Here is a 57382-nt window from a genome sequence, read left to right on the forward strand (position 1 = left end):
TGTCGGCGACGCTCAAATGCGGAAACAGCCCGCCGCTCTGGAACACGTAGCCGATCCGCCGCCGCAGCGCGACCGGATCGACGCTTTGCGCGTCCTCGCCTTCGATCGTGATGGTGCCGCCATCGGCCTCGATCAGCCGGTTGGCGAGCCGCAGCAGCGTGGTCTTGCCGGAGCCCGAGCCGCCGACGATCGCCACAAACTCGCCCTCGGCGATGTCGAGCGACAGATCGTCCACGGCCTTGAGCGAGCCGAAGCTCTTGGTGACGTGGGCATAGCCAATCATCGGCCTGGACAGCATCGGGCAGGGGCTCACCTTGCTGACCCGCCCACGGAGGGAGGGAATGAGAAGACCCATGCGTAGCACGCTTGGCGCCTTGATTGAACTTGGCCGCGCGAGCGGCTAAGGCATCGGGCCAAGTTCGGAGGGAACATATGTCAACGCCAACGGCAGTGGCGCTGGAAGATGCCAAGGTTGCGTTCCGGCTCGGGGACGGGCGGGTCTATACGGCGGTGGAGAAGGCGCATCTTGCGGTCGCGCAAGGCGAGTTCGTCGCCATTGTCGGGCCCACGGGCTGTGGGAAGTCCACGCTGCTCAACGTCGCGGCCGGGCTGCTGAAGCCGGCCGCGGGCAGCGTCAGGATATTCGACCGGCCACTCGCCGGGCTGAACCGGGATGCCGGCTACCTGTTCCAGGCCGACGCGCTGTTCCCGTGGAAGACCGCGCTCGACAATGTCGCCATCGGGCTGGAGATCAAGGGCACGCCGCGCGCCGAGGCACTGCCGCGCGCGCAGAAATGGCTGACCTCCGTCGGCCTTGGCGCGTTCGCGGGTCGCTATCCGCACATGCTCTCGGGCGGCCAGCGCAAGCGCGTGGCGCTGGCGCAGGTGCTGATCCGCGATCCAAAAATCCTCTTGATGGACGAGCCGTTCGGGCCGCTGGATGCACAGACCCGCCAGGTGATGGGCAATCTGCTGCTCGATCTCTGGAATGCCGACCGCAAGGCCGTGCTGTTCGTCACCCATGATCTCGAAGAGGCGATCGCGCTCGCCGACCGCGTCGTGATCATGTCGGCGGGGCCATCCTCGCGCATCATCGGCGACTGGCGCGTGAGCCTGCCGCGCCCGCGCGACATCTTCGAGGTGCGGCTGGACAAGGAGTTCCACGCGCTCCACCGCGAGATCTGGAGCGTGCTCAAGGACGAGGTGATGAAGGGCTACGCGCAATCCACCCAAGCGGCGGAGGCGGTCTGATGTCGCGTCCGACGCTGTTCGCGCTCCAAGTCCTGGTCGCGGTCGTCTGCATCGTGCTGTGGCAAGTGCTGTCGACCGTCCCCGTGTTCGGCAAGATCCTGCTGCCGCCGTTCTTCTTCTCCAACCCGCTCGACGTCTTCAGCCAGATCGTGAAATGGTTCGCCTCCGGCGTGATCTGGAAGCATCTCGGCATCACGCTGGCGGAATCGATCCTGGCCTTCGTGATCGGATCGGCCGGTGGTGTGCTGGTCGGCTTCTGGTTCGCGCGCCAGCCGCTGGTCGCAGCTGTATTCGACCCCTATGTCAAGATGGTCAACGCGCTGCCCCGCGTGGTGCTGGCGCCGATCTTCGCGCTGTGGCTGGGGCTCGGCATCTGGTCCAAGGTCGCGCTCGGCGTGACCCTGGTGTTCTTCATCGTGTTCTTCAACGTCTATCAGGGCGTCAAGGAGGTCAGCCGCACCGTGCTCGACAATGGCCGCATGCTCGGCATGAGCGAGCGGCAGCTGATGCGGCACGTCTATTGGCCCTCGGCGCTGTCCTGGATGTTCTCCTCGCTGCACACCTCGGTCGGCTTTGCCGTGGTCGGCGCGGTCGTCGGCGAATATCTGGGTTCGGCGGCGGGCCTTGGCTATCTCATTCAGCAGGCCGAGGGCGTGTTCGACGTCGCCGGCGTATTCGCCGGCATGTTCGTGCTGTCGGCCTTCGTCATCCTGATCGACTATGGGGTCACGCTGGTGGAGCGGCGCCTGTTGGTGTGGCGGCCGACCGCATCGGATGGGCGGGGCTAGGCGCGAGGCGGGACCCGCGTATCGGCGCGGGCCCCCGGTCGCGAAGCCTCAATCCAGCAGCTTGGTGTCGTCGGGCGCCTGGGGCGGCGTCTTGATTGCGATCGCCTTGACCTGTCCGCTGATCGGCTTGGTGCCGCCATGCGGCGTGCCCTTCGGAATGATGACGAGGTCGCCCGGCTTCACCGTGACCTCCTTGTCGCCGAGCCAGATCGTGCCGGTGCCATCGAGAATGTACTGGATCTCGTTGGTGTTGGGATGCATGTGCTTGGGCACATTGCCGACCTGGATAGAGATCGTGGCGCCGTCGGCACTCGCGAACATTTTTGAGCGGTAGCCGACATTGTTGGCGGCCCCGAGCGCATCGCCTTCCATCTCTCCGGTGTGGATGATCTGCGCGGTGATGTTCTCGGCGGCGAGCGCCGGCCGGAGCAGCTGGTTCGCGCCGCATCCTGCGGCAAAGGCGGCGGCGATCGACAGCCCGATTGCAAGGCGATTCATGGATGATCCTCCCCATCACGAGTTTGTTGTTGTACCCGCATGCTATTGCGCCAAAAGGCCGATGGCCAGTGCCTTAGGCCACGCTTCTCAAGCCCGTCGCGCTGCTCTATGGTGCCGCCGGCCGAACGGAGGAAACCAATGAAGAACACGATTGCCAGGCTCGCCGCGGCACTGCTCGCACTGACGCTCACCACCGGATTTGCCGCGGCGCAAAGCAAGGTCACCATCGCGGTCGGCGGCGGCTCCTGCCTGTGCTATTTGCCGACGGTGCTGGCCAAGCAGCTCGGCGAATACGACAAGGCCGGCCTCGATGTCGAGCTGGTCGACCTCAAGGGCGGCTCGGACGCGCTCAAGGCCGTGCTCGGCGGCAGTGCCGACGTCGTGTCCGGCTATTTCGACCATTGCGTCAATCTGGCTGCCAAGAAGCAGGAGCTCCAGGCTTTCGTGGTCTATGACCGCTATCCCGGCCTCGTGCTCGTGGTGGCGCCCTCGCGCACCAACGATATCAAGTCGGTCAAGGATCTCGCCGGCAAGAAGGTCGGGGTCAGCGCGCCCGGCTCCTCCACCGACTTCTTCCTGAAGTACATGCTCAAGAAGAACGGCATCGATCCGACCAGCGCCGCCGTGATCGGCGTCGGCCTCGGCGCCACCGCGGTCGCCGCGATGGAGCAGGGCCAGATCGACGCGGCCGTGATGCTCGACCCCTCCGTCACCGTGCTCCAGGGCAGCCACAAGGATCTGCGCATCCTGTCCGACACCCGCACGCAGAAGGACACGCTCGAGACCTTCGGTGGCGAATATCCCGGCGGCGCGCTGTACTCGACCGCGGCCTGGGTTGCCAAGCACGAGAAGGAGACCCAGGCGCTCACCAACGCGATCCTCGCCACGCTCGCCTGGATCCATTCGCATTCGCCTGAGGAGATCATGGCGAAGATGCCGGAGGAGACGGTCGGCAAGAACAAGGATCTCTATCTCGCCGCGCTGAAGAACACGATCCCGATGTTCTCCGAAACCGGCAAGATGGACCCGAAGGGCGCGGACGCCGTGCTCGCCGTGTTCAGCGTCGGCTCGCCCGAGGTGGCCAATGCCAAGATCGACGTCAGCAAGACCTTCACCAACAGGTATGTCGAGCAGGCCAAGAAAACCACGGGGAACGCCAAATAGCTGACGCGAAGGCGTGATAGACGCCCCCTCATGACGTCACTGGTCATTCATCGCGTCACGACGCTTGCTCTTGCCGTGCGGCCGATCGTCTGGCCGTTCGCCGAGGAGCGTCGCGCCGAGATCGCGGTACATTTTGCCGAGAAGCAGCGCGAGCGGCCGAAGATCTGGAACGGCCGCGTCCTGCTCGGGTGCGATCCCGTGTTCACGGACGGCCATTTCGCCTCGACCTATTTCGAGACCGATTTCGCAAGCTTCCTTGCCTGGCGCGACTGGGGCTTTCCCGGCGCGCCCGTGTTCAACGGGTTTGGCATGGGCGCGCTGCGCACGTCCGACGGCGCCTTCCTGATGGGCGAGATGGCGCAGCACACCGCGAACGCGGGCCGCATCTATTTCCCGTCGGGGACGCCCGATCTCGACGATGTCAGGGATGGGACGCTGGACATTTCCGGCAGCGTCGTGCGCGAAATTCAGGAAGAGACCGGCTTGACGGCGGCGGACTATGAGGCCGAGCCGGACTGGTATTGCGTCGTCAGCGGCCCCGCGATTGCGATGATGCAGGTGCTCAACCTCGATATGCCCGGCGACGAGGCTCGCGCCCGGATCGAAGCCAATCTCGCCCGTGAGGACGAGCCTGAATTGTCGGCCATTCATCTCGTGCGCGGGATGGGTGATCTCACGCCGACCATGCCGCGATTTGTCACGGCCTTTATCGAGCAGCAGTTCGCCTCGCGCTGATGCGCGAGGCTTGACATCCCTGCGCTCTGCCCATGTGATGGGGGCAACCAAAAGCAAGACGAATGCAATGCACAATCGTCCAGGGAGGTTTTGATGCGCCTGCGCATGGCTGCCCGATTGGTACGTGGGCTGGTGATCGCGATATCCGCGACGAGCCTGGCGGTGGCCGCCCAGGCTCAGGACAAGAAGATCAAGATCGGCGTCGTTTTTGATTTGACCGGACCTCTGGCCGGCGGCGGTTCCGAACTCGGCTATATCGGCGCAAAGATCATCCTCGACCATTTCGCCAGGACGGGCGTCGAAGGCTACAAGATCGAGGCGGTCTATGCCGATGCGCAGAGCAAGCCCGACATCGCCATCAACGAATCCGTCCGCCTGCTCGAGCAGGAGAAGGTCGACATGGTGCTCGGCTTCTTCTCCTCGGCGCAGTGCGTGCCGGTGGCCGCTCGCGTCGAGCAGCTCAAGAAGTTCATGTGGATGACGACCTGCATCTCGTCCGCCGTGTTCAACGAGAAGGGCTACAAATACGTTTTCCGCCCACAGGCCAGCGGCGACCAGTTCGGCATGATGACGATGGACTTCATCGCGCAGAACGCCAAGGCGAAGTTCGACAAGGAGCCAAAGGACCTGCGCGTCGCCATCATCCACGAGGACGGCGCCTATGGCGTCGACGTCTCGAAGGGCAACGAAGCAGGCGCGAAGAAAGCCGGCTTCAACGTCGTGATGAAGGAGGGCTATTCGGCGACCGCGCCCGATCTCTCCGCGCTGGTGACCAAGCTGAAGCGCGCCAAGCCCGACGTGATCTTCCACACCGGCTACAACCCTGACATCACGCTGCTGCTCCGCCAGGCCCGCGAGCAGGGCCTGAAGTTCGGCGCGCTGATGGGGCATGGCGCGGGTTACGGCGTCTATGAGAAGTTGAAGGAAGGCATGGGGGCGGATGCCACCTACATCTTCAACACCGACCCGATCTCGATCTGGCTCGCCAACCAGAAGACCATGGATCCGAAGCTTCCGCCCGTGATCAAGATGGTCGGCGAGGAGTTCGACAAGATCAGGCCGGGCGTTGCCATCCGTTCCGCCCATGTCGGCATCGGCGCGTCCAATACTTACGTGTTCATGGCCGACGTGCTGCCGCGCGCGATCAAGAAGTACGGCGGCGTCGATCCCGAGGCGCTGCGCAAGGCGGCGCTCGACACCGACATCCCCGAAGGCGGCACCATGCTCGGCTTCGGCGTGAAGTTCTACGGCGAGGGCAGCCCCATGGCCGGGCAGAACGAGCGCTCGTTCCCCGTCGTGATCCAGTACATCGACGACAAATCCTCCGTGGTGTGGCCGAAGAGCCAGGCGCAGCGCGAAGCCGTGCTGCCGCTGCCGAAAGGCACCACCTACAGCAACCAATAGCGGCGGAGTGCTCTGGTGCTGGAGGTCAGTGGGCTGGTGAAGCGGTTCGGCGGCTTCACCGCCGTCAACAACGTGTCGTTTCGGGTTGATCAGGGCGAGATCCTCGGCCTGATCGGCCCCAACGGTTCGGGCAAGAGCACGATCTTCAACATGCTCTCCGGCACGCTGGCGCCGACATCGGGCTCGATCGTGTTCGGCGGCTCCGAGATCGCGGGCCTCGCCCCGCACCGGATCATCAACAGCGGCGTCGGCCGCACCTTCCAGATTCCGCGGCCGTTCCGCCGCCTGACCATCTTCGAGAACGTCGCGCTCGCCGGCTTTTACGGCCAGGGCCGCCACAGCCGCGTCAAGGCCGAGGAAGCGGCCGAACGGTCACTCGCGATGGTCGGCCTGCCGACCGATCGCCATGCCAGCGTCGACGGTCTCGGCGCAGCGGGGTTGAAGAAGCTCGAGCTTGCGAAAGCGCTCGCCACGGCGCCGAAGCTGCTGCTGGCCGACGAGAGCCTCGGCGGTCTCGACGAAACCGAGATGGATCAGGCCGCCGACATGTTGCGAAACATCCGCGACGAGCTCGGCATCACCATCATCTGGGTCGAGCACATCATGGGCGTGCTGATGCGCGTCGTCGATCGCGTCATGGTGCTCGATCACGGCGAGAAGATCTCGGAAGGCTTGCCGAGCGCGGTCGCGGGCGATCCGCGCGTGATCGAGGTCTATCTCGGCACCGATGCCGAGACCACGCAGGCCGCGGCCGCCGAAGCGCGCCGCCGCGCGGGAGGCTAGGCATGCTGGAGCTCCGCGCCGTCAATGCCGGCTATGGCACGTTCCAGGCGCTGTTCGATGTCAATCTCGACGTGAAGGCCGGCGAAGCCGTCGGCGTCATCGGCCCCAATGGCGCCGGCAAGACCACTCTGATGCGTGTCATCTCCGGCCTGATCCGGCCCTCGCGCGGGTCGATCCGGATGGAGGGGGCCGACGTCGTGGCAACGCCGCCGCACAAGATCGTCAGCCTCGGGATTGCGCATGTGCCGGAGAACCGGCGATTGTTTCCGCAGCTCTCGGTCGACGACAATCTCAAGATGGGGGCCTTCATGAAGGAGGCGCGCAGCCACTATGCCGATCGGCTCGAAGTGGTGTTCGGCCTGTTTCCGCGCCTGAAGGAACGGCGCCACCAGATGGCGGGCACCATGTCCGGCGGCGAGCAGCAGATGTGCGCGATCGGCCGCGCGCTGATGTCCAATCCAAAGCTGCTGCTGCTCGACGAGCCCTCGGCGGGGTTGGCGCCGGTCGTGGTGCAGCAGGTGTTCGAGCTGGTGAAGCGGATCCGCGCCAGCGGGCTGACCGTGCTGATCGTGGAGCAGAACGTGCAGCAGGTGCTGAAAGTGGTCGATCGCGCCTATCTGATCGAGGCGGGCACCATCCGGGCATCCGGCACGTCCGCCGAGATGCTGGCGAGCGACACGGTCAAGGAAGCGTATCTCGGGGTGTGAGGGGGCATGCAGGCATTCTTGGACATCTTCGACATCTACCTGCTGGAGGCCGTGATCAACGGCATCCTGCTCGGCGGCGTGCTGGCGCTGCTCGCGCTCGGGCTGAACCTGATCTTCGGCGTCATCGACGTGACCTGGATCTGCTATGCCGAGCTGGTGATGATCGGCATGTACGCCATGTATTTCATGGTGCAGTATTACGGCGTCAGCTATTTCGTCGCCGCCCCCTTCACCATCCTGCTGGTCGCGATCCTCGGCGCGGCGCTGCATTACCTCGTGATCGCGCCGCTGCTGACCGCGCCGCCGATCAACCAGCTGCTTGCCACCGGCGGCGTGCTGTTCGTGCTGCAGAGCTTTGCCACGGTCGCCTTCGGCATCGACTTCCGCAATCTCGGCATCCGCCTGCCGGTGCTCGCCCTCGGCGACATGAACTTTAGTTACGCGCGACTCCTGTCATTTTTGGCGGCGCTGGTCGGCATGGTCGCGGTCTATCTGTTCATGACCCGCACCTTCACCGGCACCGCGATCCGCGCCATCTCGCAGGACCGGCAGATCATGGCGCTGATGGGCGTCGACACCAAGCGGATCTATCTCATCACCTCTGCAATCGGCGGCGGGTTGGCCGGGCTCGCCGCCTGCCTCCTGGTGCTGCAATATGACGTGCATCCCTTCGTCGGCCTCTCCTTTGGGCCTATCACCTTTCTGATCTGCGTGCTCGGTGGACTCGGCAATTTCATCGGCGGCTTCATCGCAGCCTTCGTGTTCGCCGAGATCATCTCGCTCGGCGGCCTGTTCTCCGATCTGGAATGGGGCTATGTGCTCGCCTTCGCCTTCTTCATCGTCATGATGTTCATCCGGCCCGCGGGCCTGCTCGCGAGGCGCCGATGATGGGGCAAGGGATGATCGAGCAACGGCGGCTTGCAGCATGGGGGATTGGGCTGGCGGCGCTGGTCGCGCTGCCCTTCGTCTATCGCGATCCCTATCATCTGCACATCCTGGTGCTGATCCTGATCTGGTCGTTCGCTTATACGTCGTGGTCGATGATGGGGCGGTTCGGCCTCGTCTCGCTCGGCCATGGCGGCTTCATGGGGATCGGCGCCTATGTCACCGCGCTGCTCTGGAACCACCTCGGCGTGTCGCCCTGGATCGGCATTCCCGTCAGCATGGTCGCGGCCGGCGCACTGGCGCTGATCGTCGGCTACCCGTGCTTCCGCTTCCGCATCACCGGACACTATTTTGTTCTGGTGACGCTGGCGCTGTCAGGCATCGTGCTCCAGGTCATCACGGCGACGCGCGACTACACCGGCGGCTCGCTCGGATACACGCCGAATCGAACCTCGGGCAACAAGCTGCTGGCACTGCAGTTCGACGACAAGATCACCTGGTATCTGATTGCGCTCGGGGTCTGGCTGTTCGGCATCGTGGTCTGGCACTGGGTCGACCGCAGCATGAGCCGCTACGCGCTGGAGGCGATCTCGGAGGACGAGGACGCAGCGGCCGCCGCCGGCGTCGACGTCACCGCGGAGAAGCTGAAGATCACGCTGCTCAGTGCCCTGATGACGGCGCTTGCGGGCGCGATCTACTGCCAGTACCAGATGTTCATCACGCCCGACACCGTCAGCGGCATCGCGGTATCGCTCCAGATGGTGTTCGCAGCCATCGTCGGCGGCCTGTTCGTCTCGCTCGGCCCGACCTTCGGCGCCGTGATCACCATCCTGCTGGCGGAAACCCTTCGCATCGGCTTCGGCACCAAGGCGGTCGGCTGGGACAACCTCGTCTATGGCGTGCTGCTGGTCCTTTTCATCATATTCCTTCCCAAGGGCATCCTTGGTAGCGTGCTCGACCGATTGAAGCCGCAACGCAAGGTGCCCCGCGCTCATGAGCAAGAAGCCGTCCAAATCGCTCGCCCAGGAACTTGACCGCTACATCACGCCGTTCCGCTACGACGGCTCGGGCAAGTTTCATCTCAAGGCGCACAAGACCGACGAGAAAGGCGATCTCGACAAGGAGAAGGCGCTGGCGATTCTCGACGCCAACAAGAAGCGGCTGATCGGGTTTCAGGAGAAGCTCTATGCCCAGGACCGCTGGTCGCTGCTGATCGTGTTCCAGGCCATGGATGCCGGCGGCAAGGACAGCGCCATCAAGGCGATCTTCGAGGGCATCAATCCGCAGGGATGCGAGGTCCATGCCTTCAAGGCGCCGAGCAGCAAGGAGCTCGACCACGATTTCCTCTGGCGCCACGCGATCGCGCTGCCCGAGCGTGGCCATATCGGCATCTTCAACCGCTCCCATTACGAGGAATGCCTGGTGACGCGCGTGCACCCGGAGATCCTCGCCAAGGAGAAGCTGCCGCAAAAGCTCGTCACCAAGAACATCTGGAAGGAGCGGTTCGAGGACATCTCGGCGTTCGAGCGCTACCTCTGCCGTAACGGCACCGTGGTGCTGAAGTTCTTCCTCAACGTGTCCAAGGACGAGCAGCGCGAGCGCTTCCTCGATCGGCTGGAGGATCCGGCCAAGCAGTGGAAGTTCTCCATGGACGACATCAAGGAGCGCGCGCTGTGGCCGCGCTACCAGGCGGTCTATCAGGACATCGTCCGGCACACCTCGACGCCTCATGCGCCGTGGTACGTCGTGCCCGCGGACCACAAATGGTTCGCGCGCGTCGTGATCGGCTCGGTGATCAATGCCGCGCTCGAAAAGCTCGACCTGCGTTTCCCCCGCGCCGACAAGGCCTCGGTGACCGAGTTCGAGCAAGTGCGCAAGGCCTTGGAGAAAGAGGGGACGGGAGGCAAGAAGAAAGCAAAGTGACAGCCAATCGGACCGCCGACCGCAAGACCGTCAATTTCGCGCTCCAGGGCGGCGGCGCGCACGGCGCCTTCGTCTGGGGCGTGCTCGACCAGGTGCTCGAAGACGGCAGGCTCGCGATCGAGGCGGTCAGCGCGACCAGTGCCGGCGCCATGAATGCGGTGGCGATGGCTTCCGGCATGGCGCACGGGGGTGCGGAGGCCGCGCGGGAGAGCCTGCACGCATTCTGGTACGAAGTGTCTCGCATGGACATGGCGTACGATTTGATGTCGCCGTTGAACCAGTGGATCCAGGCCCTGAAGCTGCCGCCGGAATATCATCCGGTTCACGCCGTCATCCACACGTTGACGCACACGCTGCCGCCGGGTCTGCTCAATCCCTTTCATTTCAATCCGCTCCGGTCGCTCTTGCAGCGCGTCGTCGATTTCGACCGGCTCAATTCCTCGCCCGAGGCGCCGCAACTGTTCCTCAACGCGACCAACGTCCGCACCGGCAAGATCAAGGTATTTCAGAGCCCGCATCTCACCGCGGAGACCGTGCTGGCCTCGGCCTGCCTGCCGCCCTATTTCCAGGCCGTCGAGATCGACGGCGAGCATTATTGGGACGGCGGCTACCTCGGCAATCCCGCGATCTTTCCGCTGATCTACCGCAAGGGCAGCCACGACGTCATCGTCGTGCAGGTCACGGCGATCCGGCGCGACGAGCTGCCGACGAGCGCGGCCGACGTCCTCCATCGCATCAACGAGATCAGCTTCAATTCGTCCCTGATGCGCGAGATGCGCGCGATCGCCTTCGCCACACGGCTGATCGATGATGGCGAGCTCGACAGCGGCAAGCACAGCCGCATGTACATGCACTGGATCGGCAACGACCAGCTGATGTCGCAGCTCGGCACGGCCACGCAATTCCATCCCGAATGGAGCCTGTTGTGCCGCCTGCGCGACGAGGGCCGTTCGGCGGCGCGAAGCTGGCTGGCGCGCAACTTCGACCGGGTCGGGATGGCCTCGACGGTGGACCTGGCCGACATGTTTCTCTAGGCCGCAAAAACTACGAAGACGACCCCATGCACAGTAGCCGGGCGCAGCGGAATCAATGGCTTGCCGGCGAGTGTCATATGAATGCTGATTTTGCGAAATCGAGTTGACGCGGCGGGGCAAAACAGGGACTTGATGTCACCACGCCTATCCAGGGAACCGGCACATTCAAATGTGATCCCTCACATCATTGATCCCGCTTGACAGTGTTGTGGCACAGGAGGAGCATGCCGATGGTCGCAACAAGCGACGCGCAACGTCCACCTCATGAGCAAGGGGAGGTCTATGACTCCACCTCCGCAAATCCAGCCGCGTTAAGTGCGATGGAGCTCGTTCGGACTATCGCATAGCGGCGGAAAACCGCGAACGGCACGCCGGGTCAAGGTTTAGCGGGCTGCATCAGTGAGGCATAGCCCCTACCTTCCCGGCGCTGTATTTTGCATCACATCGATCATGTCCGGATGGCCGTGACGAGGCCGGCCGCGACAGGTGGTTTTGACATCCTGCCTTTCTCCTCCACCTTCCTCCTTGCCGTCATTCCGGGCCGCCTCCCGGAATGACGGAGGGTGTTGCTTGGCAGGTCGGCTGGCCCGAGCGCGCGCCTCGAAGGATGGCCGCAGCGCAATTGCCAGGCAACTGACCTGCGCCGATGTTGCGGTTCCCGATCTTCGCATTGCGGCAAATGCCAAGAGAATGTCGCCTCAAAGGCCTACTTCCGACACAGGCCCCGGGCGAATAGCTGCGATCCGACATGACGCATGTGCTTCGGCGGTGACGGTCCCGACGCCGCCGGCTCATTCATTTTTTCCAGGGAATCCTCGTGTCGCATAAGCTTGCCCCGGCGGTCCTCGCCGCTCTCTTCCTCGCGATCTTCTCTGTCTCCGGTGTCCGGGCCGACACGCCTCGGCCGGCGACGAATAACGCTGCCGCACTGTCGCCCGACGAAGTCAGGCGCGCGCTGGAGACGCTCCAGGACGACAAGAAGCGCGCGCAGATGATCGATACGCTGCGCGCGATCGCGAGTGCGTCCGGTCAGCAGCAGCCTGCGCCGCCCGCGCCCGAGCAGAAGTCGCCGATCCCGCTCTCGGCCGACGGCCTCGGGGCGCAGCTGCTGCTCTCGGTGTCGGAGGAGATCGGCGAAATTTCGAGCGAGATCGCCAGCGTGGCGCGGACGCTCACGCATTTCCCGGCCTTCTACTACTGGATCGTGCGGACCGCGAACGATCCGGCGGCCTATAATCTCCTGATCGAGATCGCATGGAAGCTCGCGCTGGTGCTCGGTTGCGCGCTCGCGGCCGAATGGGTGATCTTCCGCCTGATCCGCCGTCCGGTTGCGTTCCTGGAGGGACGCGTGCCCCAGACCGCGCGCCTGCCGGCGCAGGCGCTGCCCATCGCCGATCCGCCGTCATCGGTGACGGATGTCATCGCCGAACCGGAGCTGCACAAGCGCCGCCACAGCCTGGCGCGGGTCTGGCAGGTCATGCTGCGACTGCCTTTCGTGCTGGGACGCTTCGTCCTTGAACTGCTTCCCGTGGTCCTCTTTGTGGGAGTTGCCACGGCGCTGCTCGGCACCGAGATCGGCGAGCCCACGACGGTTCGCCTCGTGATCCTCGCCGTCGTCAACGCCTACGCATTCTCGCGCGGGCTCATCTGCCTGGTTCGGGCGCTGGCGGGGCCGTTCGGCCTGTTTCCGGTGCGCGCCGAGACCGCGGCCTATATCGAGATCTGGGCGCGCCGCATCGTCGGCGTCGGCGTCTCCGGCATCGCCTTTGCCAATGTGGCGCTGCTGCTCGGTCTGCATCGTGCCGGTTATGCCGCGCTGCTCCGCATGGTGATGCTGGTCGTTCACCTCTTCATCGTCGTCATCATCCTGCAATGTCGCCGGCAGGTCGCCGAGGCCATCCGTGCGCCGGCCGAGCGGCAGGGCATCGCGGCCCGCCTGCGCGACCGCATCGCCGGCGGCTGGCATTATCTCGCCATCGCACTGGATCTTGCGCTGTGGGCGGTGTGGGCGCTCAACATCCGCAACGGCTATTCGCTGCTGCTGCAGTATTTCGTCGGCACCATCGTGGTCGCGGTGATCACGCGCGTCGCCATCATGCTGACGCTGAGCCTGATCGACCGCGGCTTCCGCATCAGGCCAGAGATCCTGCAGCGCTTTCCGGGCCTCGAGATCCGCGCCAACCGCTATCTGCCGCTGCTGCGCCGGATCGTCTCCAGCGTGATCGTCTTCATCGGCTTCGTGGCCGTGCTCGAGGTCTGGGGTGTGGACGCCATCGTCTGGTTCTATGGCGGCCAGATCGGCAGCCGGCTGATCTCGGCCGTGGTGACGATCGGCGTCGCCGTCCTGATCGCGGCGGCGACCTGGGAAGCCAGCAACGCACTCTTAGACCGCCAGATCAACACGCTGTCGCGGGACGGGCACTACGCCCGTGCCGCGCGGTTGCGCACCTTCCAGCCGATGCTGCGCACCGCGCTGCTGTGCCTGATCGCCACCGTCGTCGGACTCACCGCGCTGAGCGAGATCGGCGTCAACGTCGCGCCGCTTTTGGCGGGCGCCGGCATCGTCGGCATCGCCATCGGCTTCGGCTCGCAGAAGCTGGTGCAGGACCTCATCACCGGGCTGTTCCTGCTGCTGGAGAACACGGTCCAGGTCGGCGACAATGTCAGCGTGTCGGGGCTGTCTGGCGTGGTCGAGAACGTCTCGATCCGCACCATCCGTCTGCGCGCCGGCGACGGCGCCGTGCACATCGTGCCGTTCAGCGCGGTCACGACCATCACCAATGCCAGCCGCGGCGCCGGCAACGCCTCGGTCAGCGTCAACGTCGCCTACAAGGAAGACACCGACCGCGCCGGCCAGATCCTCAAGGACATCGTCGACGAGATGCGCCGCGAACCGGAATTCCGCCCGCTGATCCGCGGCGACCTCGATCTGTGGGGCATCGACAAGGTCGACGGCGCGATGGTGTCGATCGTCGGCCAGATCCGCTGCACCGAGGCCGGGCGCTGGCCGGTCCAGCGCGAATTCAACCGCCGCATGAAGCTGCGCTTCCAGCAGAACGGCATCGACGTCGCATCCGCCAACCAGACCATCTTGATGCACGTCGTGCCGCCGCTGGATGGCGCGGCCAATCTGACGCCGCGGCGGGCGGCCGGATAGTCGCTCGGTCGAAATTTCCGGCTTGCCTCCGCGCACCCGGCAGCGTTCACTCGGCCTCCAGCCCGCTGCCGACATGCGGGCGATGAAAATGGGTGGGTGGAATGCTACGAGGGCTATGGGCCGCCTTGCGCGGTCACGTGATCGTCTTGTGCGCCGTGGTCGGATGTGGGACGTGGATTGCACCGGGCCATGCCCAGCCGTTTCCCTCACGCCCCATCACCCTCATCGTACCGTTCGCCGCGGGCGGTCCGACCGACACGCTGGCGCGGATCCTGTCCGAACGGATCGCCGCCGAGCTACGCACCACGGTCGTGGTCGAGAACGTGGCCGGCGCTTCCGGCAGCATCGCCGGTGCGCGCGTGGCGCGTGCGGCCCCTGATGGCACCACCATCACCATCGGCCATTGGGGCACCCATGTGCTGAACGGGGCGATCTTCAAGCTGCCCTATGACGTGGTCGCCGATTTCGAGCCGGTCGCGATGATCGCGATGGGAACGCAGCTCATCGTCGGCAGGAAGTCACTCGAGGCGAACAACCTGAAAGAGATGATCGCCTGGCTGAAGGCCAACCCCGGCAAGGCCACCGCCGGGACGGCCGGGGCCGGCACGGGCGCGCATGTCGCCGGCGTCTTCTTCAAGGACAAGACCGGCACCGACTTCCAGTTCGTGCCCTATCGCGGCGCAGGACCTGCGATGATCGATCTCGTGGCCGGCCAGATCGACATCATGTTCGACCAGGCCTCGAACTCGCTGCCGCACGTCAAGAGCGGTGCGATCAAGGCCTTCGCTGTGACCTCGCCGACGCGGCTCGCATCTGCGCCCGATGTGCCGACCGTCGACGAAACGGGCCTGCCGGGTCTCTACATCTCCTACTGGCACGGCATCTGGGCACCGAAAGCCACGCCGAAGGACATCGTCACGAAACTCAACGCGGCGATCGTCGCCGTGCTCGCCGAGCCCGCCGTCAAGCAGCGCTTTGCCGAACTGGGGCAGGAGATTCCGCTACCGGCGCAGCAGACGCCCGCAGCGCTTGCGGCGTTCCAGAAGGCCGAGACCGAGAAATGGTGGCCGATCGTGAAGGCTGCCGATATCAAGCCGGAATAGCCGCGGCGTTAACCTTTTCTCGCGTGCAGCCTGTCGTTATCGAGAGTCTCGCTGCGGTGCGAGATCACAATCGATGCCTCGGTCGCTACGTCCTTGATCTCGATGGAGCGCTGGCCGACAATGTCCGCGGTTCAATGTGAAGCTTTTTGGGGGAATTCGTGAATAGACCTGCCCGGGTCGTTGCCCAATCGACGTCGTCCGATTCGCCGCAAGGCATGACACTGCTGCGCGATCCCTTGCTCAACAAGGGCACCGCCTTCACGGAAGCCGAGCGCGAGGCCCTGGGCCTGCGCGGCCTGTTGCCGCCTTGCGTGCTGACGATGGAGACGCAGGCTCAGCGCGTCCTCACCAATCTGCGCACGCTGCCGACCGATCTGGAGAAATACGTCGCGCTGAACGCGCTGCATGACCGCAACGAGGCGCTGTTCTTCCGCGTCGTCGTCGACAACATCGACGAGATCCAGCCGATCATCTACACGCCGACGGTCGGGCTTGCCTGCCAGAAATTCGGCCTGATCTTCCAGCGGCCGCGCGGCATGTTCATCTCCTCGCGCGATCGCGGGCAGATCGCCGAGATTCTGAAGAACTGGCCCTATTCGGCCAAGCTGATCGTCGTCACCGACGGCGAGCGCATTTTGGGACTTGGCGATCTCGGCGCCAACGGCATGGGTATTCCTGTCGGCAAGCTCTCGCTCTATTCGGCCTGCGCCGGCGTGCATCCGGAGGCGTGCCTTCCGATCGTGCTCGACGTCGGCACCAACAACGAAGAGCTTTTGAACGATCCCTATTATCTCGGCCTGCGCGAGCGGCGGCTGACGGGCGAGGCCTATGACAGCTTCGTCGACGAATTCATGCAAGCCGCGCGAAAGACCTTCCCGGGCGTGCTGATCCAGTTCGAGGATTTCGCCAATCACTCGGCGTTCAAGCTGCTGCACAAATACCGGGATGAAGCCTGCGTCTTCAACGACGACATCCAGGGCACCGCGGCGGTCGCGCTCGCCGGCCTGTTCTCGGCGCTGCGCGTGAATGGCGGCAAGCTGAAGGATCAGAAGATCCTGTTCTTAGGGGCAGGCGAAGCGGCAACCGGCATCGCCGATCTCGTGGTGTCCGCGATGATGGCGGAGGGCGCCTCGGAAGCCGAAGCACTGCGGCGCAACTGGCTGGTGGATTCCCGCGGCCTCGTCGTCGGCGGCCGCGAAGGCCTCTCCGGCCACAAGCTGCGCTATGCGCACACCGGTCAGGCGCCGATCAGCGACTTCCTCACCGCGATCAAGACGCTGAAGCCGACGGCGATCATCGGGGTTGCCGCGGTCGGCGGCGCCTTCACGCCCGAGGTGCTCGAGGCGATGGCCGAGCTCAACGAGCAGCCGATCGTGTTCGCGCTCTCCAACCCGACCTCGAAGGCCGAATGCTCGGCGGAGGACGCCTATCGCTACACCAAGGGGCGCGCGCTGTTCGCCTGCGGCAGTCCGTATGATCCGGTGACGCTCAACGGCCGCAGCTTCGTGCCGCGCCAGGGCAACAACTCCTACATCTTCCCCGGCGTCGGCCTCGGCGTCATCGCCAGCGGCTCGAAGCTGGTGACCGACGAGATGTTCATGGCGGCGGCCCATACGCTCGCTAATTGCGTCGGCAAGGAGGATCTCGCGCAGGGCAGCCTCTATCCGGCCCTGCCGCGCATCCGCGAAGTCTCGGTCCGCATCGCCGCGGCCGTTGCCGACGTCGCCTATCAACGCGGGCTCGCCGACGGACCCGCGCCCAACGACGTCAAGGCTCTGGTGCAGTCGCAGATGTACGAGCCGCATTACTGAGTGCCTCCACACCGTCATGGCCGGGCATAGCCGTCCGAAGGACGGCGTCGCTTCCGCTTGCCTATGTCCCGGCCATCCACGCCGTGCTCCGTGGCACGAAGAACGTGGATGCCCGGGCCTTCGCCTCGCCGAAGCGGCTTCGGCCGCGCAGGCGGGACAAGCCCGGGCATGACGACCTTCTGAATTCAAGCGGCTATTAGGTCAGCCCGGCGCCACCATCACAGGTGGAATCGCCGTTGCCTCGCGCGGCCGCATATGCGACAATCTGTAGCGTTACAAGAAAACTCAATCCGCAAGGTAAGCCGCCATGGACGATCGTTTGCCCGAACTGGGCGACCTCGAGCACGAGGTCATGCAATTGGTTTGGGCCCATGGTCCTGTCACGGCCGAAATCGTGCGCGAGCGGTTGTCGCGGCGTCTGAAGGAATCGACGGTGCGCACGGTGCTGCGTCGGCTCGAAGAAAAGGGCTATGCTAACCACACCGTGGACGGACGCACCTATGTCTACCACGCGGCCGAAGAGCGCTCGCGGGTTGCGGCCAAGGCGGTGCAGCGCATCGTCGACTGGTTCTGCAACGGCTCGATGGAAGAGGTCCTCGTCGGCATGGTGGACAACAAGATGCTCGACCAGCAGCAATTGCGCACGCTGGCCGACCAGGTGGCCAAGGCGAAGAAGGCGAGGGGAGTGAAGAAAGAATGATCGCAACTCTGGCGGAGGCGGCACTGCGCTCCCTTGTGCTGGGAGGCGTCGTCTGGTTCGGTCTCAATCTGTTTCGCGTGCGCAATCCGCACGTTCACATGACGGCGTGGGTCGTCGTGCTGCTGGCGTCGCTGGCGATGCCCTTCGTGATGCACTGGCCGACGCTCACGATCACCCGGCTGCCTTTGCCGGTCGTCGTGCCGAATGATTTTCTGCCGGCCGACATCTCGATGCCGGAGACGCCGCAGCCCGCGCTGCCAGTCGCGCCCGGCATTGCTATCGCGCCGCAAGCCAGAAGCGGGCTCTCGATCAATTGGTGGCTCATTGCCACCATCATCTATGCCGGCATCGCCGGCCTGTTGCTGCTGCGGCTCGCGATCGGGCTCTGCCTGACCTGGCGTCTGGCGCGCGCTGCAAAGCCGATGAATGGCCTGCAGATGATCGCCGCCGACGTGCGCGTCAGCCGCGATGTCGGCGGCCCCGTCACCTTCGGCTCGACCATTCTGGTGCCGCCGCAATTCGCCGGCTGGGACGCGAAGAAGCGCCTCGCGGTGCTCGCGCATGAAGGCGCGCATGTCGCCAATCGCGATTTCTACGTCCTCCTGCTGGCATCGCTCAACCGCGCGGTGTTCTGGTTCAGCCCGTTCTCGTGGTGGCAGCTCGCGCGCCTTGCGGAGCTCGCCGAGATCATCAGCGACGCCGAGGCGATCGAGGTGATCGACGATCGGCTGTCCTATGCGGAAATCCTGCTCGATTTTGCCAGCACCGTGAAGCCGCGGCCGGTCGAGCTAGCGATGGCGCGGGCCTCGACCGTGCGCGCCCGTGTCGAGCGCATCATCGCGGCTGCCGCCATGCCCGTCGCGGTCAGCTGGCGAAAGCGGCTCTGGATCGCGGCTGCGATCGTCCCCGTGGTGATCGTGTCCGCCGGCATGATCGCCTATCGCACGCCGGACGCGGCGCCCGCCGCCGCGGATGCCGGCGAGGTGCCCGCCCAGCATTACCGCCCGTTCGTCAATTTCTACGCCATGGGTCCGGCCTCGGTGTTCGCCATCTTCCGCGAGGGCGACGAGGTCTATGGCCAGCTCACCGGCCAGCGCAGGCTGCGCCTGACGGTCGGCAATGACGGCACGGCCACCTACGCGGCCTCGTCCGGCGAGATCACCTTCGCGCTCGATGCGGAGCGCCGCTCGTCCGAGCTGACGCTGCGCATGAACGGCCGCGACATTCGTGCGGTTCGTGTCGCCGAGATGCCGGCGGCGGTAGCCGAGCCGGTATCGCTCGATCCGTATGTCGGTTGGTACAGGATTGCGCCAAACCGCGTGCTCACCGTGCGCCGCGACGGCGACCGTCTCTCATTGCGGGAGACCGGCCAGGACGCAACGCAGGTGCTCCCCGAGGGCACCGACGCCTTCTCCTTCCGCGGCGATCATCTCGTGATCTTCCTGCGCGACGAGCAGGCGAAAGTGTCGCGCCTGCTGGTGCAGAGCGCCATCTTCGGTGCCCGCCTGGGAGCCCGCGTCGACCCGGCGGTGGCCCAGGCGGTCGAGGCGGATTTCGCGCGCCGCCTCGCGAAGGTCTCCGACAGATTCAGGGAGCAGGTGCCGGCGGCCGGCAGTAAGGAGATGGTCTTGGCCGGCATCGAGGATCTTCGCCGCGGCACGCCGGACTATGATCGCATGAGCGCGTCGCTCGCGGCCAAGGTCCACCGCTATCTCGCCGAAATGCAAACGACTTTCGTGGCGCTCGGCGCGGTGGAATCGATCTTCTTCCGCGGCGTCGGGCCCGGCGGCTATGACATCTATGGTGTGAAGTTCGCGAACGGCAGCGCGGAATTTCGCCTGATGATCGAGCCGGACGGCAAGGCCGGCGACGTGTTCTTCCGCGCCGACGGCAATGACGAGATCGGCGGCATGGTGTCTTGCGCGGAGGAGGCGAGCGTCCGCGGCCGCGCCGGCACCTCGCCGATCAGGATCATGCTCTATAACGAGTTGGCCGACGACATCCAGGTCTTCAATCTCGATGCGGACGGCAATCGCAAGGCGCAGATCGTCAGGCCCAACATGACCTGGTTCACCACCACCACCGTGAACAATCCCTGGATGATCGCCGACAAGTCCGGACGGTGTCTGGAGATCGTGATGCCGGGGCGGCAGACCCGCTTCCACAATGTCGAAGCCTCGGCTATCGGCGCGCGTCCGGGCCGCGCCGCGCGCCGCGCCGTTCCGATCGCCAATGGCGAGGAGATGCTGCGCCGTTATATCGAGGGCGTCGGCAGGGGGCAGCCGGACTACGCGCACATGACGTCGGAAGTGGCCGACATCACGCGCCAGCAATTGCCGTTCGACCAGGCGATCCTGGCGCGGCTCGGCGCGCTGCGCGCGGTGTCCTTCCGCGGCGTCACCGCGCTCGACAGCGACATCTACATCGCCCAGTTCGCCAACGGTTCGGCGGAATGGCGCATCGGCGTCAGGAACGACACCATCACGAAGATTGCGCTCGGGCCGAATTTCTAGGGACGCCGGCGGCTCCCGATGTCGTGACGGAGGTGCTGCAATCTCCGCTTGTCGGCCAGTGCCTTGAATGCTACGGTCAGTAGCATTACAAATCGTAGCTTAGAGCCGGAACATTCGCCATGAGCAATTCCGCAAGGGCCGAAGCCGTGCTGGCTCTGCATCGTTTCGGGATGGGGCCGCGGCCGGGATCGATCGCCGCCGTCGGGAGCGACCCGCGCGGCGCGCTGATCGCCGAGCTCGACCGCCCGCTCGCGCTCACCGCGGCGAGCGCTCTGCCCCCCAGTGCGAAAGCCTATCGCACCGTGGCCGATGCCAATGCGCGGCGAGCCGCGCGGGCCAAGCAGGCGCAGCAGCAGGCCAAGAAGCAGCAGATGGCGTCGGCTGGCTCGGGCGATCAGGCCGAGGCGCGGCCCGAGGGGCAGGCACAGGGCTATGCCCAGGAAAAGGATGCGGCCGAGATGGCGGCGAAGCAGGCGGCCGACGCCATTCCCGATCCAGGGCGTCCGATCTACCTGCAGGAAGCCAAGCTCCGCACGGAAGCCGCGCTCACGGCCGATATCGGTTTTGCCGAGCGGCTGGTCTGGTTCTGGTCCAACCATTTCTGCATCTCGGCCAACAAGATCCAGAGCATGTCCGGTGCCTATGAGCGCGAGGCGGTTCGCGCCAACGCGCTCGGCCGCTTCGTCGATCTCCTGCTGGCCGTCGAAGGCCATCCGGCCATGCTGTTCTATCTCGACAATCTGGAATCGATGGGCGCCAACTCGACGGCCGGCATCAATCGCAACCGCGGCCTCAACGAGAACATCGCGCGCGAGATCATGGAGCTGCATACGCTCGGCGTGCGCACCGGCTACACCCAGGACGACGTCATCAGCTTCGCCAACGTGATGACCGGCTGGACGCTGGTGCCGCCCGGCGCCGATCCCCAACATGGCGGCGAGTTCACCTTCAATCCGCGGCTGCACGAGCCCGGCGGACAGACCCTGCTCGGTAAGCGCTACGAGCAGGAGGATGTCGAGCAGGGCCGTGCCGTGCTGCGCGATCTCGCCGCGCATCCGGCGACCGCGACCCATGTCGCGACCAAGCTCGCGCGCCACTTCGTCACCGACGCGCCGCCGCCCACTCTGGTCGAGCAGATGACGAAGAGTTTTCGTGAGACCGATGGCGATCTCAAGCAGATCGCGATCGCGATGGTGTCGTCCGACGAGGCGTGGCGCGCGCCGCCGGCAAAGCTCAAGCGTCCGAGCGAATGGGTCGTCGGCATGGTGCGTGCGACCGGCATCACGCAGGTCGATCCCGTCCTCTACACCGGCGGCCAGCAGCTGCTCGGCGAGCCGCTATGGCGTCCGTCCGCGCCCAAGGGATATCCGGATGACGAAGCGAGCTGGATCGACGGCGTCGGCCGCCGGCTCGACGTCGCCAACAATTTTGCCGAGCGCATATCCGGCATGGCCGATCCGCAAGCCATCGTCGAGGACGTCTTTGCATCCGAGATCGCGGCCGAGGTGAAGCAGGCGGTCGGCCGCGCCGAGAGCCGGCAGCAGGCGCTGGCGCTGCTGTTCATGTCGGCGGATTTTCAGAGGAGGTGAGCATGGGCGTCAATCATCTGCCCACGCGGCGCGAGCTTCTGGTCGGCTCCGGTGCGCTGTTCGCATGGAGCCAGATGCCCAGGATCGCGCGCGCCGAAGGCCGCGACCCGCGCCTGCTCGTCATCGTGCTGCGCGGCGCGCTCGACGGCCTCGGTGCCGTCGCGCCGGTCGGCGATCCCGACTGGATCTCCTTGCGCGGCGATCGCGCGCTGCTGCTGGACGGCAAGCCGCCGGCGCTGCCGCTCGACGCCTTCTTCGCGCTCAACCCGGCGATGCCGAATTTGCACCGGCTCTACAGGAGCGGCAAGGCGGCGATCGTCCATGCCACGGCCACGCCCTATCGCGAGCGTTCGCATTTCGACGGCCAGGACGTGCTGGAGAGCGGGCTTGTCAAGCCCGGTATGACCAGCTCGGGATGGCTCAACCGCGCGCTGCTCGCGCTGGAATCGGGCGGCCGCGTCGACCCGCGCGGTAGCCGCGCGCTCGGCATCGGCTCGGTGACGCCGCTGGTGGTGCGCGGCTCCGCGCCTGTGATGACGTGGGTGCCGCAAAGGCTCTTGCCGGCGAGCGAGGACACGCAGAGCCGCCTGCTCGATCTCTACCAGCACACCGACCCGAAGCTCGCGACCGTGCTGCAGGCGCGCATGAAGCTCGCTTCGCTCAGCGGGGCGCCGGGCACGGGCGAGGCGATGTCTGACGATCCAACCCTGGCGCCGCCGGGCATCGCACGCGTGCGCGCCTACTTCGCAGACGCCGCCGGCACGGCCGCGCGCTATCTCGCCAAGCCCGACGGCCCGCGCGTCGGCGCCATGGGCTTCGTCGGCTGGGATACGCATATCGCGGAAGGCGCGGCCTCGGGCCAGCTCTACAATCTGCTCGGTGCGCTCGACGGCGCCTTCGTCGCGATCGAGAGCAACATGGGCGAAGCCTGGAAGGAGACGGTGGTGGCCGTCGTCACCGAGTTCGGCCGCACCGCCCGCATCAACGGCACGCAGGGCACCGATCACGGCACCGGCACGGTCGCCTTCCTGATCGGCGGCGGGCTCGCCGGCGGCCGTGTGATCGCGGACTGGCCGGGACTGAAGCCGGCGCAGCTGTTCGAGGATCGCGACCTCAAGCCGACCACCGATCTGCGCGCCGTGCTCAAGGGCCTGCTGAGGGATCATTTGCGCGTCGAAGAGACAGTGCTGGCGGAAACGGTCTTTCCCGGCAGCGCAGACATCAAGCCGATGGGGGGCCTTGTGGCCTGAAGCGCGATGTGCACGCTGACGCAACGAGAGCTCGATTTTCTCGCCAGCTTGAAGGCGACTTGGCGACGGCTCTATTGGCGTGAGTTCGCGCGTCTTCTCGAGGAGGGGGCAGAGTCCGGCGAGACTCGTGTCGATATTTGCCCCGCCTCGCAAAGGACATGAGGAGAAGCCTGGATGAGACGCCGCCGGTTCATTTCACTTCTCGGGGCAGCCGCGCTGGCGCCGCTCTCCGCTCCGCCAGTATCTGCGGAGCCATCTGGCGGCTGCGGTGTTCCGCTTGCGCGAGATGATGGCTGGCCTGCCGGCTCCGTCAACGACGATGGGCTCGTCAACCGCGACGTGCTGTGCAGGATGGGGGATCGGCTCGCATCAAGCGATGCCAACATTCATGCAGTTCTGGTCGCCCGCGACGGCAAGCTGGCGTTCGAACGTTACTTCAAGGGCGCCGACGAGATACCCGGCTACATCTACGGCCGCCGGGTCGAAACCATCGCCTTCGATGCCGATACGTTGCACAACATGAAGTCTGTTTCGAAGAGCGTTGCATCTCTCGTCGTCGGGATTGCGATCGATCGCGGGCTGATACGCGGCGTCACCGAGCCGATCTTCAGCTTCTTCCCCGAGCTGTCCGACTTGCGTTCTCCCGAAAAGGACCGCATCCGGCTGGCGCATGTGCTCACCATGTCGATGGGCCTGAAGTGGGTCGAGGCGACACCCGCGACGGGAGACGACGACAATGACGAGACGCGGATGCATATGGCATGGGATCCGTGTCGCTACGTTCTCGGTCTTCCCGTGACCGCCGCGGCAGGGCAGGAGTTCTTCTACAACACCGGCGCGCTCACGCTTGTGTCGGCCATCATCCGCAAGGCGACTGGACGTCCCCTCGACGAATTTGCGCGCGAGAATTTGTTCGAACCTCTGGGTATAACCGGCACGGCGTGGGGCCGGTACAGGGGGGATACCGATGCCGGAGGAGGATTGCGCCTGCGGCCGCGCGACATGGCCAAGATCGGCCAACTCGTGCTTGCGGGCGGTCGCTGGAACGACCGCCAGATCGTTTCCAAGGCATGGATCGAGGCTTCGACGGCGGAGAAGATCAAGGCGACGGACGATCAATCCTACGGATATCTGTGGTGGCGCGGCCAAGCGCGCCTCAATGACCGGAAGGTCGCCTGGGTCGGCGCGCTGGGGCGCGGCGGGCAGTCGATCCGCATCGTGCCGGAACTCGATCTCGTCGTCGCAGTGACTGCGGGTTACTATCAGGACTACAGCCCGAAAGCGTTTCAACTCCAGTTCGGTATATTCAGGGACGTCCTGCGCGCGATCCCGCCTCCGGCCTGAGCTGGAGCCGGCCACCGTCAGGGCAATCGCATATGGCATTTCCGCCAGCTGAGCGCGCGCCTCGTCCTTCGAGACGACGCGCTTCGCGGTCTCCTCATCAGGATGAGGCTAAGCGGCATCGGTGCCCGTCAAGACTGCTGCCGCACACTCCGTCCTCATCCTGAGGGCCCGCCAGCGGCGGGCTGTCCCGATTCAGGACGCGTCACTGTGGTCGAATCGTCACAGCTGACGCGAAACGGCGGCGGCCCCACGCCCGCTTTTGTTCCGACAAGGTTCTGCCCTCATTGCCCACCGAAATTCCGTGCAGTTCGGAGGGCGCATCATGTCTCGCATTGCACGTGCCGAAACTGCCCGGATTTCGCTGGCAACCTCGAGCCGGCTGCTGCTGGCCATCGTCGGGGCCGCCTCGCTCGCCGCCTGCGCGCAATCGCCGGTCGGCCGCCAGAAGGCCGATCTCGCGGCCACCGGCCGGCAGGCCGCGGTCGAGCGGCCGCACCGGGTGGCGGCGCTGCATCCAAGGCCGGTCAGCCGGGTGCGCATTCCCGATGGCGATGCAAAGCAAGCGACCTCGCACGGCGTTGCCAGCTTCTATTCGGATACGGAGACTGCGAGCGGCGAGAAGTTCGACAAGAACGAATTGACCGCGGCCCATCCGACCCTGCCATTCGGCACCAAGCTGCGCGTCACCGACGTTTCCTCCGGCCGCTTCGTGACCGTCAGGGTCAACGATCGCGGTCCCTATATCCGCGGACGCGTCGTCGACGTCTCGCCTTCCGCGGCCGAGGCGCTCGGCATGGTCGATAGGGGCATCACCAATGTCCGGCTCGACGTCGTGCAATGAGGCCCGGCCCGTCGAGATCAACCCGCGCACTTAACCGGCTGTTAGCTGCTCTGTCGCACCATGGGTGTCCAACAAGTCGGGGCTCCAGGTTCGGAGCCTTCTGGGGAGGCGGCGCTTGAACACGATCCAGTATCTCGAAGATCAGGCTGCGCGCGCCGAGCGGCTCGCCAAACGGATCACGGATACGCTGACGATCGAAAGGCTGCTGACCTTCGCGGGCGAGCGCCGCCGCGAGATCGAGGTCATCGCCGGCAAGCACCGCCGCGCTTAACTCCCGCATCCATGCGCTGAACGCATTCGCCCTCGCTGAGAGGCGCGGAACTTCTTCCTTTTTCCTGCGTCATGACAGTGATTGAAGAGGAGGACGTCATGGGTTTTGGACGAGGTGCTTTGCTTTGGTTGCTTGGCGTGCCGCTGCCGATCGTTCTGCTGCTGGCATTGTTCTGGCACCACTAAAGCATGATCCGGACCCGGAGGGCCGCGTTCGCGCGAAGCGCGAAGCGGTTGTCCGAAGAGATCATGCTCGACTGAAAATGTTGCCGCACGAAAAGCGCCGCGGAAGCGGCGCTTTTTTTGTTCCTGCGAGCCGAGGCAATCGATGAGGTGGATGTGTCCTCAGCTATGGCTCTCGACGAAGTCGCTGAGATAGTCGGGCAGCTCTATGCCATAGATGTCGCAGCGTGCCTTTATCGCGCCGGCGACGTCGGTCGAGATGTCCTTCATCCAATGTTCGAGCGTGTTGAACGAAATCACCTTGATGGGGTCGTTGAAGCAGCCGGCGACGAACTCGCCGATCGTGGCTTCGAGATCGCTCCGCTCGATGCGAATCTCAGTCGCCTGGTCGAGGCGGTCGATCACCACGAACAGGGTCTTGTCTGCGCCATAGGGCACGACCGGGGGTAGTACGCCAGCTGCAAGCATGTGAGGCACTCACGCCTTGACTTCCGATCTCCCCTAACGGGAACAACCGGCAGAAAGTTCCTACGCGCCTGCATGTGAAGCGCCGTCAGAGAAATTCTCTCCAGCGCGAGAGCTCGATGACGTGTTCGGGCGAGAGGATGCCGGTCACGAGCGGCGGCTGCGCCGCTGTCCGGATCTCATAGAGATGCCGGGTCGTGGCCGGCTTTCCCATGAACGCCGAGATGCACTCGTCCAGAGTGCCTTCCGTTATCGGGTATGATTCCCGGTCCGGCCGGCGCTGGTTTGCGAGCGACGGCCATTTATGCAGGGCCGCAAGCGCACCGAAATCGACCTTTGACTCCGCAACCGCGTCCCCCATCGTCCCACCTCACGCAAAAAACACCCCAGCACGCGGATTTGCGTACCGGGGCCCATACCTGTCGCTGCATCTCGACGCCACAACGCAGCAGCCGGGAAAAGGTTCCCGGCCGCGGTGTCATGATCAGCTCGCCGCCGCCGCGATTCTCTGCCCCGGGCTGGCTAGCCCGTGGCCGTGCTCGTCACCGCGGCCGACCTCCGGCGGCAGCCCGGCAAAGCGCCGCAAGGCTTCCGCCATCTGCACCCGGCCCGAGACGCCCGTGATCACCACATCGACCATGGTGAAGGACGAGTGGAAATGGCCGTGCGCCTTGAGCTGCTCGACCGGGACGCCTGCGACCGCCATCGCCTCGGCATAAGCGATGCCTTCGTCGCGCAGCGGATCGAACTCGCAGGTCGTCACGAAGGCCGGCGGCAGCCTTTCGACCTTGCCGCGGAGTGGCGAGGCGCGCGGATCGGTGCGGTCCGCCGGCGAGCAGTAGAGGTCCCAGAACCAGTACATCAGCGAGCGCGTCAGGAAGTAGCCGGTCGCATTGTCGTTATAGGACGGGCGATCGAAGGTGCAGTCGGTGACCGGGCAGATCAGGAGCTGACCGGCGATCTCCGGCCCGCCGCGGTCGCGTGCGAGCTGGCAGGTGACGGCGGCGATGTTGCCGCCGGCGCTCCAGCCCGCAACCAGCACCGGGCCCGGCTTGCCGCCGAGCTCAGTGGCGTGCTCGGCGATCCAGCGCGTGGCCGCATAGCCGTCTTCGGCAGCGGTCGGGAAGCGATGCTCCGGCGCGTGACGATAGCCGACGCTGACGAACATCATGCCGGTCCGCCGCACCATGTCGCGGCAGAACGGCTCGTCCGACTGCTCGTCGCCGAGCACCCAGCCGCCGCCGTGGAAATAGACCACGACCGGATGCGGTCCCGGCGTTGCCGGCTTGTAGACGCGGTATGGCAGCGCGCCATCGGTGACGGGGAGGGTGCCATCGACGATATCGCCGATCGGCCGCCCGGCGGGACGGCCCTTGTTGAACTCGTTCACGAACTCGCGCGCGCCGAGCGCGCCCATCGACTCGATCTGCGGCAGGTTCAGCGATGCGAGCAGGTTCAGCACCAGCCGCACATCCGGCTGCAGCCGCACCACCTCGCCGTCATTGCATTGCTCTGCACCGCCAGGGCCGGTGAGCTTGAAACCGAGCATGCCGCGGCTGACCACCTCGTCGCAGATGCTGCGATAGGGGCCGACGCCGCCGGTATAGGGCATCAGGCCCTGCACCTTGCCGGGGACGTTGGCGCCCGTGTACCAGGTGTTGGCGAGCCGATGCAGCGTCACCATCGAGCAGTCCGCCATGTGCCGGCCCCAGCCGGCCTGCGCCGTCTCGGTCGGCTCGATCGTGGTGAAGCCGGCATCGCGCAATGCGGCGAGCCGGTCGACCACCCAGTCGACATGCTGCTCGATCGACACCGCCATGTTCGACAGCACCGACGGGCTGCCGGGCCCGGTGATCATGAAGAAGTTGGGAAAGCCTTCGACGGTGAGCCCGAGATAGGTCTGCGGCCCCTGCGCCCAGACATCTGTCAGCGACTTGCCGCCGCGCCCGGTGATCGGATGCACGGCGCGGATCGCGCCGGTCATGGCGTCGAACCCGGTCGCGAATACGATGATTTCGACGTCGACGCTGCGGCCGTTCGTGGAGATGCCACTCGCCGTGATCGCCTTGATCGGCTCCTGGCGCAGATTGACCAGCGTGACGTTCGGCCGGTTGTAAGTGGCGTAATAATTGGTGTCGAGGCAGGGACGCTTTGCGCCGAAGGGATGATCGTGCGGCGTGAGCGCCGCCGCTGTCTCGGGGTCCTTGACCGCCGCCCGGATCTTCTCGCGGATCAGGTCCTGGACGATCTTGTTGCCGTCGACGTCGACGGCCTGATCGGCCCAGAGCTGGGTCAGGATGTGGACGAGGTCGCCGGCGGCCCAGGCACGTTCGAATCGCTCGCGACGCTCGGCATCGCTCAATTGCCAGCTCACGACCGTCTGCTGCGGATAGGGCACGCCCGCCATCGACTGGCGCGCCTGCTCGCGATAGGCCGGGCGATCGGACTGCAGCAGGCTCATGCGGTCCGATGGCGCCGGGCCGTTATGCGCAGGCAGTGCGAAGTTCGGCGTGCGCTGGAACACGGTCAGATGCGCGGCCTGCTCGGCGATCAGCGGGATCGACTGGATGGCGGACGAGCCGGTGCCGATCACGGCGACGCGTTTTCCCGCGAGATTGACGCCGCCATGCGGCCAGCGTCCGGTGAAATAGACCTCACCCTTGAAATCCTTGACGCCGTCGATCTCCGGCGGCTTCGGCGCCGAGAGGCAGCCGGTGGCCATGATGTAGTGGCGGCAGGAGACAGGTGGGCCATTGTCCGTGGTCAGCTGCCAGCGCTCGGCCTTCTCGTCCCACTTGGCTTCGGTGACCTTGGTCCTGAAGCGGATGTCGCCCCTGAGATCGTAGCGGTCGGCGACGAAGCCGAGATAACGCAGGATTTCGGGCTGGGTGGCGTATTTCTCCGACCAGGTCCAGGCCGTCTCGAGCTCCGGATCGAAGGTGTAGCTGTAGTCGATGGTCTGGATGTCGCAGCGCGCGCCCGGATAGCGGTTCCAGTACCAGGTGCCGCCGACGTCGCCGGCCTCTTCGAGCCCGACCGCCGAGAGGCCGGCCTTGCGCAGGCGATGAAGGAGATAGAGGCCGGCAAAGCCGGCGCCGACCACGGCGACATCGACCTGCTGAGCGGTTCCGCGCTCATCGGAGGCACGTGTGGCAACCATCGCATCAGGCATGACATCCTCCCGTATGTTTTGTTTTGCCGGCAGGCTATCGCCACATGCACGGCTTGTCATCACAGCAAGTGCAATCTTCGGTAGGCGTTTGCGGCGTCACCGTCGCGCGTGAATGTTGCGGCACTACACGCACCGCGATGCACAATGGCCGTGATTGCCCGGGCTAATCATGCCCGATCCGCCTGTGTATGCTTGCGGTTACAAGCCACGCGTACCGGCCGGGCGTCATGACAGAGTTGAGTGAGCGGACCAAAGCGAACATGGACGTCGTCCTGGAGGAGACGTGTAGGCAATTGCCGCATGGCGGCGATCACGACAGCCGCAGGTTCATCGCCGAACGCCTGATCGAAGCCGCGCGGGCCGGGCACTCCACGCTCGGCGAGCTCGGCATCGTCGCGCGGCACGCGCTGGCGGAGATTCTCGCAAAGCGCAGTTAGTGTGAGCCGGCAGGCTTGCTCCGCCGACGGCCGCGGACGTAACCTGCAGGAAACCGTTCCGCGCATCGAGATGCACCGAAGATGCGATCCCTGCTCGCGCTTCTTGCGGCCTCCATTGTCCTGTGTTGCGCCGGCTCGGCCGTGGCGCAGCCGGTCGGACAGTTTCCGTTCGCGCTGACGCGTGAAGGACAGATGCTCGGCGCCGTCGAAGGTGAGGTGGCCTCGTTCAAGGGACTGGCCTACGCGGCGCCGCCGGTCGGCGCGTTGCGCTGGCGCCCGCCGCAGCCGACGCCCGAAAGTTCGGAGATGCACACCGCCTACGATTACGGCGCGCCGTGCCTTCAGCCGTCCTTGCCTGATACGAGCGAGGATTGCCTGACGCTGAACGTGTTCCGCCCCTTCGGGGTCGACGGCCCGCTGCCGGTGATGATGTTCATCCATGGCGGCGGCTTCATCGGCGGCACCGCGAATGAGCGGCTGTTCGACGGTGCCAGGCTGGCGCAGGCCGGCCTCATCGTGGTCACCGCAAATTATCGCCTTGGCGTGCTCGGCTGGCTCACTGATCCTGCGCTGACGGACGGCGGCTCCGGCAATTACGGCCTGATGGACCAGATCGCCGCGCTGCATTGGGTTCATGACAACATCGCCGCCTTCGGCGGTGATCCGCACAATGTCACCTTGTTCGGCAGCGATTCAGGCGCGACATCGATCGCGCTTCTGATGCTGTCCGCGCAGTCGCGCGATCTGTTCCAGAAGGCCATTCTGCAATCGGTGCCCGCTCGCGCGCCCCTGCGCTCGGCGCAGGATGCGCAGGCGATGGGCCGGCAGTTCGTGGCGGCGCTCGGACCGCAGGCGGATTTGCGTGCCGCCGGACCGCGACGCCTGCTTGCCGCCGAAAGCCGTCTGCTGGAGCAATCGCGGTACGGCTTCGCGCCGATGATGGATGGAGCTCTGGTGGCCGAGGATATCGCGGCAGGCTTTGCGGCCGGACACCAAAGCCGCATTCCCCTGATCATCGGCTCGAACGACGACGAGACGGGTTTCGACGGCGAGTTCGATGCCAAGGAGGAGCTTGCAGCGTCAGGCCTCACAAGCGATGAGCTGCGCAAGCTCTATCCTGATCTCGCCAAGCCTGATCTCGCCAAGCCTTCTCTTGTTAAGCCTTCGGATGTTGCGGCACGATTCTACACCGACAAGGTCTTTTCCGAGCCCGCAAGACTGCTGGCGCGCCTGCATGCCGCAAGCGGCGCGGCGACCTTTCGCTATCGCTTCGCCTATGTGCCCGAGGCGCGTCGCGCCAATCCTGGGCCTGGGCATGGGCGCGAGCTGCAGTTCATCTTCGGTGCAGAAGGCGTGCCGGGAGCGGGCATCTTCTCGCGGGCTGATCGCGAGGTCGCAAGCCGCATGCGGTCCTATTGGATCAACTTCGCCAGAAGCGGCGATCCCAACGGTCCCGGTCTGCCGCATTGGGATTCCGTCGCTGGCCGCGATCGCCTGCTGCTGATCGCGAACGATCACATCGCGAGCGGAGACGACCCCTGGTCGGAGCGTCTCGACCGGATCGCAGGCGAGAGCAAGAAATGAGCTGGACTTAAGCGGCGAGCTCGACGCGGGGCGCCGGCGTCAGCCGGCCTTCCTCCAGATAGTCCATCGCGCCGTCCTTCTCGACGGCATAGAACTGCTGGCCTTCGCGTGACTTGAAGGCGGCGCGAACGATGCCGCGGCGGCCCTTGTCACTGTTGACGACGTCCCCCAGCGCAAACTTCTTCATCTCACGTCTCACTTGTCTTCAGGCCGACTGCTTCGGCCACGCCGGGGATTTTGGGCGGCAAATCGTTAACGACTTGCTAACCATGCCGGTTTGCCTATGCTCGCCGCCGGACGCGCGGGCACGCGCAGAGTGCCGATGAGACGAGCCCCATGACGCGATTTCCGACCCTGTTCCTGTCGCATGGCGGCGGCCCCTGGCCCTTCATGGAGGACCGGCGGGTGCAATATGCCAGAACCGCCGAAGAGTTCGGCCGGTTGCCGCAGCTTCTCCCGGAGAGACCAAAGGCCGTGCTCGTGGTCACCGGCCATTGGGAGGCCGATGCCTTCACCGTCTCGACCTCGGCGCAGCCGCCGATGGTGTACGACTATTACGGTTTCCCCGAGCATACCTATCATCTCAAATATCCGGCGCCGGGCCGGCCCGAACTGGCGACCGAGGTGAAGGCGCTGCTCACGCGGGCCGGCCTGGAATGCCGGGAAGATCCCAATCAGGGTTTTGATCACGGCACCTTCGTGCCGCTCGGCCTGATGTATCCGAACGCCGACATGCCGATCGTGCTGCTGTCGCTGAAGTCTGCTTACGATGCGGCCGAGCACATCAGGGTCGGCGAGGCGATTGCCTCGCTCCGCGATGAAGGCATCCTGATCGTCGGCAGCGGGCTGACCTATCACAACATGCGCGGCTTCAACCGGCCCGAGTCCAAGCCGGTCTCGTATGATTTCGAGGCCTATCTGAACGAGGCGATCAGCAACCCCGATCCGGCCCGCCGCAACGCGATGCTGGTGGATTGGGAGAATGCACCGAGCGCGCGCCTGGCGCATCCGCGCGAGGACCATCTGCTGCCGCTGATGGTGGCCGCCGGCGCCGCCGGCAGCGATATCGGCAAGCGCGTCTTCGTCGACGAGGTCGCAGGCGTGGCGATGGCGTCGTATGTGTTTGGATGAATTCGTAGGGCGGATTAGCCCGCGGCTGCGCGAAGCGCAGTCCGCCGGCGTAATCCGCCGTCGTGCGGCATTAAGGTGGCGGATTACGCCTTCGGCTAATCCGCCCTACGGCATCCCGCGACCTCATCCGTATTTCAGCTTCATGAACAAAATGCCGCCGGCGAGCAGCATGGTGATGGCGTTGGCGGCGACCAGCGGCGCATCGCCCGAGAGCAGGCCGTAGATCAGCCAGAGCGCGAGGCCCAGCACCATGACCAGGAACATGCCGAGCGAGATGTCTCCGGTGGAGCGGGTCTTCCACACCTTGATGGCTTGCGGCGCGTAGGCCACGGTGGTGCAGGTGGCGGCGGCAAAGCCGATCAGCTTGATCACGAACGGGTCCATGCCGGCTCTATAGCATGGATTCGACGACGGTCATTGTCTCAGGCACGCTCCGCCGTGAGCCCACGATAGAGCGCGGCATAGTCGCCGGCGCGGTTGCGCCAGGAGACGTCGGTCGCAAGGCCGTGTCGTTGCAGTTGGCGCCAGGTCGGCTTGTCGTGGAAGGCGGTGTTGGCCTTGCGTAAGCTGCCGGCAAGGGCCTCCGCCGTCACGGGCGCGAACTTGAAGCCGGTGGCATCGCGGTCGGCGGCGTCGGCCTCTCCGATGTCGACGATGGTGTCCTCGAGCCCGCCGACGCGTGAGACGATCGGGACGGCGCCGTAGCGCAGCGCGCAGAGCTGGGTCAGGCCGCACGGCTCGAAGCGCGAGGGCACGATCAGCGCGTCCGAGCCGGCCTGGAGCAGGTGCGCCAGGATCTCGTCATAGCCGATCACGACGCCGATCCGTCCGGGATTGGCGCGGGCAGCGGCCTGATAGCGATCCTGGAGATCGCGGTCGCCGCTGCCGAGCAGCGCGAGCTGCATGCCTTCGGTCAGAATGGTCGGAATGGCCTCGAGCAGCAGATCGAGCCCCTTCTGCCAGGACAGTCGGCTGATGACGCCGAGCAGCGGCGCTTCGTCGGAGGAATCGAGATTGAACTGCTGCTGAAGCACCGCCTTGTTCGCGGCCCGGAAGGTGAGGTCCTCCGCGCCGTAGCGGTAGGCGATGTGCGGATCGTCCTGCGGATTCCACACCGAGACGTCGATGCCGTTGAGGATGCCGCTCAGCACGTTTGCGCGTGCGCGCAACAGGCCACCGAATCCCATGCCGCCTTCGTCGCTCTGGATCTCCTGTGCGTAGGTCGGCGACACCGTCGTGATGCGATCGGCGAATTGCAGGCCCGCCTTCAAAAAGCTGATGCCGCCGAAATATTCGATCTCATTGACGTTGAACGCGTGCCAGGGCAGGCCGATCGCACCGATCAGCTCGGGAGCGAACTTGCCCTGATAGGCCATGTTATGGATGGTCATCACGGTGCCGGGTCGCGGGCGATTGTCATAGTGCAGATAGGCTGGCGCGAGCCCGGCCTGCCAGTCATGGGCGTGCACGACATCGGGTACGAAGGCGGGGACGAGGCCGTGGCCGATATCGGCGGCGATGCGCGACAGCGCCGCGAAGCGCACGCCATTGTCCGGCCAGTCGACACCCTCGGTGGTGACATAGGGATTGCCCGGCCGCGCATAGAGATGTGGCACGTCGAGCACGAACAGGTCGAGCCCGTCGTGGGAGCCCGCGAGCAGCCGGCCCGGTCCGCCGAAATAATCCGGCCAGCTCCGGATTTCCTCTGCGTTCGATACGATCCGCGTCACGTCGGGATAACCCGGCATCAAGGTGCGCATCTCGACGCCATGCGCCTTCAGCGCAATCGGCAGCGCGCCGGCGACATCCGCGAGGCCGCCGGTCTTGACGATGGGATAGACTTCAGAAGCGACCGCGAGGACGCGAACAGGCCTCATGTATTGAGCCTGTCGATCATCGGCTGAGTGACGAGGGAAATCCCCTGCTCGGTGGTGCGGAAGCGCTTGGCATCGAACGCCGGGTCCTCGCCGATCACGAGTCCTTCCGGAATCTCGACGCCGCGGTCGATCACGACGTTCTTCAGGCGAGCGCCGCGGCCGACACTGACATAGGGCATGATCACGGCGTTCTCGACATTGGCGTAGGAGTTGATGCGCACGCCGGTGAACAGCAGCGATCGGCGCAGCGAGGCGCCGGAGATGATGCAACCGCCCGAGACCAGCGAGCTCACGGCCTGGCCGCGCCGGCTCTCCTCGTCATGAACGAATTTCGCCGGCGGCGTGATCTCCGCATAAGACCAGATCGGCCAGGAGCTGTCGAACAGGTCGAGCTCGGGCACGACGTCAGTGAGGTCGATATTGGCGGCCCAATAGGCATCGACCGTGCCGACGTCGCGCCAATAGGCGCGGGGGTCGCTGCCGGAACGCACGCAGGAGGTGGAATATTGGTGCGCCATCGCGCGGCCGTTCTTGACGAGGTAGGGAATGATGTCCTTGCCGAAATCGTGGTTCGAGTTCGGGTCCTCGGCGTCGCGCTTGAGCTCCTCGAACAGGAACTTCGCGTCGAACACGTAGATGCCCATGCTGGCGAGCGAGACGTCCGGCTTGCCCGGCATCGGCGGCGGATCCTTCGGCTTCTCCAGGAACTCCTGAATCCAGCCGTTCTCGTCGATATGCATGATGCCGAAGCCCGAAGATTCCGTCCGCGGCATCTCCAGGCAACCGACCGTGACGTCGGCGCCGCTGTCGACGTGCTGGCGCAGCATCACCTCGTAGTCCATCTTGTAGATGTGGTCGCCGGCCAGCACCACGATGAAGCGGCAGGCGTGGGATTCGATGATGTCGATGTTCTGGTAGACCGCATCCGCCGTGCCGACATACCACATGTTCTCGGAGACGCGCTGGCTCGCGGGGAGGATGTCGAAGCTCTCGTTTCGCTCCGGGCGAAAGAAGTTCCAGCCCATCTGAAGGTGCCGGATCAGGCTGTGCGCCTTGTATTGGGTGGCGACTGCGATGCGGCGGATGCCCGAATTGACGGCATTCGACAGCGCGAAATCGATGATGCGGGACTTGCCGCCGAAATAGACGGCTGGCTTGGCGCGGCGGTCTGTCAGTTCCAGGAGCCGGCTGCCACGTCCGCCGGCCAGGACGAACGCCAGCGCCTGACGGGCAAGCGGCTCGGGTCTCGCGGCACTCATGTCATCCTCCCCACTCACGCCCGGCGCAGGCCGAGGCTATTTGTCGCGAGAAGCCTCGCGCCATTGGAACCGATAGTAACGGTACGAATAGTCAATCGTGAAGTAGGTTGTTGGTTGCGCAGGCGAGAAGCTTAATGCTTTGCCTTGGCCGCGGGGCTCCGGCATCGCACCGGTGTCACGTCGGGCAGAGCGGGGCACGTTGGTTCGCCTCGCATGCCGGCAGCCGGCTCGCAGTGAGGCATGGACGAGGCTTGGACGAGGCTTGTGCGCCGCACGCAAATCCGGCCTTGAAAATCCGGGCTTTGACTTGGCGCAAAGATGCCCGATCATGCCGCTGCGATCCTTTTCCAAGCAAGACGTCAGACAGGGAGCAAGTCGATGAGGATCTGGAAAACGGCAATTGCTTGTTCGGTCGCCGGCGTGGTCATCGCCGGCCAAATTCAACAGGCGGCAGCGGCACCGCTGCCGACAAACGTCGCGACCATGAAGGCCGCTGTCGGTGACGATGTCGCGCAGGTGCATTGGCGCGGTCGTGGCTGGGGTTGGGGTGGAGGTGGCCTCCTCGCCGGCGCGATCATCGGCAGCGCCATCGCCAGCAGCGCGCCTTATGGCTACGGCTATTACGGCGGCGGTCCGTATTACGGCGGCTATGGCTATGGTTATGCGCCCGCCTATTATGGCGGCTATGGACCGGGTTACGCCTATGGTCCGGGTTACGGTTATGGATATCGTTCCTATTACCGTCCCCGTCCGTACTACGGCTACCGCTATGGCTATTACCGGCCTCGCGCGTACTACCGGCCTTATTATCGCGGATACTGGTGATCGCGCGAAGCTACAGCGAGAGCCACACGATCAGGCTCATGCAGGCGAAATGCGTGAGCACGATCGCGGCGAGATGCAGCCGGCCGGCCTTGAGGCGAGGCCGTCTCCATTCTGAGCGCGAAGGATTGAAGTCGAATTGAGTTCGGACAACAGCAGCGCTCTCTCCGCTCCCTCCCCCACAAGGGGGGAGGGAACGGACCTTTGTTGGGGTGTCAAGTGTCATCCGCTGGAAGTTAATTCGATCCCGCCGCTGCAGCCGTGAAGCTGCGGTCGACGGCTTTGCTGACGTCGAGCTTCTTGGGCAGGATGCCGTAACGCGTTGAGCGATCGGAGGCTTCCTGCACCTCCTTCACCACGTTCTCGTCGATTACGATCGGGCTGGTACGCTGCTCTGTGTAGGCTGACAGCAGCACGTCTTCCGGCAATTTGGTCAGCTCGGCAGTGTTCCTGGCATATTCGGAAACGTGATCCAGCGACCACAGCCGCGCCTTGTTCAGCCGCTGCACCAGGTCCTGCACCGCCGCGCGCTTGGTGGCGATGGCGTTGTCGGAGGCGACGATGAAGGTGATGGTCGGCGTCAGGCCCTCGCCGTCGGCGATCACCCGCGCCTTGTCCTTCAGCGTCGCGAACGACACGTAGGGCTCCCACACCGCCCAGGCGTCGATCGAGCCGGCGACCAGCGCGATCTTGGCATCGACGGGGCCGAGCGGCGCGAAGGTCGCATCCTCGAGCTTGATCTGCGCCTTCTCCAGCGTCGCGTCGATCAGGAACTGGCCCCAGCCGCCGCGCGTGCCGGCGAGGCGCTTGCCTTTGAGGTCGGCGGCCGATTTGATCGGCGAGTCCTGACGCACCAGGATGGCTTGCGTCTTCGCATCCGACCTGGTGCCGCCGATCGCCTTGATCGGCGCGCCCGCGGCGTAGACCGAGAGGAAGGAGAGATCGCCGGTGTAGCCGACGTCGAGCGCGCCGGCGTTGAGCGCTTCCAGGATCGGCGCCGCGGCTGGGAATTCCGACCATTCGATTCTGTAGGGCAGGTCCTTCGCATAGCCGGAGATCTCGAGCAGCGAGCGGTTGCCGCCCTTCTGGTCGCCGACGCGCAGCACGACGGTGTCCGCGGCAAACGACGCGGCAGTCGCCGATAGCGTGATGGCGGCGGCGAATAGCGAAGCGGCGAGCCGGCGGGTGATGGAATGATCGTGGGAGTTGATGCTCATATAGCCTGTCTTGTTGCGTGCTTGTGACTTTGGCTCACGACGCGTGAGCGAGCGATGCAGCGAGACGATCGAGTCTATGACCGAGCGAAGTGCAGTCAATGAAATGGCCAACCGTATTGCGCGCGCATCGGGCAAGGACGTTTCATTGAATCCTTGCGCGCGAGAACACGATGGTCCTGCGGAAGAAAGATGCACGGGATCTGAGCAGATGCGCGCTTGTGGCGATCGCGGGGAGCAACCGCATTCACGAAAATCGTTTCATCGTTCCCGCGCGAGCTGATGGAGAGAATGACCCTGCTTCGCATCACATTCGAAATTCCATTTCATTGACGATGCGGCGAGCGCGCCGCATGATTTGCGTATCGCATCAACGCGGCGCGACAAACGCCGGCGGAATAATTTTCTCTCAACGCAGCTCCGTACGGACCATGCGCAACGTGAAGCGTTGCGCTAAGGGCGGAGTCGTGCCAGCGCAGGAGTGGGGACTGATGAACAACGACGACAAGCGCGGCGGACGGGGGCTCGACCGGCGCCATCTGCTCCAGGCGGGGCTTGCGGCAGCTTTCGCCGCGCCGCTCGGCGCGCTGGGCGCGCAGGCTTTTGCGCCGCGCGGCATCGCATCCGGCATCGATTTCTCGGAGTTTCCGCTGTGCCGGACGGCGTCCGATGCGCCCGCGCTCACCGGCGCGCCGCGCAAGCTGAAACTGTCGTGGAATGCCGGCGCCGTCTGCCTCGCGCCGGTGCCTGTTGCCATCGAGCATGGCTTCTTCCAGAAGCACAATCTCGACGTCGAGCTCGTCAACTATTCCGGCTCGACTGATCAACTGCTCGAGGCGATCGCGACGGGAAAGAGCGATGCCGGTCTCGGCATGGCGCTGCGCTGGCTGAAGCCGCTGGAGCAGGGCTTTGACGTCAAGATCGCCGCCGGCACCCATGGCGGCTGCATGCGCGTGCTGTCGCGCGCCGATTCCAGTGTTGCCAAGCTCGCCGATCTCAAGGGCAAGATCGTCGCGGTCGGCGATCTCGCCGGTCCCGACAAGAACTTCTTCTCAATCCAATTGGCAAAGCTCGGTATCGATCCGAACAAGGACGTCGACTGGCGCGCCTATCCCGGCAACCTCCTTAACGTCGCCGTCGAGAAGGGCGAGGTGCAGGCGTTCCTGTCCTCCGATCCGCTGGCCTATCTCTGGCTCAAGGACACCCAGTATAAGGAGGTCGCCTCCAATCTCGACGGTGAATTCCGTGAAAAGAGCTGCTGCATCCTCGGCCTGCGCGGCAGCCTGGTGCGGGAGGAGCCGCAGGTCGCGCGCGCCATCACACAGGCGCTGCTCGATGCCGCGATGTTCAGCTCGCAGAATGCGACGGCCGCCGCAAAATCGTTCCAGCCCTACGCGCCGAAGGCGGCCACGCTCGCCGATATCGAGGGCATGGTGCGCTACCACACCCACCATCATCATCCCGTCGGCGATGTGCTGAAGCGCGAGCTCAAGGCCTATGCCGACGATCTCAAGAGCGTGCAGGTCTTCAAGCCGAGCACCGACACGGCCAAATTCGCGGAGCGCATCTATGTCGACGTATTCGCTGTCTGACGGCCTTGCCTCCGGCGCGCCGCGCCTCTCGCGCGCGCCGTTGCTGGCGAACTGGGCGAAGGAATCCGGCGCCGGTGTGCTCGCCAGCATCGCCTGGATCGCCTTCGGCCTGTCCTGCCTGTGGTGGGCGGATGTCGGCGACTGGTCGCGCACGCATTCGCTCGGCATCGCCGCCTTCGTCATCGCGGCCATCGCGCTGTTCGGCACCATCGGTGCCGATTATCTGGGATCGGCGGGCAGGGCCCTGCACAAGCGCGCGCCCTGGCTGGTCGCGCTCGGCGCCTTCCTGACGCTGTGGGAGGTCGCGACGGCAAAGTTCGCCTGGCTGCCGCTGCCGTTCTTCCCGCCGCCGCAGTCGATCATCGAGGTCTATACCGACGATTTGCCAAAGCTGCTCGATAGCGTCTTCGCCTCGGTCAAGCTTCAGCTCGGCGGCTATCTGATCGGCGCCACGGTCGGCTTCCTGACCGGCGTCTCGATCGGCTGGTCGCGCGCGGTCGGCTATTGGGTGCATCCGGTGCTACGCTTCATCGGCCCGCTGCCGGCAACGGCCTGGCTGCCGATCGCCTTCTTCACCTTCCCGTCGAGCTGGAGCGCCTCGACCTTCCTGATCGCGCTGGCAACGGGCTTTCCCGTCACCGTGCTGACCTGGTCGGGTGTCGCGAGCGTCAGCAATGCCTATTACGACGTCGCGCGCACGCTCGGTGCCAAGCCGTCCTTCCTGGTGCTGAAGGTCGCGATCCCCGCCGCGCTGCCGCACGTCTTCGTCGGACTGTTCATGGGGCTCGGCTCGTCCTTCGCCGTGCTCGTCGTCGCCGAGATGATCGGCGTCAAGGCCGGGCTCGGTTGGTACCTGCAATGGGCGCAGGGCTGGGCGGCCTACGCCAACATGTATGCGGCGCTGATCGTGATGTCGCTGCTCTGCTCCGGTGCGATCACGCTGCTGTTTGCGATCCGCGATCGTCTCTTGGTCTGGCAGAAGGGGACTGTGAAATGGTAGCCGCAGCTTTGGCTGAAGCGGTCACGCATCCGGCCGCCGGCGCCGCGCTCGACATCGAGCAGGTCAGCCACGCCTTCGACATCGACGGCGCAGAGTTGCCGGTGCTCAGCGACGTCAGCCTCTCGGTCGAGCCAGGCGAGTTCGTCGCGCTGCTCGGCCCCTCCGGCTGCGGCAAGTCGACCTTGCTGCGCCTCGTCGCCGGCCTCGACAAACCCAGGGCTGGACGATTGCGCGAGGACGAGGAGCGCATCAGGAGTCCACATCCCTCGCGCGTGGTCGTGTTCCAGGATCCGACGCTGTTTCCCTGGCGGTCGGTCTGGGACAACGTCGCCCTGGGCCTCGAGGCCCAGGGCATTCTCAAGAGCCAGCGTCATCGTGTCGATGCCGCGCTCGATCTGGTTGGACTGGCGTCGTTCCGCAACGCCTATCCGCACCAGCTCTCCGGCGGCATGGCGCAGCGTGTCGCGCTGGCGCGTGCATTGGTCAACGATCCCAAGATCCTGATTCTCGACGAGCCGCTCGGAAAGCTCGACTCGCTGACCCGCATCACCATGCAGGCCGAGCTGGTCTCGCTCTGGCAGCGCAAGGGTTTTACCACGCTGCTCGTGACCCATGACGCCGAGGAAGCCCTCGTGCTCGCCAACCGCGTCATCGTCTTCAGCGATCGTCCCGCACGCGTGAAGGCCGACATCCGCGTCGACCGGCCCTATCCGCGTCATCGCGGCGATCCTTATCTCGCCGATCTGCGCCGCCAGATCCTCGGCCTGCTGGGATTGGACGCAACATGGTGACATCCGTAGCCAGGGGGCGCGCGGCCCATAGCGAGCCCGACTACATCGCGCGTGCCGAAGCGCTGGCCGAAGGTTTCGCGGCACGCGCGGCCGAGCATGACCGCACCGGCAGCTTCCCCTTCGAGAATTTTCGCGAGCTGTCCGAAGCGAACTTGCTGTCGCTGACGGTGCCGGCGGTCCATGGCGGGGCAGGCGCGGGCGCAAGGTACACCGCGCGCGTCATCGGCATCATCGGCAAGGCCGACCCGTCGACCGCGCTGGTGCTGTCGATGCACTACATCAACCATCTCGTCATGGCGCGCAGCCCGACCTGGCCGGTGCGGCACTCGCGCAAGCTTGCGCGCGAGAGCGTCGAGGGCATTGCGCTCGTCAACGCGCTGCGGGTCGAGCCCGAGCTCGGCTCGCCCGCCCGTGGCGGCCTGCCGGCGACGGTCGCGCGGCGTACCGAGACCGGCTGGCGCCTCTCCGGCCACAAGATCTATTCGACGGGCTCGCCGATCCTGAAATGGTACCTGGTCTGGGCGCGGACGGATGAGGCCGAGCCGCGCGTCGGGCAATTCCTGGTGCCGGCGGGCCTGCCGGGCACCCGCATCGTCGAGACCTGGGACCATCACGGCCTGCGCGCCAGCGGCAGCCATGACGTCATCTTCGACGACGTCGTGATCCCCCTCGATGCCGAGGTCGACGTGCGCAAGCCGGCGGACTGGCGTGCGCCCGACGTTGCACAGGCCGCCGTCCACACCGTCTTCGTCGCGGCGATCTACGACGGTGTTGCCCGCGCGGCGCGCGACTGGTTGATCAGGTTCCTGAAGCAGCGCGTGCCCGCCAGCCTCGGCGCGCCGCTCGCGACCTTGGCTCGCGCACAGGAGATCCTCGGTGCCATCGAAGCCAGGCTCGCGGTCAACGCGCGGCTGATCGCCTCCTTTGCAGGCGATTTCGACGACGGCGTTGGACTCTCTGCCGGCGAATCCAACGTCATCAAGCTCACCGTCACCAACAACGCGATCGCCGTGGTCGAGGATGCACTGTCCCTCACCGGCAATCACGGCCTGTCCCGCGCCAATCCGCTGGAGCGGCACTATCGCGACGTGCTGTGCGGTCGGGTGCACACGCCGCAGGATGATTCCACGCGCATCGGCCTCGGCCGCGCCGCACTGGGCCTCTAGGACATCAACAGGGAGACGATCATGTCGATCGAGTTCATCGGCTTCATCAGCAACAACAATTCGTCGGAGACCGTTGTCCGTGAGGGACCGGTGCTCAACCCCACCCACATCGAGACGGTGGCGAAGGCGCATGAGAATGCAGGCTTCGATCGCGCGCTGCTGGCGTTTCATTCGACCTCGCCCGACGCGCTCCAGGTGGCGCAGCACGTTCTTGGCGCGACCTCCCGCCTCAACGTGCTGATCGCGCAGCGGCCGGGATTCACCGCCCCGACGCTGCTGGCGCGGCAGTTTGCCGTGCTCGACCAGTTTTCCCGCGGCAGGGTTGCGCTCCACGTCATCACTGGCGGCAATGCCACCGAGCTCAGGCAGGACGGCAACACGCTCGACGACAAGGACGAGCGCTACGCCCGCACCTCCGAGTTTCTCGATATCCTCATGCTGGAATGGACCAGCGACAAGCCGTTCACCTACAAGGGCAGGTACTATCAGGTCGAGAACGCCTTCTCGCAGGTGAAGCCGTATCGGCCCGAGGGCATCCGCGTCTATTTCGGCGGCGCCTCGGATGCGGCCATCGACGTCGCCGGCAAGCACGCCGACACGTTTGCGCTGTGGGGTGAATCCTACGCGCAGGTGCGGGACGTGACCTCGCGCGTCCACAACGCCGCTGTCAGGCAGGGCCGGCCGACGCCGCGCTTCAGCCTGTCGGTGCGGCCGATCATTGCCCCGACCGAGAAGCAGGCCTGGGAAAAGGCCGAGGAAATCCTGGCGCGGGCCACCGCGCTGCAGGACAGGACCGGCTATCGCAAGCCGGCCGACGGCCATGCCACCGCCGGCGCGCGGCGCCTGCTCGCGCTCGCCGACCAGGGCAGCCGCATCGACAAGCGGCTGTGGACCGAGATCGCAAAGCTCACCGGCGCCAACAGCAACACCACCGCGCTGGTCGGCACGCCCGAGCAGGTCGCCGAAGTCTTCGGCGATTATTACGATCTCGGCATCAGCCATTTCCTGATCCGCGGCTTCGATCCCTTGATCGACGCGATCGAGTATGGTCGTGAGCTGATCCCGCTGACGCGAGAGCTGGTCGCCAGGCGCCAAGCCGTTCGCGGCGAGGCCGCGGAATGATCCGTCTCATGCTGGCCGGCGCGCTGCTGTTCGGCTCGTTCGAGCTGACGGCAGCGCAAACCACTTTGCGCGTCGGCGACCAGAAGGGCAATTCGCAGGCCGTGATGGAAGCGGCCGGCGTGCTCAAGGACGTTCCTTACAAGATCGAGTGGAAGGAGTTTCCGGCGGCAGCCCCGCTGCTGGAGGCGCTCAGCGCGGGCGCGATCGAGACCGGGCTCGTTGGCGACGCGCCCTTCACCTTCGCCGCCGCCTCGGGCGCGCCGGTCAAGGCGATCGCCGCCATCCGGCAGACGCGCGAGGGGCTCGCGATCCTCGTGCCGGAGAATTCGCCGATCAGGAGCTTTGCCGATTTGCGCGAGAAGAAGATCGCAACCGGCCGCGGCTCGATCGGCCATCAATTGATCCTCGCGGCGCTGGAGAAGAACGGCTGGAGCGCGAGCGACGTGCAGATCGCGTTCCTCGCGCCGTCCGATGCCAAGATCGCCTACACGCAAGGTTCGGTCGATGCGTGGTCGACCTGGGAGCCCTATGTCAGCCAGGAGGAGGTGCTGTTCAGATCGCGGCGCATCATCACCTCGGAAGGCCTGACGCCGGGCCTCAGCTTCCAGGTGGCGCGGCCTGACGCGATCAGGGACAAGCGCGCCGAGCTGACCGACTTCATCCGCCGCCTCACCGCGGCGCGCGCATGGTCGCTGAACAATGTCGACAGCTATGCTGCGACCTGGGGCAGGCTGATGAACATCCCGGTCGCCGTGCCGCAGAACTGGCTCTCGCGCGCAAAAATCCGCATCGCGCCGATCGACGACGGCGTCGTCGCGGACGAGCAGGGCACGATCGACCTCTATTTCCGCTGGGGCCTGATCAAGCAGAAGCTCGATGCCGCCGAGATCGTCGACCGCTCCTTTGCGGATGCGATTGCGAAGGCGGGGTTGTAGCGAAGTCCTCGTGTCCCGGACGCGGTGCAGCGTGCAACGCTGCTCCGCAGAGCCGGGGCACGATATATCACCAACACTCAAGCATCCGTGAAGTAGGAAGAACCCGTTCCAGCGCAATCGTCTTGCGCGACACGTTCCTTCTGCATTCGTCGCTCCCGACAACATCCTCATTGCTATTTGCATCGCACCTCTTGTGCCACGTCGCGCGCCCTCAAAAATCAATCCGACGACCACATCGGGAGACCGGCCATGGGCCTGCAAGAAACAAGAATCGAATCGCTTCCCTTCGTCACTGCCGAGCTCAACTATCTCGCGCCGACATCCGGCAAGCCGCGAACCTACGCATTCGACCCGCCGCCCGGTGAGCCCAGGAGCACGTCGCTGCCGGAGCCGCATCAGGTGCCGATCTTCGATGCGCGCTTGATCGCGAACAATTTCTCGCTCGATCGCGAAGGCTTTGCGCTGGTGCGCCATCCGACCCGGGTGAAGGATTTCTACGACGACGCAGAGGTGAGGGCGGTCTACTATCCCGCCGTCGAGGCGTTCCTGCGCGCGACGCTGAAGGCCGACCGCGTCGTCATCTTCGACCATACCGTGCGCAAGCGCGTCGAGGGCGCGGCCGACACCCGCGGCGGTGGCCCGCGCCAGCCGGCGACACGCGTCCATGTCGACCAGACCGCCATCTCCGGCGCCAACCGGGTGCGCGAGCATCTGCCTGACGAGGCCGAAGAGCTGCTGAAGGGCCGCGTCCGGGTGATCAACCTCTGGCGTCCGATCCGGGGTCCGTTGCGCGATTCACCGCTCGCCATGGCCGACGGCACCACGGTTGCGCCCGGTGATCTCGTGGCGTCAGACCTGATCTATCCCAACCGCCGCGGCGAGACCTATTCGGTGAAATACAATCCCGATCATCTCTGGTTCTATTTCCCGGAGATGACACCGGACGAGGCGCTGCTGCTCAAATGCTACGATTCCGCAACCGACGGCCGCACCCGCTTCGGGCCGCACACCGCCTTCGTCGATCCGACCACGCCGCTGGACGCCGCGCCGCGCGAAAGCATCGAGGTGCGCACGCTGGTTTTTCACAGACAGTAACAATCTTTGATGGCGTTGCCGGGATCCGTCCCGGCAGTTCCAGGAACTGAAGGGAACAAACTGACGTTTGCGGGACGGGTCTGGGCCAACCGGAGCGGTGCCGTGCGCGCGCAGCCGACGCTATTGTTTTGTCTCGCTACTTTCTCGTTTTCACCATTTTCTGTTGCCCATGCCGAAAACGGGCTCGCCTCCTACTACAGCTACGGAAAAGCCGGCAAGGGCGAGCTCACCTGCGCGCATCGGACGCGCCCGTTCGGCAGCGTGCTGAGGGTCTCCTATGGCAGCCGCACGATCCAGTGTCGCGTCAACGATCGCGGCCCGTTCATCCGCGGCCGTATCGTCGATCTCTCGGTGCCGGCCGCCCGCGCGCTCGGCATGATGAGTGCCGGCGTGGTGCGAGTCTCCGTGGAATAGGCCGGCCGGCGCGCTATAGTGCCGCCCAAAGCAAGGGGGCACTATGGCTGGGATCAGGATCGGACTCGTCGGCTGCGGCTTCGTGTCGGAGCTGCACATGTATGCGTTCCGGCGCGTCTATGGCGTGGACGTCGAAGTCGCGGCGGTGGCCGCGCGCGGCGACCACGTCGTCGAATTCGCTGGCCGTCACAACATCCCGCGGGTCTATCGCGGCTTTGCCGATCTGATCGCCGACCGCGAGATCGACGTCGTCGACATCTGCACGCCGCCCAATCTTCATGCCGAAATGATCGTCGCGGCGATGCAGGCCGGCAAGCACGTGATCTGCGAAAAGCCGTTCGCCGGCTATTTCGGCCGCGACGGCGACCAGCAGCCGATCGGCAAGCACGTGCCGAAGGCGCTGATGTATGAGCGCGTGCTGGAGGAGATGGACAAGACGCGCACCGCGATCGAGCGCACCGGAAAGCTCTTCATGTACGCCGAGGACTGGATCTACGCGCCCGCGGTGACCAAGACCGCGGAGATCATCAAGGCGACTAAGGACAAGATCCTGTTCATGAAGGGCGAGGAGAGCCATTCCGGCTCGCACGCGGCCCACGCCGCGCAATGGGCGATGACCGGAGGCGGCTCGCTGATCCGCATGGGCTGCCATCCGCTCTCCGCCGTGCTCTACCTCAAGCAGGTCGAAGCGAAGGCGCGCGGCGAGAGTATCCGCGTGGCCAGCGTCACCGGCGATGTCGGCAACGTCACAGCCGGCCTCAAGCCGGAGGAGCGCACCTACATCAAGGCCGATCCCGTCGATGTCGAGGACTGGGGCACGCTGACCGCGACTTTCTCTGACGGCACCAAGGCCACCGTGTTCTCCGGCGACATGATCATGGGCGGCGTGCGCAATCTGGTCGAGACCTATACGTCGGGCGGCTCGCTGTTCGCCAACATCACCCCGAACAACCATCTGATGAGCTACCAGACCTCCGAGGAGAAGCTCGCCAGCGTCTACATCACCGAGAAGGTCGACCGCAAAACCGGCTGGCAATATGTCTGCCTCGAGGAGGAATGGACGCGCGGCTATCTGCAGGAGATCCAGGACTTCATGAAATGCGTCGCGACCGGGCGGCAGCCGCTGTCCGACCTTGCGCTCGCCTATGAGACGATCAAGGTGAACTACGCCGGCTATTGGGCCGCGGAGGAGGGGCGACGGGTGGTGTTGTAGGGGATCGTTGCCGCGACGGGACCGGGCTCCCTCGCCCCGCTTGCGGGGAGAGGGTTGGGGTGAGGGGGAGCTTCCGCGGGGACGGTGACAGAGGAGTTCGCGGAGAGGCCCCCTCACCCGGAATTTGCTGCGCAAATTCCGGCCTCTCCCCGCAAGCGGGGAGAGGCGAAGAAACCTCTCTACGCCCCGTAGGTCGAGCCCTTCGGCAGCGGGAATACCGGGTCTTGCGTCCTGATGTTCGTCGGCCACACCACCGAGATGTGCTCGCCCGCGTTCTGCATCACCACCGGCGTCGAGCGTTCGTTCTGGCCGGACAGCGGCGTGCCCGGCGGGAAGAATTTGACGCCATAGCCCTGGATGGTGCCGCCGGCGGGGATGTCGACGTCGAGCGCGGCCTTGCGGATGGCCTCCGGCTCGAAGCTGCCGTACTTCTCCTTGGCGACAGGCAGCACGTTGTTGAGCAGCACCCAGGTCTGGTTGAAACCCATCGAGCAGTGCGGCGGCACGTCGGTGGCGCCGGTCTTGGTCTGGTAGCGCGAGACCATGGTCTTGATCAGCTCGCCCATGCCCGGCGCGAGTTTCGCCGCATCGAGCAGCTGCGCCGGCACCGGGTCGATGTTGCAGAAATTGTCGATGTCGGGACCGAAGGTGGCGCGCAGCTTGTCGAGCTGGCTGTAGCCGGCGCCGGCCCCGAACAGCATCTTGAAGCGCAAGCCGCTCTCGCGGGCCTGGCGCAGGAACAGGGTGATATCGGGGTTGTAGCCGGCATGCGAGATCACGTCGGCCTTGGCGCGCTTGATCTTCGTCACGAGCACCGAGAGGTCGGGCGCGGACGCCGAATAGCCCTCGCGCAGCACGACCTGGATGCCGGCCTGCTTGGCATAGGCCTCGTCGGCCGCGGCGACGCCGACGCCATAGGGGCCGTCCTCGTGGATCAGCGCGACCTTGACGTCCTTCGCGTCCATGCCGAGCTTGGCTTTCGCATGCTCGGCGATGAATCCGGCAAAGGCCTGGCCGTACTGGTCGGAATGGATCTGCGCGCGAAACACGTATTGCAGATTCTTGTCCTTGAACACGGCGGTCGAGACCGCGGTCGTGATCCAGAGGATCTTCTTCTGCTGCTCGACCTTCGCCGCCATCGGCACCGCATGCGCGCTGGAATAGACGCCGTTGATGATGTCGATCTTTTCCTGGCTGATCAGCCGCTCGGCCTCGTTGATGGCGACGTCGGCCTTGCTCTGGGAATCCGCCGCGACCGGCACGATCTTGGTCTTGCCGCCGATGCCGCCCTTCTCGTTGACGAGGTCGATGGCGATCTGCGCGCCGACCGAGGAGGCGACCGAGCCGCCTGCGGCGAAGGGACCGGTGAGGTCGTAGATCAGACCGATGCGCAAATTCTCGGCCTGCGCCTGGGCCCTGGTCCAATCGAGGCTGAGTGTGGCGGCGGCAGCCGCCGTACCCTTCAGCAGCTGCCTGCGTGAAGTCGGCATCCTATCCTCCCTCAAAAACCGTCTTATGATTGGTTGTTATCTTTTTGCGAAGTATGGGGAGCGGGATGGCGGAAAGTCAACATCGCGAAAGTCGGGTCTGTCAGCTGCGCCATGGAACGCAATTGCGAAATGACCGCGAGGCGACCGCATCCGACAATCGTCGCGCGCTACTGCTTCAAGCGCCGTGCCAGATAATGCGCGGTCTTTCCGCCGGCCTTGGCAACCTGGTCCGGCGTTCCCGATGCGACGATGCGGCCGCCCTCGTCGCCGGCACCGGGGCCGAGATCGATGATCCAGTCGCTGTGCGAGACGACGTCCATGTCGTGCTCGACCACGACCACGCTGTTGCCGGTGTCCACGATCCGTTCGAGCTGGGCGATCAGCCGCTCGACGTCCCGTGGATGCAGCCCGGTGGTCGGCTCGTCCAGCACGTAGAGCGTATGGCCCCGTTGCGGACGCATCAGCTCGGTCGCCAGCTTGATCCGCTGGGCTTCGCCACCGGACAGTTCGGTGGCGGACTGGCCGAGGCGGATATAGCCGAGACCGACCTCGCGCACGACCGAGAGCGACCGGTTCAGCGCGGCATCGCCCTCGAAGAACTCGAAGGCTTCGTCGACGCGCATCGCCAGCACATCCGCGATGGATTTGCCGCGGATTGTCACCTCGAGCGTCTTGTCGTTGTAGCGGGCGCCCTTGCAGGTCGGGCAGGGCGCGTAGACGCTGGGCAGGAACAAGAGCTCGACACAGACGAAGCCTTCGCCCTCGCAGGTCGCACATCGTCCTTTCGCGACATTGAACGAGAAGCGTCCGGCATCGTAGCGGCGGGACTTTGCCTGCGGCGTTGCCGCGAACAGTTTTCGGACATGGTCGAACAGGCCGGTATAGGTCGCAAGATTGGACCGCGGGGTGCGGCCGATCGGCTTCTGGTCGACGACGACGAGGCGGTTGATTTGGTCAAGGCCGGCAACGATCCTGCCGCCCAACGTCTCGACGGTCGGGGCCAAGCTGTCGTCATCGGCGTCAGCGGCCAGCGTATGGCCGAGATGCGCGGCAACGGTATCGACGAGGAATTGGCTGATCAGGCTCGATTTGCCGGAGCCCGACACGCCGGTGATGCTGGTGAGGATGCCGAGCGGAATATCGACGTCGAGACCACGAAGGTTGTTACGGGACACGCCCCTGAGCTTCAGATGGCCCTTCGGCTCGCGGCGCGCCGGCGGCAGCTTCTTGCGCGGACGTCCGAGGTAATGCGCGGTTCGCGATTGCTCGATGTCACCGAGCCCTTCCGGCGGCCCGCTGTAGAGGATGAGTCCGCCGCCGTCGCCGGCGTCGGGGCCGACATCCACCAGCCAGTCGGCGTGGCTGATCACCTCGATCTCGTGCTCGACCACGAAGATCGAGTTGCCGGCGTGCTTCAGCCGGTCCAGCGCCCGCAGCAGCGCCTCGGTGTCGGCGGGATGCAGGCCCGCTGACGGCTCGTCGAGCACGTAGACGACGCCGAACAGGTTCGAACGAACCTGCGTCGCAAGGCGCAGCCGTTGCAATTCGCCCGGTGACAGCGTCGGCGTGCTGCGCTCGCAGGCGAGATAGCCGAGGCCGAGGTCGAGCAGGACGGCGAGCCGCGCCGACAGATCCTCGCAGATGCGCCTGGCGACGACGGTCTTCTCCGTCTTGTCTGTCGAGGCCTTTGCGAACGGCTCGACCAATTCCTGCAATTGCTTGAGCGGCAGGTGCGACATCTCGGCGATGTTGAGGCCGGCGAACCTGACCTTGAGTGCCTCGGGCTTGAGCCGGGTGCCGTGGCAGGTCGGGCAATCCCGCGTGATCATGAATTGCGCGACGCGGCGCTTCATCATCGCGCTCTCGGACTTGGCGTAGGTTTGCATCACGTAGCGCTTGGCGCCGGTGAACGTGCCCTGATAGCTCGGCTCTTCCTTGCGGCGCAGGGCGCGTTTGACCTCAGTGGCGTCGTAACCGGCATAGACAGGCACGGTGGGCTGTTCATCCGTAAACAGGATCCAGTCGCGGTCTTTTTTAGGAAGTTCGCGCCAGGGCTTGTCGACGTCGTAGCCGAGCGTCGTCAGGATGTCCCGGAGGTTCTGCCCTTGCCAGGCACTCGGCCAGGCCGCGACGGCGCGCTCTCGGATCGTCCTGGTGTTGTCGGGCACCATCGACTTCTCGGTCACGTCGAGCATCCGGCCGATGCCGTGGCAGGTCGGGCACGCCCCCTCGGGCGTGTTCGGCGAGAACGCTTCCGCATAGAGCATCGGCTGTCCCCGCGGGTAATCGCCGGCGCGGGAATAGAGCATCCTCAGAAGGTTCGAGATGGTGGTCACGCTGCCCACGGATGACCTTGTCGTCGGCGCCCCGCGTTGCTGCTGGAGCGCGACGGCGGGCGGCAGGCCTTCGATGTCGTCGACTTCAGGGACTTGCATCTGGTGGAACAGTCGCCGGGCGTAAGGCGACACCGACTCCAGATAGCGCCGCTGCGCCTCGGCGTAGATCGTTCCAAAGGCGAGCGAGGATTTCCCGGAGCCCGACACGCCCGTGAACACGACGAGGGCGTTGCGGGGAATGCGAACGTCGACGTTTCTCAGGTTGTGCTCGCGCGCGCCCCGGACGTGAACGAAGCCGTCGTCCTGGGTCAGGCTCTCAGTCTGCTTTGGTCGATCATCCATCTCGCGCCTCTAACCCAGACGGGGGGTAACGACAAGATCGCAGGATGGGTCCTCCGGTGCCAGCGTGGGCTTCGGTTTCTGCACAAAGCGAAGGCCGCCGCGGTAAATGCGACGGGCCCTGCTGGATGTGTTGGCTTGCCGGTGCCGACCGGACTCTCGCCGCACCTCAGACGATGAAATCCCTGGCGTTGAGATCGGCGGCGTGGATGCCGTCCAGCGTGATCGTGTCGTTGGCGGTCAGGTGGATCACCGCATTCCCGGCGTTGTCGTCGCTGATCAGGCTTTTCAGCTCGGCCCAGCCTGCAAAGTCGTAAGCGTGGACGTCGATCACATCGTGCTCCCGCGCCGTGCTGCCGGCCGCCTTGTTGCCCTGGTTGAAATCGTTGATCACGTCCTGGCCCGAGCCGGCGTTGAACACGAACAGATCGTTGTTCGGCCCGCCCCAGAGCTGATCATTGCCGCCTCCGCCGTTCAGGAGGTCGCGGCCGCCGGTGATCGAGCCGGCCGCGGCGGGAGTGTAGATGCGTGCATCGCCATACATCCAATCGCCGCGATCGCTCCCGTAGAGAATATCATTGCCACACTGTGCGTTGCCGGACATCTGCGAGGCATCGCCGACGAGCGCGATGGAGGTCGAATCGGGATTGCCGGCGACGGCTGCGATCAGGATGTCGTCCCCGCCGCGGGCATTGTCGCTCATGTAGTCGCTGTCGCCGAGGAGCGATGCGCCGCCGGACCGCGCACCGGCGCCGACGGTATATATGAGGATGTCGTTGCCGCCGCGTGCATCGCCGCTCATGGTCACCAAGGCATCACCGGATATCGACGCGTTGCCAGAGAATCCGGCCTGGACCACGCTGACGATGTCGTTGCCGCCTTCAGCGTTGCCGCTCATGAGCGATCCGGAATCGCCGCTGAACGCGCCATAGGATCTGTCGCCCATCTCTGCCGTGATGAGGTCATTGCCGCCCTTGGCATCCCCGGTCATGGCGATCTCGGCGTCGCCCGAGAGATAAACGTTTGCATAGGTCGCGTTCGACGCCTCAACATGCAGCACGTCGTTGCCGCCATGGGCTTGATCTGACATGATCTGCGCGTCGCCATCAAAAGACACATAGGGCAAGCGACCCTCGACCGTCGCAACCAGAAGGTCGTTGCCGCCATGCGATCGGCCGTTCAGGATCGCCTCGTCACCGACAAACAGCAGGCTGCTGGGCCCGTCATCGACCGTTGCGATCATGATGTCGTTACCGCCGTGGCCGTCGACCGGCAGGCCGGGGTCTCCGAACGCGATCACGAGTTCCTGGCTTCCAACGCTGACGATGATCGTATCGTTTGGCATACGGCGCATCGCGTAGGCTCCCGGTCCGTGTCAGGCGCGGATCGCGGCGGACTTCATGTCCGCGCACCGCGCTGCGGCCGTGCCGCGTCACGTATCTTCTTTGGTTTGATGGCGGAGATTGGCCCGCGGTGCAGCTTGATTGCGGCCGAGGAGCCGCATCGGAGGATGCGCGTCGTCAAGCTGTCATGAAACGCAGGTGCGCCGGCATGTTTGCGAGAGTGTATTGGCGGGAGGGATCGAAGGATGAATCGATCCGCAGTGCCGTAGGGTGGGCAAAGCGAAAGCGTGCCCACGATCCCTTTGATACGGAACGAGATGGTGGGCACGGCGCGTTGCGCCTTTGCCCACCCTACGATAGCGGTGCACTCTTCGCTCAGCCGGGCCCTGCGCCTTGCGTCGCCGTGAACACCGCGTAGAGCGACTGGCTCGCGGCCATGAACAGGCGGTTGCGCTTGGGACCGCCGAAGGTGATGTTGCCGCACACCTCCGGCAGGCGGATGCGGCCGAGCAGCTTGCCCTCCGGCGACCACACCGTCACACCGCTGTAGCCGACGGCGCGGCCGGCATTGCTGGAAGCCCAGACATTGCCGTTGACGTCGCAGCGCACGCCGTCCGGCCCGCACTTCACGCCGTCGACCACGCAATCGCTGAACTTCTTGAGGTTGGAGAGCTTGTTGTCCCCGCCGACATCGAACACGAAGATCTCGCCCTTGCCGCCGGGGCCGGTATCGCCTGGCCCTTTGCCGGTCGAGGCGACGTAAAGCTTCTTGTAATCAGGCGAGAAGCACAGTCCGTTCGGATCGGGGACCTGCTCCTCGGTGACGACGAGATCGATGCGGCCGGAGGGGTCGATGCGATAGCAATTGGTCGGCAACTCGCGCTTGCCTGGCTGGAAACCGGCCGGCTGTCCGATCCGCGGATTGAGCTTGCCGCCCGCATTGCTCGGACCGCCCGCCGCATCCGGCTCGCCTTCGTAGAGCTGACCGCCATAGGGTGGATCGGTGAACCAGTAACTGCCGTCGGGATGCGCGACGACGTCGTTCGGCGAGTTCAGCTTCTTGCCGTTGTAATTGTCGCAGAGCACGGTGGCGGTGCCGTCGTGCTCATAGCGCGTCACCCGGCGAGTCAGGTGCTCGCAGGAGAGCTGGCGGCCCTGGAAGTCGAAGGAGTTGCCGTTGGAATTGTTGGACGGCGTGCGAAACACGCTGACGCGGCCGTCGTCCTCGCTCCAGCGCATCTGGCGGTTGTTGGGAATGTCGCTCCAGAGCAGATACCTTCCTTGCGCGCTCCACGCCGGGCCCTCCGCCCACAGCACGCCGGTATAAAGACGCTTGATCGCGGTGTTGGGCTGCGCGAGATCGTTGAAGGAGGGATCGACCGCGATGATGTCGGGGTCCCAGAAATAAGTGGTCGGCGCGCCGTGGGGGCCGAAATCGCGCGGCGGGGTGGTGATGGTGGTCGGCGGTGCGGCGGGTCCGGTCTGGGCCAGCGCGGGGCCGGCGACCGTGGCTGCGGCGCCAAGCGCAAGCCCCCGGACAAGCGTTCGTCGTGAAAGCGCAGCATCCTGGTCATGCTGCTCGTGGTCACGAGCCGTGTGGTCACGAGCCTCTTGGCGTGTCATCGCGTCCTCCCAATGATGTTCGCTGGCCGGTTGATCCGGCCGAGCAACCGGAGGTTAATGCGGTCCGGCGCCGGTTGCGAGGGGTGGAATCGGATTCGCGCCGGTCTCAATCCTGTCATATTCGGATGCACTCCGCGTCCGCCTTGTGCCGTTTGCAAGGCGCGAAAATGTTCCGCGGATCGAAGCAAAAATTTGCTTGCGGCAAAGCGCGGCAAGCCGCCCATTCGGCGAAGTTCAAGCCTTGATTTTGCGCTGATTGCCACGCAGAACCCCTCCGGGGGCGATGGACGGAGTTGATTGTGGCTGGCGTCATCGTATTGATCGTGTTGCTGGGAATCGCGTTCGCGGCCGGCTATTTCACGCGTGAATTCATCTCCAACAAAAGACGCGCCGAAGCGCGTCGCTGGCGCGAATATACCGAGCCGGATTGGCTTCCCGCCAACGCGCCCGCCAACACCAACGAGATCCCCAGCGCCATCACGGCCATCCCCGTGGTCACCGGCGAGCTCGGCCAGATGCTGAACCGCTGGGAAAGCAGGGCCCGCGCCCGCCGCGCGGGATAGGGCGAAGTTCGGAAGTGCCAGTAGCCCCGATGAAGCGAAAGCGTAATCCGGGGCCGCTCGCCCGGCATCCCGGATTACGCTGGCGCTCCATCCGGGCTTCGCGACCGAGCCTGTGTCGCCCTCTGTCAATGCGCCTCGCCAAAAATATTCCACTTTACCGAAATTCGGTTTCGGCGTATGTGTTGCCCATCCCGGCTCACCAAGAGGGGCGATCATGTGTCGTCACGCGTCGCGAGCCGGGCTTGCGGTGGACGCGGCAGCGTCGGCACGAGAGGCGCGGGCAGGGCGGGTAGTCCCTGTGAGCCCGAGGCTTCGTGCGACGAGCGGCGCTGCTAGGCTTCGTCTCGTCTGTAAGTTTCCGGCTCCGTCGACGGGGCCAGGAAAAACTGCGGCGAAATGGCGGGCCGTGCGTACGGCAAAACCGTGTGGTCCTGGCCGTCGTTGCTACGGTCAAGCCTTTCGCGGAGATGCGAGCGAGCCCAACCGGGCGGACTGCATCATCCAATTCGCGGGGCGAGGGAGGCCAGAAGGAAAGTTCGGCTCCCGGGAGATCACGGCATAAGCCGTCCGACCATCGCGCAGGGAAGGCCGAGTGATCGGCACCACCTGTATGCTGCTGTGCGGTTCTTTCTGCGTGTGCATTTCGCGCAGCGGACCGCGGGTGCGAGCCAGCACCCGGCCTTCCCTGCGCCCTCTTGGATTGGAGGGTGGAGAGACCAAGCAAAGCTCGGGCGAAATCCGCCGCGAGGACGCGAAGGTGTGTTTGCGAGCTGAGCTGCGTGCCACAAACTCGATATCGTAGGGTGGGCAAAGCGCAGCGTGCCCACCATCCTCGCACCGCGATTGAATTGGTGGGCACGGCGCTGTGCGCCTTTGCCCACCCTTGTATTAGCGCGCCGGATTAGAATGGCCTGGTTCCGTGAGGAATGGCCCAGCCCGGGTGGCCGCCCGAGCTGGGCCGCCGATCGATCGGATCGATGCCCACCGAAGCCTTGAGGGCTGCGTTTTGTAGCAAGATCGCGGTCGGCACTTCATCGGGACCCGCATGGTTGAACGAACTTCAGGTTCGCATCACAAGGGAGGGTCGAGGAAGATGGCCAAACGTAACACGATCTGTGCTGGAATCGATACCAGCAAAGATAAGCTCGACGTGGCGCTCGATGGCAGTTCGGAGGAGCTGCAGGTCAAGAACACGGCGGAAGGCCACCAGGAGCTGGTGGAGTGGCTGAAGCGCCACAAGGTCAAGCGGGTTGGGATCGAGGCAAGCGGTGGTTACGAGCAGGCGGCGGTCGCCGAACTGCGACGCCAGCGGTTTGTCGTCATCGTGTTTCAGCCGATCCAGGTCCGCGCCTATGCCACGTTCCATTTGCAACGGGCCAAGAACGACAAAATGGATGCCGCATTGATTGCGGCCTGCACCGCCGCGGTCAAGAAGATCCATCCCGCTCCAGACCCCCGGCTGCAGCCTTTTGCCGTGCATCTGACGATGATCGACCAGATCAAGGAGGACATCGCAAAGCTCAAGAATCGGCTGGAGAGCTGCCCTGACGAACGTATCCAGAAGTTCTGGAAGGAGCAGATCGCTCTGTTGGCCAAGCACAGACGAGCCGAGTTCAAGGCCCTGGTGGCAGCGATCCGCAAGCATCGCGATCTCGCCGCACGGCTCGATCTGATCTACAGCGTTGGCGGCAGCGGCTTGCCGACCGCGGTTGCCATCTTGATCAGGATGCCCGAGATCGGTCAGATCACCCGCGAGCAAGCCGCAGCCCTCACCGGGCTTGCGCCGTACGATGACGACAGCGGCAAGCATGTCGGCGCCCGCAGGATTGACGGCGGACGCCAGCGCTTGCGTCAGGCGCTCTACACCGCAGCTCTTCCGGCATCCTTCCGCTGGAATCCGCAGCTCATGGCCCTGTACAGCCGGCTGATCGCCGCCGGCAAGGGCCACAAGCGCGCGCTGGTCGCCTGTGCCAGGAAGCTGATCGTCATCATCAACGCCGTCGTCGCCCGCGGAACACCGTGGGTCGCCGAACCGCCCAGAACCGCGAGTGTGTCCGTCACCTGATCTCGTTTCTTTGTTCGATCAGGCGACCGTTTCTTCGTCCCGACCTGCCGTCAAGACGACGCCGCGCGCCGCGGCCGTCAAGGATGGCCGTCGCGCTCGTCTCACCTCACGTCGACTGCCGCCAGGCCACGCCTTGACGGCCGCAAGCACGGCGTCATGCTCGCGGAAATCGGGCGTGCTTTAATGGTTGCTACGGCACTGCACGCTGGGATGTGCATTGGAGCATCGCAATGACGGTGTCGAGAAAGCGTGCGCCAGATTCCGCTCTCGTGCCCCGGACGCAGCGCAGCACGAAGTGGTGCGCTGCAGAGCCGGGGCCCATCCATCCGCATCGTGCCGTGCCGCCCCTGGGTCCCGGCTCTGCGCAGCAACGCTTCGCGTTGCAGCGCGTCCGGGACACG

50 protein-coding genes (1 of these 50 cut by a window edge) are annotated in these 57382 nt (G+C 65.1%); 36 read left to right on the forward strand and 14 right to left on the reverse strand.

What is annotated here, in order from left to right; genetic code table 11:
- Nucleotides 1-298 carry the 5' end (the start) of an ATP-binding cassette domain-containing protein gene (locus tag CIT37_RS11725; protein ID WP_028145439.1) on the reverse strand. It extends 485 nt beyond the left edge of the window, so only the first 298 of its 783 coding nucleotides appear in the window; its start codon is at nt 296-298; its stop codon lies beyond the left edge, outside the window.
- A gap of 134 nt (nt 299-432) precedes the next feature.
- On the opposite strand from CIT37_RS11725, the gene CIT37_RS11730 reads away from it, so the two are divergent.
- Both CIT37_RS11730 and CIT37_RS11735 read left to right on the forward strand, forming a co-directional pair.
- Complete coding sequence (locus tag CIT37_RS11730) at nt 433-1251, forward strand: ABC transporter ATP-binding protein (RefSeq protein WP_038947611.1); 819 nt, start codon at nt 433-435, stop codon at nt 1249-1251.
- On the forward strand, nt 1251-2039 hold the full coding sequence (locus CIT37_RS11735; RefSeq protein ID WP_038947610.1) for an ABC transporter permease: 789 nt from the start codon (nt 1251-1253) through the stop codon (nt 2037-2039). The genes CIT37_RS11730 and CIT37_RS11735 overlap by 1 nt, the downstream gene beginning before the upstream one ends.
- 48 nt (nt 2040-2087) lie before the next feature.
- Here the strand turns inward: CIT37_RS11735 and CIT37_RS11740 are convergent, their stop codons facing one another.
- On the reverse strand, nt 2088-2537 hold the full coding sequence (locus tag CIT37_RS11740; protein WP_028145436.1) for a cupin domain-containing protein: 450 nt from the start codon (nt 2535-2537) through the stop codon (nt 2088-2090).
- A 138-nt stretch (nt 2538-2675) separates the two neighbouring features.
- Between CIT37_RS11740 and CIT37_RS11745 the strand changes: the two genes are divergently transcribed.
- From CIT37_RS11745 to CIT37_RS11835, 19 genes are all read left to right on the forward strand, one after another.
- Nucleotides 2676-3701, forward strand: a complete 1026-nt coding sequence (locus CIT37_RS11745; protein WP_038947609.1) for an ABC transporter substrate-binding protein — start codon at nt 2676-2678, stop codon at nt 3699-3701.
- A gap of 30 nt (nt 3702-3731) precedes the next feature.
- Nucleotides 3732-4436, forward strand: a complete 705-nt coding sequence (locus CIT37_RS11750; protein WP_038947608.1) for an NUDIX hydrolase — start codon at nt 3732-3734, stop codon at nt 4434-4436.
- 93 nt (nt 4437-4529) lie between these two features.
- On the forward strand, nt 4530-5840 hold the full coding sequence (locus CIT37_RS11755) for an ABC transporter substrate-binding protein (RefSeq protein WP_095426108.1): 1311 nt from the start codon (nt 4530-4532) through the stop codon (nt 5838-5840).
- A gap of 15 nt (nt 5841-5855) precedes the next feature.
- Entirely contained in the window at nt 5856-6623 is a 768-nt protein-coding gene (locus CIT37_RS11760; protein ID WP_028145432.1) for an ABC transporter ATP-binding protein, read from the forward strand.
- A gap of 2 nt (nt 6624-6625) precedes the next feature.
- Nucleotides 6626-7330, forward strand: a complete 705-nt coding sequence (locus tag CIT37_RS11765; RefSeq protein ID WP_038947606.1) for an ABC transporter ATP-binding protein — start codon at nt 6626-6628, stop codon at nt 7328-7330.
- Between the two features lie 6 nt (nt 7331-7336).
- Nucleotides 7337-8218: a branched-chain amino acid ABC transporter permease gene (locus tag CIT37_RS11770; protein WP_028145430.1), complete on the forward strand. Its 882-nt coding sequence runs from the start codon at nt 7337-7339 to the stop codon at nt 8216-8218.
- Nucleotides 8219-8229: 11 nt separating this feature from the next.
- Nucleotides 8230-9249, forward strand: a complete 1020-nt coding sequence (locus tag CIT37_RS11775; protein WP_370093429.1) for a branched-chain amino acid ABC transporter permease — start codon at nt 8230-8232, stop codon at nt 9247-9249.
- Nucleotides 9209-10138, forward strand: a complete 930-nt coding sequence (locus tag CIT37_RS11780) for a polyphosphate kinase 2 family protein (protein WP_028145428.1) — start codon at nt 9209-9211, stop codon at nt 10136-10138. Before CIT37_RS11775 ends, CIT37_RS11780 begins: the two co-directional genes overlap by 41 nt.
- Nucleotides 10135-11172, forward strand: coding sequence for a patatin-like phospholipase family protein (locus tag CIT37_RS11785; RefSeq protein ID WP_038971198.1), 1038 nt, complete (start codon nt 10135-10137; stop codon nt 11170-11172). Before CIT37_RS11780 ends, CIT37_RS11785 begins: the two co-directional genes overlap by 4 nt.
- An 817-nt stretch (nt 11173-11989) precedes the next feature.
- Nucleotides 11990-14329 carry a mechanosensitive ion channel domain-containing protein gene (locus tag CIT37_RS11790; protein WP_095426109.1) on the forward strand — a complete coding sequence of 780 codons (2340 nt, stop codon included), beginning with the start codon at nt 11990-11992 and terminating at the stop codon, nt 14327-14329.
- Between the two features lie 101 nt (nt 14330-14430).
- The gene (locus CIT37_RS11795; protein ID WP_095426110.1) at nt 14431-15432 is read left to right on the forward strand and encodes a Bug family tripartite tricarboxylate transporter substrate binding protein; all 1002 of its coding nucleotides are present in this window, start codon (nt 14431-14433) and stop codon (nt 15430-15432) included.
- A 215-nt stretch (nt 15433-15647) separates the two neighbouring features.
- The gene (locus tag CIT37_RS11800) at nt 15648-17243 is read left to right on the forward strand and encodes an NAD-dependent malic enzyme (protein WP_028145424.1); all 1596 of its coding nucleotides are present in this window, start codon (nt 15648-15650) and stop codon (nt 17241-17243) included.
- Nucleotides 17244-17550: 307 nt separating this feature from the next.
- Entirely contained in the window at nt 17551-17943 is a 393-nt protein-coding gene (locus tag CIT37_RS11805; RefSeq protein WP_028145423.1) for a BlaI/MecI/CopY family transcriptional regulator, read from the forward strand.
- On the forward strand, nt 17940-20456 hold the full coding sequence (locus CIT37_RS11810) for a M56 family metallopeptidase (protein WP_095426111.1): 2517 nt from the start codon (nt 17940-17942) through the stop codon (nt 20454-20456). The genes CIT37_RS11805 and CIT37_RS11810 overlap by 4 nt, the downstream gene beginning before the upstream one ends.
- Nucleotides 20457-20575: 119 nt before the next feature.
- On the forward strand, nt 20576-22045 hold the full coding sequence (locus CIT37_RS11815) for a DUF1800 domain-containing protein (RefSeq protein WP_095426112.1): 1470 nt from the start codon (nt 20576-20578) through the stop codon (nt 22043-22045).
- Nucleotides 22046-22047: 2 nt separating this feature from the next.
- Nucleotides 22048-23295, forward strand: a complete 1248-nt coding sequence (locus CIT37_RS11820; protein WP_038947600.1) for a DUF1501 domain-containing protein — start codon at nt 22048-22050, stop codon at nt 23293-23295.
- 174 nt (nt 23296-23469) lie between these two features.
- Nucleotides 23470-24639 carry a serine hydrolase domain-containing protein gene (locus CIT37_RS11825; protein ID WP_095426113.1) on the forward strand — a complete coding sequence of 390 codons (1170 nt, stop codon included), beginning with the start codon at nt 23470-23472 and terminating at the stop codon, nt 24637-24639.
- 322 nt (nt 24640-24961) lie between these two features.
- Complete coding sequence (locus CIT37_RS11830; protein WP_038947599.1) at nt 24962-25480, forward strand: septal ring lytic transglycosylase RlpA family protein; 519 nt, start codon at nt 24962-24964, stop codon at nt 25478-25480.
- A 115-nt stretch (nt 25481-25595) separates the two neighbouring features.
- Entirely contained in the window at nt 25596-25751 is a 156-nt protein-coding gene (locus CIT37_RS11835; RefSeq protein WP_018319756.1) for a hypothetical protein, read from the forward strand.
- 344 nt (nt 25752-26095) lie between these two features.
- Here CIT37_RS11835 and CIT37_RS11840 read toward each other — a convergent pair whose 3' ends face one another.
- The 3 genes from CIT37_RS11840 to CIT37_RS11850 form a co-directional block, all read right to left on the reverse strand.
- Nucleotides 26096-26401: a hypothetical protein gene (locus tag CIT37_RS11840; protein ID WP_028145417.1), complete on the reverse strand. Its 306-nt coding sequence runs from the start codon at nt 26399-26401 to the stop codon at nt 26096-26098.
- An 85-nt stretch (nt 26402-26486) separates the two neighbouring features.
- Complete coding sequence (locus CIT37_RS11845; RefSeq protein ID WP_028145416.1) at nt 26487-26759, reverse strand: hypothetical protein; 273 nt, start codon at nt 26757-26759, stop codon at nt 26487-26489.
- 123 nt (nt 26760-26882) lie between these two features.
- Nucleotides 26883-29570: a flavin-containing monooxygenase gene (locus CIT37_RS11850; protein ID WP_095426114.1), complete on the reverse strand. Its 2688-nt coding sequence runs from the start codon at nt 29568-29570 to the stop codon at nt 26883-26885.
- Between the two features lie 188 nt (nt 29571-29758).
- On the opposite strand from CIT37_RS11850, the gene CIT37_RS11855 reads away from it, so the two are divergent.
- A complete protein-coding gene (locus CIT37_RS11855; protein ID WP_095426115.1) occupies nt 29759-30007 on the forward strand; it encodes a hypothetical protein in 249 nt (82 codons plus the stop codon).
- An 81-nt stretch (nt 30008-30088) separates the two neighbouring features.
- Nucleotides 30089-31591, forward strand: a complete 1503-nt coding sequence (locus tag CIT37_RS11860) for a carboxylesterase/lipase family protein (RefSeq protein ID WP_095426116.1) — start codon at nt 30089-30091, stop codon at nt 31589-31591.
- Nucleotides 31592-31598: 7 nt separating this feature from the next.
- On the opposite strand, the gene CIT37_RS11865 is transcribed toward CIT37_RS11860, so the two are convergent.
- Nucleotides 31599-31778, reverse strand: a complete 180-nt coding sequence (locus CIT37_RS11865; protein WP_028145412.1) for a hypothetical protein — start codon at nt 31776-31778, stop codon at nt 31599-31601.
- 149 nt (nt 31779-31927) lie between these two features.
- Here CIT37_RS11865 and CIT37_RS11870 point away from each other — a divergent pair, with 149 nt between their 5' ends.
- A complete protein-coding gene (locus tag CIT37_RS11870) occupies nt 31928-32722 on the forward strand; it encodes a DODA-type extradiol aromatic ring-opening family dioxygenase (protein WP_038971188.1) in 795 nt (264 codons plus the stop codon).
- A gap of 123 nt (nt 32723-32845) precedes the next feature.
- Here CIT37_RS11870 and CIT37_RS11875 read toward each other — a convergent pair whose 3' ends face one another.
- Genes CIT37_RS11875 through glgC form a run of 3 tightly spaced genes read right to left on the reverse strand, consistent with a single transcriptional unit; the run spans nt 32846 to nt 35858 of the window.
- Complete coding sequence (locus CIT37_RS11875) at nt 32846-33106, reverse strand: SWEET family sugar transporter (protein WP_028145410.1); 261 nt, start codon at nt 33104-33106, stop codon at nt 32846-32848.
- Nucleotides 33107-33144: 38 nt separating this feature from the next.
- The gene (gene glgA / locus CIT37_RS11880; RefSeq protein WP_095426117.1) at nt 33145-34599 is read right to left on the reverse strand and encodes a glycogen synthase GlgA; all 1455 of its coding nucleotides are present in this window, start codon (nt 34597-34599) and stop codon (nt 33145-33147) included.
- Nucleotides 34596-35858 (reverse strand): glucose-1-phosphate adenylyltransferase, encoded by a 1263-nt coding sequence (gene glgC, locus CIT37_RS11885; protein WP_028145408.1) that lies wholly within the window; start codon nt 35856-35858, stop codon nt 34596-34598. Before glgC ends, glgA begins: the two co-directional genes overlap by 4 nt.
- A 378-nt stretch (nt 35859-36236) precedes the next feature.
- Here glgC and CIT37_RS11890 point away from each other — a divergent pair, with 378 nt between their 5' ends.
- The gene (locus CIT37_RS11890) at nt 36237-36683 is read left to right on the forward strand and encodes a hypothetical protein (protein ID WP_028145407.1); all 447 of its coding nucleotides are present in this window, start codon (nt 36237-36239) and stop codon (nt 36681-36683) included.
- A 233-nt stretch (nt 36684-36916) separates the two neighbouring features.
- Here the strand turns inward: CIT37_RS11890 and CIT37_RS11895 are convergent, their stop codons facing one another.
- The gene (locus CIT37_RS11895; RefSeq protein ID WP_095426135.1) at nt 36917-37897 is read right to left on the reverse strand and encodes an ABC transporter substrate-binding protein; all 981 of its coding nucleotides are present in this window, start codon (nt 37895-37897) and stop codon (nt 36917-36919) included.
- Nucleotides 37898-38385: 488 nt separating this feature from the next.
- Here CIT37_RS11895 and CIT37_RS11900 point away from each other — a divergent pair, with 488 nt between their 5' ends.
- The 9 genes from CIT37_RS11900 to CIT37_RS11940 all read left to right on the forward strand — a co-directional run bounded on the left by CIT37_RS11900 (nt 38386) and on the right by CIT37_RS11940 (nt 47222).
- Entirely contained in the window at nt 38386-39486 is a 1101-nt protein-coding gene (locus tag CIT37_RS11900; RefSeq protein ID WP_038971186.1) for an ABC transporter substrate-binding protein, read from the forward strand.
- The gene (locus CIT37_RS11905) at nt 39464-40486 is read left to right on the forward strand and encodes an ABC transporter permease (protein WP_028145404.1); all 1023 of its coding nucleotides are present in this window, start codon (nt 39464-39466) and stop codon (nt 40484-40486) included. The genes CIT37_RS11900 and CIT37_RS11905 overlap by 23 nt, the downstream gene beginning before the upstream one ends.
- The gene (locus tag CIT37_RS11910; RefSeq protein ID WP_028145403.1) at nt 40480-41277 is read left to right on the forward strand and encodes an ABC transporter ATP-binding protein; all 798 of its coding nucleotides are present in this window, start codon (nt 40480-40482) and stop codon (nt 41275-41277) included. Before CIT37_RS11905 ends, CIT37_RS11910 begins: the two co-directional genes overlap by 7 nt.
- The gene (locus CIT37_RS11915) at nt 41271-42443 is read left to right on the forward strand and encodes an acyl-CoA dehydrogenase family protein (protein ID WP_095426118.1); all 1173 of its coding nucleotides are present in this window, start codon (nt 41271-41273) and stop codon (nt 42441-42443) included. Before CIT37_RS11910 ends, CIT37_RS11915 begins: the two co-directional genes overlap by 7 nt.
- 21 nt (nt 42444-42464) lie before the next feature.
- Nucleotides 42465-43565, forward strand: a complete 1101-nt coding sequence (locus CIT37_RS11920; protein WP_095426119.1) for an LLM class flavin-dependent oxidoreductase — start codon at nt 42465-42467, stop codon at nt 43563-43565.
- Nucleotides 43562-44500: an ABC transporter substrate-binding protein gene (locus tag CIT37_RS11925; protein WP_095426120.1), complete on the forward strand. Its 939-nt coding sequence runs from the start codon at nt 43562-43564 to the stop codon at nt 44498-44500. Before CIT37_RS11920 ends, CIT37_RS11925 begins: the two co-directional genes overlap by 4 nt.
- Before the next feature lie 249 nt (nt 44501-44749).
- Nucleotides 44750-45595 (forward strand): CmcJ/NvfI family oxidoreductase, encoded by an 846-nt coding sequence (locus CIT37_RS11930; protein WP_095426121.1) that lies wholly within the window; start codon nt 44750-44752, stop codon nt 45593-45595.
- Nucleotides 45596-45697: 102 nt separating this feature from the next.
- Complete coding sequence (locus tag CIT37_RS11935) at nt 45698-46009, forward strand: septal ring lytic transglycosylase RlpA family protein (RefSeq protein ID WP_028145398.1); 312 nt, start codon at nt 45698-45700, stop codon at nt 46007-46009.
- A 43-nt stretch (nt 46010-46052) separates the two neighbouring features.
- Nucleotides 46053-47222, forward strand: coding sequence for a Gfo/Idh/MocA family protein (locus tag CIT37_RS11940; RefSeq protein ID WP_095426122.1), 1170 nt, complete (start codon nt 46053-46055; stop codon nt 47220-47222).
- A gap of 179 nt (nt 47223-47401) precedes the next feature.
- Here the strand turns inward: CIT37_RS11940 and CIT37_RS11945 are convergent, their stop codons facing one another.
- The 4 genes from CIT37_RS11945 to CIT37_RS11960 all read right to left on the reverse strand — a co-directional run bounded on the left by CIT37_RS11945 (nt 47402) and on the right by CIT37_RS11960 (nt 54353).
- The gene (locus CIT37_RS11945) at nt 47402-48712 is read right to left on the reverse strand and encodes an ABC transporter substrate-binding protein (RefSeq protein WP_095426123.1); all 1311 of its coding nucleotides are present in this window, start codon (nt 48710-48712) and stop codon (nt 47402-47404) included.
- Nucleotides 48713-48879: 167 nt separating this feature from the next.
- The gene (gene uvrA, locus CIT37_RS11950) at nt 48880-51390 is read right to left on the reverse strand and encodes an excinuclease ABC subunit UvrA (protein ID WP_038971176.1); all 2511 of its coding nucleotides are present in this window, start codon (nt 51388-51390) and stop codon (nt 48880-48882) included.
- A gap of 166 nt (nt 51391-51556) precedes the next feature.
- Nucleotides 51557-52741: a calcium-binding protein gene (locus CIT37_RS11955; RefSeq protein WP_038971175.1), complete on the reverse strand. Its 1185-nt coding sequence runs from the start codon at nt 52739-52741 to the stop codon at nt 51557-51559.
- Between the two features lie 364 nt (nt 52742-53105).
- On the reverse strand, nt 53106-54353 hold the full coding sequence (locus CIT37_RS11960; RefSeq protein ID WP_095426124.1) for an SMP-30/gluconolactonase/LRE family protein: 1248 nt from the start codon (nt 54351-54353) through the stop codon (nt 53106-53108).
- Nucleotides 54354-54652: 299 nt separating this feature from the next.
- Between CIT37_RS11960 and CIT37_RS11965 the strand changes: the two genes are divergently transcribed.
- Nucleotides 54653-54916, forward strand: a complete 264-nt coding sequence (locus tag CIT37_RS11965; RefSeq protein ID WP_038971177.1) for a hypothetical protein — start codon at nt 54653-54655, stop codon at nt 54914-54916.
- A gap of 1093 nt (nt 54917-56009) precedes the next feature.
- A complete protein-coding gene (locus CIT37_RS11970) occupies nt 56010-56981 on the forward strand; it encodes an IS110 family RNA-guided transposase (protein WP_049801720.1) in 972 nt (323 codons plus the stop codon).
- Nucleotides 56982-57382 lie beyond the last annotated feature (401 nt).

It is taken from the genome of Bradyrhizobium ottawaense, from assembly GCF_002278135.3.
In the GTDB taxonomy this organism is placed as follows: domain Bacteria; phylum Pseudomonadota; class Alphaproteobacteria; order Rhizobiales; family Xanthobacteraceae; genus Bradyrhizobium; species Bradyrhizobium ottawaense.

What these genes read in the sequence shown, in the direction of transcription:
- CIT37_RS11770 (WP_028145430.1), top strand. Translation starts at nt 7,337, where the DNA reads ATGCAGGCATTCTTGGACATCTTCGACATCTACCTGCTGGAGGCCGTG.
- CIT37_RS11945 (WP_095426123.1), bottom strand. Translation starts at nt 48,712, where the DNA reads ATGCCGACTTCACGCAGGCAGCTGCTGAAGGGTACGGCGGCTGCCGCC.
- CIT37_RS11810 (WP_095426111.1), top strand. Translation starts at nt 17,940, where the DNA reads ATGATCGCAACTCTGGCGGAGGCGGCACTGCGCTCCCTTGTGCTGGGA.
- uvrA (WP_038971176.1), bottom strand. Translation starts at nt 51,390, where the DNA reads ATGGATGATCGACCAAAGCAGACTGAGAGCCTGACCCAGGACGACGGC.
- CIT37_RS11920 (WP_095426119.1), top strand. Translation starts at nt 42,465, where the DNA reads ATGTCGATCGAGTTCATCGGCTTCATCAGCAACAACAATTCGTCGGAG.
- CIT37_RS11845 (WP_028145416.1), bottom strand. Translation starts at nt 26,759, where the DNA reads ATGGGGGACGCGGTTGCGGAGTCAAAGGTCGATTTCGGTGCGCTTGCG.
- CIT37_RS11895 (WP_095426135.1), bottom strand. Translation starts at nt 37,897, where the DNA reads ATGAGCATCAACTCCCACGATCATTCCATCACCCGCCGGCTCGCCGCT.
- CIT37_RS11875 (WP_028145410.1), bottom strand. Translation starts at nt 33,106, where the DNA reads ATGGACCCGTTCGTGATCAAGCTGATCGGCTTTGCCGCCGCCACCTGC.
- CIT37_RS11775 (WP_370093429.1), top strand. Translation starts at nt 8,230, where the DNA reads ATGATCGAGCAACGGCGGCTTGCAGCATGGGGGATTGGGCTGGCGGCG.
- CIT37_RS11805 (WP_028145423.1), top strand. Translation starts at nt 17,551, where the DNA reads ATGGACGATCGTTTGCCCGAACTGGGCGACCTCGAGCACGAGGTCATG.
- CIT37_RS11930 (WP_095426121.1), top strand. Translation starts at nt 44,750, where the DNA reads ATGGGCCTGCAAGAAACAAGAATCGAATCGCTTCCCTTCGTCACTGCC.
- CIT37_RS11870 (WP_038971188.1), top strand. Translation starts at nt 31,928, where the DNA reads ATGACGCGATTTCCGACCCTGTTCCTGTCGCATGGCGGCGGCCCCTGG.
- CIT37_RS11825 (WP_095426113.1), top strand. Translation starts at nt 23,470, where the DNA reads ATGAGACGCCGCCGGTTCATTTCACTTCTCGGGGCAGCCGCGCTGGCG.
- CIT37_RS11765 (WP_038947606.1), top strand. Translation starts at nt 6,626, where the DNA reads ATGCTGGAGCTCCGCGCCGTCAATGCCGGCTATGGCACGTTCCAGGCG.
- CIT37_RS11900 (WP_038971186.1), top strand. Translation starts at nt 38,386, where the DNA reads ATGAACAACGACGACAAGCGCGGCGGACGGGGGCTCGACCGGCGCCAT.
- CIT37_RS11970 (WP_049801720.1), top strand. Translation starts at nt 56,010, where the DNA reads ATGGCCAAACGTAACACGATCTGTGCTGGAATCGATACCAGCAAAGAT.
- CIT37_RS11860 (WP_095426116.1), top strand. Translation starts at nt 30,089, where the DNA reads ATGCGATCCCTGCTCGCGCTTCTTGCGGCCTCCATTGTCCTGTGTTGC.
- CIT37_RS11955 (WP_038971175.1), bottom strand. Translation starts at nt 52,741, where the DNA reads ATGCGCCGTATGCCAAACGATACGATCATCGTCAGCGTTGGAAGCCAG.
- glgA (WP_095426117.1), bottom strand. Translation starts at nt 34,599, where the DNA reads ATGAGGCCTGTTCGCGTCCTCGCGGTCGCTTCTGAAGTCTATCCCATC.
- CIT37_RS11735 (WP_038947610.1), top strand. Translation starts at nt 1,251, where the DNA reads ATGTCGCGTCCGACGCTGTTCGCGCTCCAAGTCCTGGTCGCGGTCGTC.
- CIT37_RS11910 (WP_028145403.1), top strand. Translation starts at nt 40,480, where the DNA reads ATGGTAGCCGCAGCTTTGGCTGAAGCGGTCACGCATCCGGCCGCCGGC.
- CIT37_RS11915 (WP_095426118.1), top strand. Translation starts at nt 41,271, where the DNA reads ATGGTGACATCCGTAGCCAGGGGGCGCGCGGCCCATAGCGAGCCCGAC.
- CIT37_RS11740 (WP_028145436.1), bottom strand. Translation starts at nt 2,537, where the DNA reads ATGAATCGCCTTGCAATCGGGCTGTCGATCGCCGCCGCCTTTGCCGCA.
- CIT37_RS11755 (WP_095426108.1), top strand. Translation starts at nt 4,530, where the DNA reads ATGCGCCTGCGCATGGCTGCCCGATTGGTACGTGGGCTGGTGATCGCG.
- CIT37_RS11830 (WP_038947599.1), top strand. Translation starts at nt 24,962, where the DNA reads ATGTCTCGCATTGCACGTGCCGAAACTGCCCGGATTTCGCTGGCAACC.
- CIT37_RS11795 (WP_095426110.1), top strand. Translation starts at nt 14,431, where the DNA reads ATGCTACGAGGGCTATGGGCCGCCTTGCGCGGTCACGTGATCGTCTTG.
- CIT37_RS11820 (WP_038947600.1), top strand. Translation starts at nt 22,048, where the DNA reads ATGGGCGTCAATCATCTGCCCACGCGGCGCGAGCTTCTGGTCGGCTCC.
- CIT37_RS11730 (WP_038947611.1), top strand. Translation starts at nt 433, where the DNA reads ATGTCAACGCCAACGGCAGTGGCGCTGGAAGATGCCAAGGTTGCGTTC.
- CIT37_RS11940 (WP_095426122.1), top strand. Translation starts at nt 46,053, where the DNA reads ATGGCTGGGATCAGGATCGGACTCGTCGGCTGCGGCTTCGTGTCGGAG.
- CIT37_RS11745 (WP_038947609.1), top strand. Translation starts at nt 2,676, where the DNA reads ATGAAGAACACGATTGCCAGGCTCGCCGCGGCACTGCTCGCACTGACG.
- CIT37_RS11750 (WP_038947608.1), top strand. Translation starts at nt 3,732, where the DNA reads ATGACGTCACTGGTCATTCATCGCGTCACGACGCTTGCTCTTGCCGTG.
- CIT37_RS11925 (WP_095426120.1), top strand. Translation starts at nt 43,562, where the DNA reads ATGATCCGTCTCATGCTGGCCGGCGCGCTGCTGTTCGGCTCGTTCGAG.
- CIT37_RS11865 (WP_028145412.1), bottom strand. Translation starts at nt 31,778, where the DNA reads ATGAAGAAGTTTGCGCTGGGGGACGTCGTCAACAGTGACAAGGGCCGC.
- CIT37_RS11890 (WP_028145407.1), top strand. Translation starts at nt 36,237, where the DNA reads ATGAGGATCTGGAAAACGGCAATTGCTTGTTCGGTCGCCGGCGTGGTC.
- CIT37_RS11850 (WP_095426114.1), bottom strand. Translation starts at nt 29,570, where the DNA reads ATGCCTGATGCGATGGTTGCCACACGTGCCTCCGATGAGCGCGGAACC.
- CIT37_RS11855 (WP_095426115.1), top strand. Translation starts at nt 29,759, where the DNA reads ATGCTTGCGGTTACAAGCCACGCGTACCGGCCGGGCGTCATGACAGAG.
- CIT37_RS11800 (WP_028145424.1), top strand. Translation starts at nt 15,648, where the DNA reads ATGACACTGCTGCGCGATCCCTTGCTCAACAAGGGCACCGCCTTCACG.
- CIT37_RS11780 (WP_028145428.1), top strand. Translation starts at nt 9,209, where the DNA reads ATGAGCAAGAAGCCGTCCAAATCGCTCGCCCAGGAACTTGACCGCTAC.
- CIT37_RS11960 (WP_095426124.1), bottom strand. Translation starts at nt 54,353, where the DNA reads ATGACACGCCAAGAGGCTCGTGACCACACGGCTCGTGACCACGAGCAG.
- CIT37_RS11840 (WP_028145417.1), bottom strand. Translation starts at nt 26,401, where the DNA reads ATGCTTGCAGCTGGCGTACTACCCCCGGTCGTGCCCTATGGCGCAGAC.
- CIT37_RS11905 (WP_028145404.1), top strand. Translation starts at nt 39,464, where the DNA reads ATGTCGACGTATTCGCTGTCTGACGGCCTTGCCTCCGGCGCGCCGCGC.
- glgC (WP_028145408.1), bottom strand. Translation starts at nt 35,858, where the DNA reads ATGAGTGCCGCGAGACCCGAGCCGCTTGCCCGTCAGGCGCTGGCGTTC.
- CIT37_RS11815 (WP_095426112.1), top strand. Translation starts at nt 20,576, where the DNA reads ATGAGCAATTCCGCAAGGGCCGAAGCCGTGCTGGCTCTGCATCGTTTC.